Here is a 57,671-nt window from a genome sequence, read left to right as displayed (position 1 = left end):
CCACTGGTTCTGATGGCAGCCATCTTTATGGCGGGGTTTGGTGTAAACGGTATTTTTGCCGGCTCCGGGCCCTTCCTTGCCGAGATTATTGGCGACACACAGTCACGCGGCTTTTTAATGGGCCTGGCTTATAACGGTGGTCGCTTAGGTGGGTTTATTGCACCGCTACTTATTGGCTATGTTGCCAGCATAGGGGGATTTACCGCAGGGCTGGCGACCACGGTTCTGGCCTTTATCGCCGCAATGGTTGTGGTGTGGATGGCACCCGAAACGAAAGGCATTAAGCTGCAATAGCCCTTTTCTTTAAGCCTGATAAGGCACGACTGTTTTGGTCGTGCTTTTTTTAGTATGTAATGGGCTCTCCTCGCTCTTTAAAGACTTTTTTAAACAACTGAGAAAGAGCCACAATCGACACATCGGGACAATCAAGAGAGAAACGAGCGGGCCTTTCTGAATGACAAAGCCGCCCCTGCAAATCTGCCAGCCAGCCTGAAGTTCTGGTAATAATGCAGATTGATGCGCGAAAATGTCCCCTGGCGACCACGATACTGAATTAACGAAAGGGAATAAACATGGAAGTAAAGGTAGCATTATGTCCACCTGAGGAATGGGAATCCATGGTAACCATTTTTACTGAAATGGAAGAACATTATTATGGCGAGGGAACAATTCATGAATCGCTGATGAAGGATTATCTCCGTAATTTTTTGTTTAACCCGCTTTCCGGAACCATGGTAATCAAGGCTCACAGCGACAATAGCATTACTGGACTGGCCTGTTGCAGCCTGCTTTTCCCTTCTCCCCGATACAGCAGTCAGTTGCACATCAAAGAGCTCTATGTTTCCAGGGACGCTCGAAGTAAAGGTATCGGTAAATCGATGATGCGCTTTATAGCCATGCTTGCGCTTAAACACGAATGCCATAGCCTCAGCTGGAACGCTGAGAAATCTAATTCTGACGCTAACCGTTTTTATCAGTCTCTGGGCGGCAGAATAAATGACAAGATCGTAAATTACTATCTGCATGGGGCGAGCCTGAGCAAGCTGGCATTAAGCGATACAGCATAACCAGATCGCTCCCTTAGTTGATACACTTGCCATCAATTGAACAACGCTCACTGTCACCTAAAAGAGCAACTGCGAACGTCACATTTCCGCTCATAGCAGTCGATGAAGGATGCAGATGTCCGCGCTGTACCAAAAGCAGACTAAAACAACCTCACGCCCTCACTCATTAACATGCTGCAAACGACTGGCGTCCCAGGCCTTCATCGCGAAGGTTACCGCGGCATTCAGTTCCTCGCCTGTTGCGCCATCACGCGCTTCGGTTGACAGACCTGTTTCAACGCTGTGCAGATACCTGGCCAGTGCCTGTGCATTCGTGTCTGCAGCCAGTTCGCCCGAGCCTGTTGCTTTGAGAACGCATTTCAGGAACCCTTCGCGGATACGGTTGCGGCGTGCTTCAAGAAGCTTACGGATATGCTCATGCCCGGGCGAACAGGTATTGACGGATAACGCAACCGCTTGGGTGCCCCTGCTCTGTCTGCATAGTTACCGAACGGCGCAACGCCAGTTCAATGGCTTCGCGCGGAGCGAGGTTGTCGTCCCACAGACAATCGTTCACCTGACCAGAGGCAAAAAAAACCGTTTAACAGCGCTGTTTTTTACGCTTTTTCCGGCTACCTTTCAGGTGCAGGAGCCGTCTGATGCACCGTTACGATGTCTTGCCTTGCAGCAAAGGCATGCCGCAAGTTATCGCTTTTTACCCTTAGTTTGATTCACCGGTATTGAGAGGCCTTATGTTTGACTGGGAAGATCTGCGCTATTTTTCAACCTTTGCCCAGACTGGCTCACTTGCCTCTGCGGCAAAAAAACTGGGCGTCGATCATGCAACCATTGCCCGAAGGATAGCCTCACTTGAAGCGTCGGTTAATCTCGGGCTGGTTGACCGTCGGCCGCGGGCCTATGTTCTGACGGAAGACGGGCATCAGATAGCACGTTACGGAGAACAGATGAATGCGGCAGCCTACTCACTGGAACGTTACTCCAGTGCTGAACAGGATGTCGCAGAAGGTGACGTAGTGGTTGCTGCTCCTCCGGCTTTCATTGGTGCTTTTATAGCGCCTTACGTTGGAAGTCTCCGTCAGGATCACCCGGGTCTTCGCCTGAGTCTCCTGGTGACCAAAGAACGTCTTTCACTTACCCGTCGTGAGGCAGACATAACCATCAGTATGGTCCGCCCCGTTGAGTCTGCCGTTCGTACGCAGCGCGTTGGCCAGGTTAAGTTCAGGCTTTACGGCAGTGCAGAATATCTCGCCACACCGGGAGAACGGAGCGTCATCGCTTACGATGAGGACGTGACAGAGACGCCACAGCAGGCCTGGCTTAAAGCGCAGTGCGCGGGGCTGAAAGTTGTGTTCTTCAGTAATGATTTACGTATACAGGCTATTACGGCGGCTGGCCATGCCGGTATAGCGCTGTTACCCGAATACCTGGCGAAGGAATATCACCTTGTGCCGACAGATCCCGATGGCCCGGTTCTCATTCAGGACATCTGGTTGAGCGTTCATGAAGATGTCCGGTATGCGAGACGCATCAGTACTGTCCTGGACTTCCTTAAAGGCTGCCTTGAGCCTGCCTGTAGCTTGTGAATTTTTGCATACTGAGCAGGTGATAATCTGGAATATCACACAGCGTTGCAGCCTCCTGTACTCTCCCTGACTCTGAAGACGGGTAATAAACCCGGTGTTTATTACCCGCCCCGTTCAGGTTCTCTCGTCATTTCCGGTAACCCAGAAAAGGTAATCTTCTATGAACAGTAATATGAGTGGAAAAGTCATTGTTATCACCGGTGCCAGCAGCGGTATTGGTGAAGCCACTGCCCGGCTTTTAAGCGCCGCAGGCGCGAGTGTCGTGCTGGGTGCCCGTCGTCTTGAAAAGCTGACTGCTCTGGCGCATGAACTGACTCGGGCGGGCGGAAAAGCAGAAGTCGTGCAGATGGACGTGTCAAACCGTCAGGATGCCGAAAAACTGATTAAGACAGCTGTAAACACGTTCGGCAGGATTGATGTGCTGATTAACAACGCGGGTATTATGCCTAATTCACGACTGGACCAGTTGCGGGTAGAGGACTGGGAAAAGGCTATTGATATCAACCTTAAAGGCACGCTGTATGGCATTGCTGCAGCCCTGCCCTTTATGAAAGACCAGAAAAGCGGCCATATCATTAACGTGTCTTCTGTAGCTGGCCTGCGTGTTCGCCCTACCACGGCTGTTTATTCAGCGACTAAATTTGCGGTACGGGCTATATCAGAGGGCCTGCGTATGGAAATGACGCCATACAATATTCGCAGCACGATTATTTCGCCCGGACCGGTTGATACGGATTTACCGGGAAGCGTGACAGATGCTGCCGTAGCAGAGCAGGTCAGAAAGATACACGAAACGGCTATCCCGGCAGAAAAACTGGCTGAAACCATCGCGTTTGCAATCAGCCAGCCAGAAGCCATCGACATCAACGAAATCGTTATACGTCCCACCGCAATAGACTTTTGACCCTTGCCCTGAGACAAGCTGGAATGTCGGCAGGGGCACAAGAAACATGCCATCTTCTCCATTGCTTCCCTGACGGAAGCCGTGGGCCCATGAAAGATGCGCACCCTTCACCGTAAAGGAAGAAGCCCCGCGAATGCTGCGGGGCGCTTTTGCGTCCGGTCTCACCCGTATTGCGCCTGCTGGTCGTGCCGCCTCTCTCTCCTCGTACCGGATGAGGCTTCTCACTCACGACAGGCTTCCGACACGGCGTAGCTGTCCTCAAACATACGGAAACGCGTAATGAGCCCCTGTTCGATGTACATATCGAGTACAAATTCGGTCTCAATTGACTTACCGGTTTTTTTAACGCGCGTGGCAAGCTCGCCCGTGGCGACGACGTGGTTGCCGTTGATAAGAATGTCGTTGATGTCGAACTTTTCTGACGTCGTCTGCGCCCGGATTTGCGCATAGAATTCGGCCACACCTGTTCTGCCTTTTTTACGCCCAATCCAGGGAACCACTTGTGTATTACCGGCGATAAGCCAGTCCACCTTTTCACTGACCAGTTCAGCGATCTCGCTCACCGCCTCTGAGGTGGCGATACGATGAAAGAAGGTTTCGACTACAGCCTGAGGTGTTGGCGTCGTCATAAAGTGTCACTCCCGTTAACTGAAGCCCAGGCCCTCAAGATTAATTTAGTGTTCCGGCAAGCGGCTTATCTGCAGATGCGGTTATATGGTGCAGGTCAAAACTCGGGTCACTGACGTGATCGTGTTTCGAAGAGCATGTTGCATAACGCGGGCGGTTTCCCCTTTACCTCGTCACTTGAGATAATGTCGCGATCATTAACGCGGTTTTATTCAGGCAAAATGAAGACGAACCGCTTTCCAGACCTGTTCGCTTTGTTCTGAAAAAACATTTAGTCATGCCGGGCGAGTTATTCTGGATAATCCCTCCACAGGGTAACGCCGCATAATCGCTTTTACCGCGCTCTCTGAGATGAAATGCAGCTTATTGTAATAGTGAGCTGACTGACTTAACAGCAATGTAATGCCAGCGTATTCCGTCACAGAGAAAGGGGATTGCGTCAGCCATATAGTCACTAACAGTGATTATACGAGAAGCTCTTTAATAGCGGCAGGTTAACGCCCTCTGAAAATCTTATCCCGCGCTTAGTACACCATTCTATTTTCTCTAGCGAAAAATATAATTCTGTTCCTTTCGGGTTATTTATTCTCCTTTTCCACAAAATCACCATTTACAAATAACCCATTAATAATAAAGACAAAAAACACCTGACAATCTTTTATTGATGGACGCAAACTGTTAAAAGTGAAAACCGGTGAAACAGCTCTTTACATTTCTCGCCTGGCCAGTGCCGAATATAAAAGCATTTATTCAACCTGTTTCTCCAGCCGTTTTTGAAATACGCTTCAGTCACTCGCGCTTTGAACAGGTTGCCATATACTTCAGGCATATTCTCATTCGGAATATAACGACTCATTTCAATTTATGGCAGCACAAACGGTCCTGTAAAGGCGTCTGTGCAAGGAGACAGTATTATGGATCAAACCGCATTTTTGATCGGGTTTTCGGTCATGGCAATTGCGTCACTGGTAATTTATGCCACAGGCAAAAAAACCTTTCCCTTTCGACATCACACGTTAATGCATGCCTCAGTGCCTTTTATTGCCGCCACCGCTTATCTGGCCATGGCCTTTGGTTTCGGAAATCTGGCCACAGAGAGTGGCAGCATCGTTTATCTCGCCCGCTATGCTGACTGGTCTGTCACCACACCTGTTTTACTGGCAGGGCTTGTTATGGTTGCCTTTCACGAGCAGAGTAAACCGGGTGAAATGGGCGGGTTTTTAACAGCCATCATCATTCTGGATGTGATGATGATTATCACCGGTCTGGTCTCTTCGCTGGCGGAAACGTTCGCCGCTAAATGGGTCTGGTATCTCTGGTCATGTGCTGCGTTTCTTGGCGTGGTTTACCTTCTTTGGGGACCGTTACGTACGATTGCCGCTGAGCGCGGCAGGGCGATGGCAGAGGCTTACAACAAAAACGTCGCATTGCTGACGGTGGTCTGGTTCATCTACCCCATCGTTTTCCTTGTCGGTCCGGAAGGATTAAAAATCATCACCGATCCTGCGTCCGTATGGGCATTCCTGGTTCTTGATATCATCGCCAAGGTGTTTTACGCCTTTTACGCGGCGTCCAGTCTTGAAAAAGCGCTGCGCCATACCACCTTTGATGGTGCTGTGCGGGTATGACTCTGCGGCAGATTGCCGGCTGGACAGGACTTTGGGGGGCAGCGCTGGCTGCCTCTTTCAGTCCGATGCCCGTGCAGTTGATTTTTGCCATTGTCGCAATAGGTGTTATTGGCATGGCTCACGGTGCCAGCGATCTGGCAGTAGTAAAACACGGACGTAAGGTGCCCTTTCTGGCTGCTTATGGCGTGATCATTCTGCTTTGCCTATTCTGGTGGCACTGGTCACCGGCACTGGCATTACCCGGTTTCTTGCTGGCATCTGCGCTGCATTTTGCCCTTGAGGATGCCCCAAAGGGAGCGATAACCGAACGTCTGGCCAGAGGCGTCAGCATGATAGCGACGCCGGCCCTCTTTCACCCGCGAGAGTACAACATCATTCTTCACCAGGCAGGGCTGGCACCCACTCTGCCCGGCTCCGTGACGTTATGCATGGCGATTGCCGGCGCACTTTGTGCCATTAGCCTGCTCATTACCGGCGTGAGTCGTCACGATGTGCGGCTCATTACCGGGACGCTGGCGCTGCTGCTCCTTCCGCCTTTTGTCGGCTTTTCTATGGGATTTTTGATTCTGCATGCCCTGCCACAAACCCGGTTACGCCGTCTTCAGCTGGGCTATGCGCATTACACAGGCTACCTTTATGCAACCTGGCCGGTGTTTGCAGGAGCGATCCTGCTGGCGGCAGTGACAACCTGTATGATGTACCCGTCCAGTGACGCAGACATTAAATCGCTGTTTGCTGCGCTCGCTTCGCTCGCTATTCCCCATATGCTGGTTACGCCCTACTTCGAGCCAGGTAGCCATGAATAGTGAACTTAATGTGCGCAGTCCCCGCCGGAAACACGCAGAAGCGTCCCTCCTCTTGCAGGATGCCCCCGCGAAAGACAGTTACTGTGGCTTCCCAGCAAACCGGTTTGAGGCTCCGCTGAAAATCGCTGCATAGCTGCACGCACGCAATACCGCTATCACGCGAGGATCACTGTTCGCTTTCCGGGAGAGCCGCATGTGAAGCGGTGCGCTTCAGTCAGAATGACGCCAATGCCGCCAGGGGTTTACAGCGGCACAGGCAGTGAAGGTGATACAAGGAATCAGCAGGCAAGGACAGATATTCAGGTTTGGCCTGGCAACCGTAACGGATCAGTTACCTGATTTACGACCGAACAAGAGACCCAGCAGTTCACGGTAATGCTGTTCTTCTTCTGCACTTCCTGCCAGCTCCAGGCGTCGGACGAGTTTGCTGCAAATAGCCGTGCGGTTCAGGCTTTTTCCTGCTCGAAGTATTTCGGATGCAATGCTGCCCAGCGTTTCTTGCTGCGTAGGCAGTGACGCGCTTTCAAAATAGCGGGCAATGGCGCTCATGGCGTCGGGTCTGGGCGAGTTTTTATACAATGTCGGCTCTGGGGAAATATTTAATGAGTTAACTATTACGTGTGGGTAAAGTTATAGACTTGATGGTCCGCTGTACAGGTGTATTTTTGGAAACGCTCGTTTTCTTTTGCAAAACGTGCTTTTGCCTCCATCCTGGCTGATCTCACGAGAGTCTGACAGGCTTTTCAGTCCTGATCCCGGGTGGGTTCACCACCGACGCCACAGCATTCCTGAACTGGTTCTGAATTCTGCGAGATGAGAGAAAGAATGATGTTACCGACACGCTAATCGCAGCGACATTTTCTCTTTCACATCGAAAATGCCCTGCTTAACACGTTAAAGGTGATCGGGAATGATCACTCTTTTTCCGCCCCGGGATTCAGGGCATTGAGTTGTTTCGCATCATGGCTGCAAAAGAAGGTGATATCCTGGTGATGCTGCCTCAACAACGCACGAAGCTGCTGTTGTGTACGCTTTCTGGCTTCGTTATCCATGGCCATCATCCACTGATAGAAACGTAGCCCTGGCGTACAATGAGGATCCTGCAGCGCCATCTCGCCCCGATAGAACCAGGCGTCGCCGCCGTGAAGCAACCACCCTTCCGACCGGCTGACTGCAATACCGGCATGGCCTTGCGTATGGCCGGGCAGTGGCACAAGCAGAATTTCAGCGGGAAGACCTTTGAGTGCGGTTACGGCATCAAAGCCGTACCATTGCTCCCCCTGAACCTGATAGCCTGTCCAGCCAGAAAGCCCGGTCCACTGACCGGGCCGATAGCGTTCGCGGGCCAGCCAACTGTGCCGCTGTTGTGATGTATCAATCTCGGTTTGTAGCAGATGTACCTGTGCGCCAGGGAAATCAGTGAGCCCCCCGGCATGGTCAAAATCAAGATGAGTAAGAACGATGTGACGCACATCGTTAGCATTGAATCCCAGCGCCTCAATGCGGGAGCGTGCAGTGAGGGCTTCCCGCCTTTGAATATTGTTCAGCAACCGAAAAAAGCCAGAAAGACGTTTTTCTGGGTGGCGCATATCATCCCGTCCAAAACCGGTATCGACCAGGACCAGACCGTGTCGATCTGTTTCTATCAGCAGGCAATGGCACACCAGATGGGCATAAAGGCCTTTACTGAAACCATCAAACAGCGCTCCGCCCACCGGGCACATACATCCACAATTAAGATGATGAATTTTCATAATTTACCCAGCTTTAAAATGTTGTAAACGTTCAGACAGGCGGTATCTGGAAACCTGTATGACTGAAGGCTCTGAGAGCATGAGGTGAATGGCTGTACTGCATGGCTGTTCCTGATAACGCACGTGTTTGAAACAAAAGAAGCGCAGGCAGACAGCCGTCGGAATGCACGATGCCTGGCGCTCAGAACGTACATGAGGAATAAGCAGCGCATGGGGAACGGAACCGCCTCCCTGACATGAAGGCCTCTTCAACGCTTAGCCTGTGATTCCGGGTCTTCACGGAGGCTCAGGAACTGATCGGTGAGGTCAGGCAGATGGGTGATCATCCAGTCTGACATGGCCAACTCCTGTTCACATATCTGCTTTAATACGGGAACACTTTCAGGATCACCCGCCCGGGTCGCGGCGTTAATCAGACTGATAGAGTTGCCCACTTCCGCATTTTCAAAGACATCACCCGCAATGGCCCCTTTCATTACCTCATCTTGAGCAAATACCCCGCTAAACGCCAGCCCCAGGGCGGCCATTTTGCCCATCACATCCTTTACGCCTGAATGCGAAATGCCGTGGCGGTCAAGGATCGTTTCTGACTGCACCTGTTGCTGACGTGTTTCATCAATGTGCAGTTCAATGCGTGCGCGTAGCTGAGGATAATTTTCCAGTCGATGCGTCATTTGCTCAAGCAGGGTTTCAGCCTGCTTTTCCATCGCATGCGCATCACGTAACCAGTCATGATAAAGAGAAAGGGTTGATGCAGTCGACATAAGCGCCTCCGGCCTGGCTATCGTTAGTGTTGCTCAGCTGAGTTTTACATCGGTGGATTTTTTCTCTTCAAGCCTCTCCGCACGCCGTTGTGATGCTTCTTTCAGGCCGAGTGGAGAGACAAGCGCAATGCGCGTTCTACAGGCGGCTATTTCACAGTGCTCAACTTTTTGCGCAGCACCAGTGATCCCGGCATCCCGTACCGCTCCTGCCTCAGTGGATTCGATCAGCTCCAGAGCGTCTGCAACCAGTCCCTCCAGAGCGTGGCATTTCAGATGAACAATGCGACGTTTATCGCGGGCATCAATAATCTGATCAAGGCGCGAAATTTGCTTTTCAGCACTGTAAACGTCAGAAAGGTCATGAATAAACAGATCAAGTAACGTTTTTACTTTCACAGATTAATCACCCTTCCGGCCAGTGATAAACATAAAAGAAGGATCTCTACGAATAACAGCAGCGTTCAACGGGCGTTGTTCATGGAGCGCTCCCTGCTCCGCAGTCTGTCCTTTAATTAAAGTGAATCAGGAGCCACGATGGCTGTTTTGTCCACCTTTCTTACCTGCTTCAGAGGCTTTTTCGCGGTCGTTCTTGAAGTTACCACCGCTATGCTGGCCGCCTTTTTTGCCGGCTTCAGAAGCTTTCTCTTTATCTTCAGCGAAATTACCGGAACCGCCACGATGTTCAGTCATGATATTTCCTCCTAAAAGTAAAAGTTACATGCTTCATTTCCATGCTAAGCATGGCATTGTAAGGCTATAAAACTTTTTTAATACTGCAAGCGTGACGGGAATTCTTTCTGGGGATTTTACGGGGCAACCTTATACAAATCTCGCATCCGGCTTAACGCTTTCTCTCCGTTTCTTACCCTCACTTCGTCCCACGGTCAAAGAAAAAACAAACAGAACAGCGGGTTGTGAATCATTGATTATTAGCCACCTTCCTGAATTATTTCTTAAGGAAATTTTCCCGCCTGAAAAAATCCAGAGAATTATTTGCTAACCCTTTTTCCATCTCGCTTATGCTCATTGTCATACACGCATGACACGCCCGATGTTTTATGGTGCTTTACCGTTAGGTTTTCGCTTTCTTCCGGATGCTTGACGCGTTTATAAGATTACTCTCAAAAGCCGCCGCCATTATTTTGTACAGGAATCAGGATTATTGTAAAAATTTGCCCATTGACCGTCATCAATAAAAGAATTATTACCGGGTAAAGTTAAAGCGCTATCCGATGCGAATAAAAGTAGCGGTCATGAAAAATAGTTCTCACTGGTACTTTAAAAAACCTTATACGCTATTCTTAGCCGGCAAGGACTGGCGGAGAGGGGTTAAGAAAATAGGGATAAGCGCCGTGGCGGTGGCGGACATTCGGCTACACGTCCTAAAGAGACGTTCGGGGCTCGACAAAAAGAGAGTGGCATTTAACGTTAACATCCTTTTACAGAACGATTGACGCTGGCCGCCCTGTATCAGGCGTGATCGGGGGTTAACGCTTTACCCGTCCGAAACGAAACCTGCCATGTCTGAGTCACGGGCTCACGCCCAGACGATGCTATTGCCACATATCGGCAGTTTCGGTTCAAGCCCACTGAGGCTGGCTTGTGACTTCACTAAGAATCGCCCATGTCTGGTGGAAAACTGCGATTTTTATTTATAGGTAACATCATAAGCCTCCCTGTGAGATTCCTGCTTCAGCGAATTTAATCAGACATTCCTGCGGATATTATTCATCCTGCGCGTCAGCTTCTTCATCGCAAAGATAATACAGATGCTGCGCCAGCCCTGGGCCGAAGTAAAAAAACGCCCCCACTCAATAGCGGGGGTGAACCAACTAAACAGTTCCAGGCTACTTTAGCTGTAGGCGCCAGCAGGCACCCACGTTAAATTATTATTGTACTGATGCCTGAGCGTTGCAAACGAGGCGGTAATACCACTCAGGATTATCAGCCGGACTTTTTACAGGTCTACTGCGATATTAAATTGTCCTGAAAAGTAACCGGGCAATTGCTTTGTTTAAAAAGAGCTGACATGAGAATGATTAAGCGAGTCAGGATGTTTTTGAAATTTATTTAACAGAAATAACCGTACACACACTTAGCCTGTCTTTACTACGCCTTTTCCGGCACCACTGACACCTTCTCTACTCTGTTTCGTGTGAAAAGGCTTAGCCTGTATTTCAACCTCAAAAAGCACACTGCCCTTTTTACCTGTCAAGGTAGTACGTGCCCCCAGCGATATCCCGACACGTTTAAAAACACAGTTAGAATACAGATGGTAACGCGAGCAATAGTTAACGCCATGATTTTCAACCTGTGGAGAAAGAACAATAAAATTGATCAAAATCAAAGAAAGTTAAAAACGGCAGATAAAAAAAACAAAAGAAGCATAAGGAATGTATCTTTTGTGCCGATACACGATTACCGCCTGAGAAAACCTAAGGCTCGGGGTAACGTTCAACACAGGGTTAATTAAATGAAAATTATAAAAAGCTTTTACAATTTAAAGATAGGCGGGAAACTGGTTCTGGGTTTTCTGTTAGTTATTCTTGCCTCACTGATTATCTCTTCGCTGGCGCTCAAATGTTTTTTAAATATCAAAGAGAACTCTGCCAAACGTGACATTACCGTACAAATGCTGGATTCGCTGGCTAAAGCCCGGCTTAACCGCACACTTTTTCAGTATACTCGTGAGACGAAGTTTATCGAAATCAATGGCGAGGCAATGAACCAGCTTTCGGGTTTACGGCAAAGCCTGGAGCACTACTCCTGGTCCACGGCCGGGCGTGAAAAGCTTTCTGTTCTCAGCGTTGCCCTGAATCAGTATCGGGAGAAACGGCAGACTTTTCTTGCGAGTACAGACAAAACCGTCCTCTCCTTGAATGAACTGAACCGCCTGGAACTGGCCGCGCTGTCAGAAAAACTGGCTGCCCGACAGACGTCCGTTCCTGCTGACGCTGCTCAACTGCTCACGCTGAGCCTGAAGATCGAACAGGCCGCGTTTTATGTGCAGGCATTTATTAAAACGCCAGACTCGTCATCGCTGGATAAATTTGCTGGCATCAGGGATACCCTCTCATCGCTTAAGACCCAGCTGTCCGGTCCGTCCGCTTCAGAATTCACTACCTTGTTAGCCGAAGTGGAGCAAAAAACAACAGCCGGCCCTGTGCTGTTGAACAACTATCTTCTTGCCGTTAACGCAGAGAAACACGCCTCAGACGACATGACGGCCGCCGCAGGCAAACTCAATCAGTCCATGACAGATTTGGCTTTCTTCCAGTCTCAGATGGCTGAAGAGTACATACATACCGCCCTCTGGCAGATAGGTTTCACTACGATTACCTGTATTATTCTTAGCCTTGTTGTCGCCTGGAGAATGACCCGTAGCATTACCGTTCCCCTGAAAGAGACGCTTTCTTCAGCAAAACGCATTTCAGCAGGCGACCTGACGTCAGAAATAACCAGTTCGCGTACTGATGAACTGGGCGAACTGATGACCGCCGTCGGTGCCATGAATCACAGTCTGCGCACTATCATTTCGAAAGTCCGTGACGGTGTGAACAGCGTAGCTCGCGCCTCCTCTGAAATTGCAGCAGGTAATACTGACCTTTCCTCACGAACAGAACAGCAGTCCGCAGCCGTTGTAGAGACCGCTGCCAGTATGGAAGAGCTGACCTCAACCGTAAAACAGAATGCTGAGAACGCCCATCATGCCAGCCAGTTGGCTACCGAAGCATCACATAACGCCAGCCGTGGCGGGGAAATTATCAGCGACGTGATCGCCACGATGGGTGGGATAAGTCAGAGCTCGGGCAAAATTGGAGAAATCATCACTGTCATTAACGGTATTGCTTTCCAGACGAACATTCTGGCGTTGAATGCCGCGGTCGAGGCGGCACGGGCAGGCGAACAGGGACGCGGCTTTGCTGTGGTAGCAGGTGAAGTACGTAGCCTGGCACAGCGCAGTTCTGTTGCGGCAAAAGAAATTGAGGCACTCATTCGGGAATCCCTGGAGCGCGTAAACAACGGTACCGAACTGGTTAACCGTGCCGGTAATACCATGGGAGATATCGTCAAATCCGTCACGCAGGTCAGAGATATTATGGGCGAAATCGCTGCCGCGTCTGACGAGCAGAACCGGGGCATTACCCAGATAGCGCAGGCGATGACGGAAATGGATACCACGACGCAACAGAATGCTGCGCTGGTTGAGGAGTCATCTGCGGCGGCCAGCAGCCTGGAGGATCAGGCGCTGGAACTTGAAAAAACCGTGGCCGTATTTCGGTTACCGGCGCCCTCTTCAATGACCGTGACCAGCGCTCCGGTGATCGCGCGCAGTCGGCACATTCCGGCTTCAGTGAAAACCTCAGACGCCAACTGGGAGACATTTTAAGGCATAACGCAAGGCCGTGCTGGGGCGCTGTGTGTGTGACGCGCCTCAGCCAGAATTTATGCGCCTGGCCATTGGGAGAATATGGAAAAGCGATCTGCTCAGGTTGAGGTTGGCGAAGACCCAGAAGCCTTTATTATGAAGTCGTTTACTGGGGATCACGTATCGTTCATCCTGAACGATACGACTGTTTTATACCACATTCTGCGGGTCTTAAATGCCATTTATTCCGGGGATGCAAGACGGAGCTGCAGAAACGTCAGGTCCAGCCAGCGGCCGAATTTCGTGCCCACTTCAGACATTCTTCCCGCCTCTGAAAATCCCAGTTTTTTATGCAATGCCAGTGATGCTACGTTTTCAGATTCAACGCCTGCGACCATAACATGTTTACCTTGTTGTGTAGCCAGCCTGATAAGCTCGCGCATAAGTGCATAACCCGAACCGGCCCCGCGCGCATCTTTATGGATGTACACAGAGTGTTCAACGGTAAATCGGTAACCATCCCACGGTCGCCAGTCGCCATAGGACGCATAGCCCGTTACCTCGTCCTTCTCATCTGCCGCCACAATGACGGGAAAACCCGCGGCCTGACGTTCTCTTATCCATCTGATGCGATTCAGGAAATCCACCGTTTTTTCATTCCAGATAGCCGTCGTATTAAGCACGGCATCGTTATAAATTTCCGCGATAGTTTCAGCATCGCTTTCCGTTGCAGCACGAATATGCATGATAGACACCCCGTTATTAATTCACTAAAGTAGACAAATAGTACAACATCTTACTTATCCACTATATTAAACAAAATGTCTAACAAAGAAGATGAACTTAATTCCCGTATCGGACACAAAGTACGGCAGGAAAGAGAAAAAAGAGGGTGGTCTCTGACCGAGCTGGCGGACAACTCCGGCGTATCACGGGCGATGATACATAAAATCGAACGCGGCGAGAGCAGTCCGACAGCAACGCTTCTGGCCCGCCTGTCGGGTGCGTTTGAAATGTCGATGTCGCAGTTGCTTGCCCTCACTGAGGCCCGTAGTGGCTCACTTCTGAGGCATGAAAATCAGCCCCTGTGGCAGGATCCGGAAACCGGTTATATTCGCCGACACGTTTCTCCGGAACGTATCCCGATTGATTTGGTCAGCGTTGAGCTTCCCGCCAATACTGCGGTACCCATGCCGTCGGTTTCATATCTTTCACGACAGCAGCTCATCTGGGTACTTGAAGGCAGGCTGACGTTTGTAGAAGGTGCACAGACATTTGACATGATGACGGGCGACTGCCTTGAGCTTGGTGACCCTGCAGACTGCGTATTCAGAAATGATACAAATCAGGTATGCCGTTATGCCGTCGTTGTGCTCAATCCCAGCTAAGTCCGCTTCTGTTGGGTACATGACGCCAGCCTTCTAAACCACTTGTCCGTTTTTGCTCACGACAGACTCTCTGCTCACCATGCCGCGCTGTGTCAGGACTGGCCTCCGCGTGTTAAGGGGCAACGTACTCTGCCCGTTGTCCCCTCGTCATCGTCGTTCTACCTGTCTGCACTGTATGCCACAACTTTCATTGCCCGCAGGGCGTCCAGTCGCAGGCTTAGTGCCGATTCAATATTGTGATAGGCTGTGCTCCCCAGCGGTAAGCGCAGTGGCGGATTGTCAGCATCGGCAGCGGCGATCATCGCCGTCACGCATTTTTGTGCATCACCTTTAATCGCAAACTCACCGTTGATTATCGCTGTCCGCAGGCTACCTGCCGCAGTATCGCGATAAACGGGCAAGGCATCCGCAATATCCAGGCCTGCGCCAAATCCCGTCGCCGTTGGCCCCGGTTCCACCAGCAAAAAGTCGATGCCGAACGCCGCCACTTCCTTGCGAAACGCTTCAACAAAGCCTTCGATTCCCCATTTCGTGGCGTGGTACACACTGAAGTTGGGTAAAGCAATCTGCCCGCCTTCAGATGAGACCTGTACAATGCGCCCGCCGCCCTGCTCGCGTAAAAATGGAATCACAGCGCGAATCAGCTGAATGGAGCCCGTAAGATTGGTCGCAATCTGACGTTCAATCTGCGCATCGCCCAGCTCTTCCGCTGCGCCAAACAGCCCGTAAGCCGCATTGCTGACTACAACATCGATTCGTCCCACCTGCGCGAATACCGCCTCAATGACGGGCTTAATCATTGCCGTCTCGCTGAGATCCAGCACGATGGGCTGTAGCGTCTTCCCGTACGCCACGCGTAAATCATTCAGCGCCGTTTCATGTCGTACGCTGGCTACAACCCGATCGCCTCGGGCCAGCAGACTTTCACACATCAGGCGACCCAGGCCACTGGATGCGCCGGTAATGAGCCAGGTTTTCATGCGTTTTATCTCCGTTGAGTGAACCGGCATTCATCATAAAACACCTGACTGATGGCATAATCTCCCCAAACTGGCATGAGATGGTGGGAAATTTTAAACAATGAAGCGCCCGTCCTGGAACGAATTACTGGCCGTAAAAACGGTGGCTGACCAGCGCAGCTTTCGCCGTGCGGCGGATGTGCTCGGCCTTAAACGTTCAACGCTCAGCCACACCATAAAAGGGCTGGAGACGGCACTTGGCGTGCGGCTTTTCCATCGGACGACGCGAAGTGTGGCGTTAACCGAAACCGGTGAAATGCTGATTGCGCGAATGACGCCGCTGCTGACTCAAATGGACGAGTTGCTGAATGATGTCACTGCCAGCCACCATCAACCCTATGGAACACTGCGCATCAATGCCAGTGATGCCGCGATTGGCCTTCTGCTGGAGACAGTATTGCCAACGTTCCTTCAAACCTTTCCCGGCATTGAAACGGATTTAGTCGCACAGGGTCAGCTGGTCGATATTGTTGAACAGGGATTCGATGCAGGTATAAGGCTGTTTGAAGACGTGCCGAAAGATATGGTGGCTGTTTTCCTGAGCGGTCCGCTGCGTTTTGTGACGGTGGCATCGCCTGATTATCTGGCATCACGGCCCGCCATTCAGCATCCACAGGATCTTATGCAGCACATTTGCTTACGGCAGCGTCTGCCCAGCGGCAAACGTTATCACTGGGAATATCAGCAAGGTAAGCAGCAATATGCACTGGATGTCCCCGGTAGCCTGACGCTTAACAGCGCTGCGTTAATGACAGATGCTGCCATAGCCGGATTAGGCATGGCTTATGTACCGGAGCGCTATGCACAGCACGGGCTGGATACACAGCGCCTGGTAACCGTGCTGGACGACTGGACAATCACCTCGCAAGGTATCGCACTCTATTTTCCACAAAACCGGCACATGCCCGTCGCGTTACGACTGTTTGTCGACACCGTGAAAGCCACAACGCGCATCTGAAAAGCCGGACCAGGGCCGTTCAGGCGCGGCGAAAGGCCTGAACGCACCTCGTACCACCGTTTATTTGCTCAGTCACAAATAAACTGCGCTTCGCACTGGCGGGCAATTTCCCACAGCCTGTTGCGAATGACCTGCTTAAGTTGCAGCGTGGACTGGGACTGGGGTTGATCGCGACGGCTGATCAGCATCACTTCAAACGGCAACGGCTGTGCGACGGGGAGTAATTTTAGCTGTTCGGCATAGCGGCAAGCCGTGAACAGATCCACCACGCCCACACCGCCGCCTGCCAGTACCATATCCGCAATCACCGAGTAGGTTTTAATCGATAACGACACCGCCGGATTCAGCTTTTTATCGCGTAGCGCGCGGTGCAGGACGCGCCCAAGCGGATCCTGGGTCTGCATCATCAGCAGGTTATTCGCGCATAACCATGCCAGCGTAACGGGTTCATGCTGGGGATGATTTGGCGGCAGCAGCGCCACCATTGACGACTGAAACAGCGGTTCCGCCAGCAGCGCTGCATCCACCTGCTGACCAAAGACCAGGGCGAAATCAAGCTGATTCTCCAGGATCATTTGGCATAAGGTACTAAAGTGTTCCGTGACCAGCTCAACGCTGACCGAGGGCACCTGTTGTCGCCAGGTGACCAATGCCGGTGCCAACACCATTTGACCGAAAGCGTGAGCCGCACCGACACGGACGATCTGCCCTTCGCCGCGTCGCAGTTGTTCAGTGAGCTGGGTGATGGATTGTAAGCGTTGGTAGAGGTCTTCCACCTCTGGCAGCAGCCGTCGCCCTTCTGCCGTGACGCTCATGCCCTGGATACGCCGCTCAAACAGCGCAAAGCCCAGTTGCTGTTCTGCATGATTCAGCACGCGGCTGATATTGGGCTGCGATACGTTGAGCAGGCGCGCGGCTGCGCTGATGCTGCCGGTCTGTACGATGGCCTGAAAGACTTCTATGTGACGGAGCCGCATCATTATTTACCCTGTGTGGATTCAGCTACCCGCAGGCCGCTGTGATGCACCCTTTTCAGCGCTTCACTTACAGCACCGCCAACGCCTGAATCAAAATGGAAAACCTGAACCATCTGTCATCTCACCCGCGGTACGGGCAAAGAAACGACCAGCGCCTGAATCTGTCCTGCCTCTGTCGTTATTCCTTACTGCCGATACGATCCGGGCGGGTAAAGACAGGACAATCCCTGCTGCAAAAATTGTACCGTAAAACAGAGGGAGGCGAAGCGACCCGCTACCGCCTTGCGCTGAAATAAGGCGGCGCCGGGCTTATGCAAGGGGAAACAGGTGCAAATCGCGCCGGTATCGGTCCATTTCCCCTCACTGGCTGAATTATTGAAAAGGGTAAAACCAGGCGTTCGCCCTGACATGGTGCAGCGGGGAGACGGCCGGGTTATCTCATGAGGGTCAACGGTGCCTGGTGGCGGATTGTCGATCAGTGCGCACGATCGCGCCCGGCGGCGATGTTTCTGAAAAAAAGGAAGCTGCAGGGGCGAAGGTTACCCGCCCCTGACCTCATGGCTGTCCCTGTGCTACGCCTGGGTACTCGCCAGGTAAGAAAATGCACTGAGCAAGCTGATCAACGTCTCCATCCGCTCTGCCTGATATCCCACGGTAACCGCATCGATGCGCGTGACGCCGGGGATCAGGCAGAACAGATCGGCCAACACGGGTTTGCTGGCCTGAAGCTGCATATGATAAGGCGCGGTCAACCGGGTCGTGCGCGTATCGCGCTGATGCTCAAGCGCGGCGCGTGCAGCACTGCCTATGGCACGTTGTGCCGCTTTGGGACTAATGGATTCTGCGCAGGTATGGGAAATGGCGCGCTTGACACAAACGTAGTCAACCGTTGGGTAATACTCTGCTATCCAGCTCTGTAGCTGATCGTCGCCCGTGACCAGCCACAGTGGCGTGCCCTGCTCAGCGGCGGCAGCGGCGTAAATATCGGTTTCGCCCATCACCAGGCCATTGATATGGATACGCCAGAATGCACGGCCATTAATAGTGTGCGCCAGTACGCCGGGTTCGCCTGCTGCGCTGTGATAGCCCACCAGAAATAATCCGTCGAACGTCTGCTGTTCTATGCCTTCAACCATCGACAAGCCGCGCGGTTTACCCTGCACCAGCCGGGCGCGGGGATCAAGATTTTCCGCCCGCAGGTTGGTCATTTGCGCATGGCTGTCTGCGACGACCACCTCCGTTGCGCCTCCCGCGAACGCCCCCTCTATCGCGGCATTCACTTCCTGTTCCATCAGACCGCGGGCCAACTGATATTCCGGGTTGCCGGGTGTGCATTGCTCCGGGCGCATAACGCCCGCGATACCTTCAATATCGGCAGAAATAAAAATTCTCATGTGGTTAACCTGTCCAGAATCTGAGTCAGTGAGGGGCGATGGTGACCCCGAAAGCCGGTAACAGGCTCTGCGCTCAACAAGGCATCGAGTACAGCCTGTTCGGTGGCATCTGCCGCGGCGGCAAGCAGCGGCTCCAGCATGGCGTCCTGCGGCGGTTGCGGCAGCGGTTGCGTTGAAAACGCTACGGCGATATCGCCCGAGCCGTGGCCCCAGTAGCTGCCCAGCCGCCCGAGGCCGGCACCGGCACGCTTCGCGATACGCTTCAACTGACGCGCATCCAGCGGCGCATCCGTCGCCATCACGATGATGACAGAACCGGCATCACGCTGCGGTGCCTCTCCTGCCAGCAGCGGTGCAATCACTTCACCGAGTCGCACACCGTCAAGCGTGAGCGCGCTGAGCGCGCCAAAATTCGCCAGCACCAGCACTCCCAGCGTGGCATTGAGCGACGGAATAACACGCGAGGCCGTGCCGATCCCGCCCTTCAGATTAAAACAGCTCATCCCGCGTCCTGCGCCAACGCTGCCGCGGGAAAAGTCCGCTGCGGCTGTATGCAATGCTTCCTGCGCCATCGCCTCACTGATGGCCAGCGCCTGAATATCATTGAGCCAGCCGTCGTTGCACTCCAGGGCCAGCGGGTTCACCGTCGGCAGCGTCCGCCCGAGTTCCGGGTTACGACGGATGGCGTCCCGTACCAGCGCGGTAAACAGCGTGCCCACCGCCAGCGTGTTACTGAGCAGAATCGGCGTGTGTAACACACCCAGCTCCTCGACCTGTGTCAGTCCGACCGGTTTCGCAAAGCCATTCAGAACTTCAGCTCCGCACGGCAGCGGCGTGAGAAACAGGTTATCACCCGGCGGAACGATAGCGGTGACGCCAGTCTGCCGCTCTCCCTCAGCCAGCGTGACGTGGCCGACGCGCACACCAGCCACATCGCTGATGCGATTAGTGGGGCCGCATGCGCTACGCGGCTGCCCCAACTGACGCTCGTTACGCCAGCGATCCAGCAGCAGTTCGCACTGCCATTGTTGAAAGTCCATCGTCAGCCCTTGAGTTTCGGGTCGAGCGTGTCACGCAGCGCGTCGCCGAGCAGGTTAAACGCCAGCACCGTGATAAAAATCGCCAGCCCCGGAAACACGCTCATGTGCCACGCGCCCGCCATCATCATGCTCCGGCTCATGGCCAGAATATTGCCCCATTCAGGCACATCCGGCTCCGGTCCGAGGCCAATAAAGCTTAAGCCTGCCGCTGTGAGGATACTGGTGCCAATGCGCATCGTAAAATAAACAATGACGCTGGAAAGCGTGCCCGGCAGAATATGGCGCAGGATAATGATTCGGTCGGGTGCACCGGCACAGCGCACGGCTTCCACATAGGCAGCCTGTCTCAATGACAGCGTGGAGGCGCGCACAATCCGGGCAAAGACGGGCACGCTGAACACCGCGACGGCGATGATGACATTGTTCAGGCCCGTTCCCAGAAGCGCCACCACCGCAATGGCCAGCAGCATGCCGGGAAACGCGAATAACACATCGGCACCGCGCATGATCAGCATATCGACCCAGCCACCGTAATAGCCCGCCAGCAATCCCAGCACGACGCCGACAATCATGCCGAGCGTCACGGACAGCACGCCGACATACAGCGAAATACGCGCCCCATAGATAATACGACTGAGCAGGTCGCGCCCCAGTTCGTCGGTGCCCATCCAGTGTGCTGCCGAAGGGGGCGAGGATAACGCCATCCAGTCGGGCGCCATCGGATCCCAGGGAGCCAGCCAGGGCGCAAAGATCGCCACCAGAATCAACAGCAGGACAAATCCGCCTGAAACCAGCGCCAGAGGATTGCGCACAAAAGCATGCAGGAAATCGCGCCACGGCGAGCGAATGACCTGAGGCGGGTTATCAGTCAGCGATTGATGACTCATCTCGGCTCCTGTCGCAGACGAATTGCCGGATTGACGACCGCGTAAAGCAGATCCACCAGCAGATTAATGACGATAAACTCAAATACAAACAGCATCACCAGCGCCTGAATGACCGGCTGATCCTGCGCTTTGATCGACTCAATTAACAGCCAGCCTAACCCTGGCCAGTTGAAGACGCTTTCCACGACAATCGAACCGCCCAGCAGAAAACCAAACTGCAACCCCAGCATGGTGATCACCGGGATGAGCGCATTACGCATCACGTGTTTCCACGTCACCAGACGGTTACGCAACCCTTTAGCTTTCGCGGTGCGTACGTAATCTTCCTGTGCCACTTCAAGAAAGGCCGAGCGGGTAAAGCGTGCCATGACCGCCGCAACGGACGATCCCAGTGTGATGGCGGGCAGGACAATATCGCTGGCCTTGTTAAAGCCGCTGACCGAGAACAGGCCAAAAGGCATCGCAACGAACTGGATTAGCAGCAGCCCCAGCCAGAACGCTGGCATCGAGATACCGCCCACCGCCACGCTCATTAGTGTCCAGTCTTGCCATTTCCCTCGTTTCAGGGCCGCGAGTACGCCAAGCATCAGGCCGAGAAGCACAGACCAGGCGAAACCGACTAAGGCGAGCCACAGTGTGGGCAGGAAGCCCTGCTTAATCACCTGCAGCACCGGTTGCTGGGTGCGGTACGTGGTGCCAAGATCGCCATGTAACAGGCTGTCTATCCAGTTAACATACTGCTGCGGCAACGAGTCGTTGAGCCCGAGGTGCTGACGTGCCGCTTCGACCGCTTCAATCGGTGCATCCGGCCCGGCATAAATGCGCGCCGGATCGCCCGGCAGCAGCTTGATGAAACCGAAAACCAGCAGCGAGACCACCAGCAAAACCGGGATCATCTCCAGCAATCGGCGAATGATGTATGCAAACATGCCATTCCCTGAAATAAAGGTGAGACGGGGAGCCTCACGTGCCGCCGCAACCGGCAAAGGCACGTGAGGGACATCCGCGACTTATTTAAACGACGCCTGAGTAAACAATAGATTGCCATCAGGCAGCATCGAAACGCCGCTCAGGGTGCTGCGTTTGCCTACCAGATTGTCTGGCGTGCCAAGGAACGCCACGGGGGCCTCTTTCCACAACAGCTTTTGCGCTTGTGCATAGGCGATACCACGTTTTGCCGGATCGGCCGTCGCCAGCCCGGCAGCAATCGCCTTGTCGACATCAGGATTGCTGAAATAGGAGACATTGTACGAGGTAGGTACCCAGGATTCGGTGGCGAACAGCGGACGCAGAGCCCAGTCGGCATCGCCTGTAGACGTCGACCAGCCGCCATAATAGAGGTCAAATTCGGCTTTTTTCGGGTCCTGAACGCCCCACAGCTTCGCGTTGCGCGTTCCGGAATCCATCGGTGTCACCGTGGCGCGAATACCCACCGTGGCCAGTTGCGCCTTCAGCACCTGGGCGGCGCGCACGCTGGCGGTCGCATTGGTGACCCAGAGCTTGAGATCCAGCCCATTCGGGTAGCCCGCCGCTTTCAGCAACGCTTTGGCCTTATCCGGCGCATAGTGGTAATCGGGATCGCTCTGCTTCTCATAGAACTGCACCCCTTCCGGCATCGCGGAGGTGGCCGGTTTACCCAAACCGGCAAAGGCCACCTTCAACCACAGATGACGGTCAATCGCATAGTTGATTGCCTGGCGCACGCGGACATCGGCCAGTGGCTTATGCTGCGTATTGATCGCCATGTAATAGAGATAGATGCTCGGATCGCGCTGAATCGCGAGGTTGCTGTCCTGCTTCACCGCCGCGATCAGATCCGAAGGCAAAGGCCAAATGGCATCCACCTGACCCGATTTCAACGCGGCAACCCGTGTCGCATCTTCCGGGCTGGGTGAGAAAATCACCTGATCGACTTTGGGCCAGCCCTGCCGCCAGTAACCGTCATACTTCGCCAGCGTGACCGCTTTACCCGGAGTCCAGTTTACGAATTTAAATGGCCCGGTCCCCACCGGATGCAGCCGCAACTGGGCCTCGTCCGGATACTGTTTCAGAACCGACGGGCTCCACATCACCGCCGAAGGGTGCGCCAGCGTGTTAATAAAAGCACCAAATGACTGATTGAGTGAGATTTTCACCTGATCGGGTGCCAGCACCGTCACCTTATCGATCATTTTGTACAGGCTGTTGCGCTTCAGCCCTTTTTTCTGGTCTGCCAGACGATCAAGGTTCGCTTTGACCGCTTCCGCATCAAAAGGCGTACCATCCTGGAAGGTAACGCCTTTACGCAGCGTCAGCGTAAATTCCGTCGCACTGTCGTTGGAGGTGTAACCGGTCGCCAGCCAGGGCTCCAGCTTCATCTGGGGATCAAACTGAAACAGGCGCTCAAAGATACCGCTCTGCACCGAGTAGCTGACATTATCCGAGGTATCGTGCGGATCGAGCCCCGTAATATCGGCATACATTGAAATGCGCAGATCCTGTGCCTGCGCGGTCATGACCAGTGTCGTCGTTAAGGCGAGGGCGAGTGAAGTACGGCGGAACAGCGTTTTCATAAAATCTCCTGGTCGTTAAGGATTATCGCAATGCAATGCCGTCAGCGACCCAGTGTTGCGGTGCAACCTGCCGATAACGGGGTTTCGTGACCGTTTCACCCACCTTTCGCAACGGCGAAGGAATTTCGCTGTCATCAAAACGGCGAGGCTGACGGTTCTCGGGATCTGCCACCGGCACGGAGGCCAGCAGACGTTGGGTATAAGGATGTTGCGGTTGATTAAAGACCGACTGGCGCGGTCCGAGCTCGACAATCTGGCCGAGGTACATCACCGCCACGCGGTTGGCAATGCGCTCGACGACCGCCATATCATGAGAGATGAATATCCAAGCTACGCCCGTTTGCTGCTGGAGATCCATCATCAGATTCACCACCTGCGCCTGAATTGAAACGTCAAGGGCCGATACGGCTTCATCAGCAATAATCACTTTCGGTTTCAGGGCCATCGCGCGGGCAATGGCAATACGCTGGCGCTGACCGCCCGAAAATTCGTGCGGATAACGGCGCGCGTGCTCCGGCAAGAGCCCAACGCTTTTCAGCAGCGCATCGATGTGTGGAGAAGCCTGTTCCAGTGAGTCCACCATGCCATGCAACAGCAACGGCTCGGCAATGGTAAACCCCACCGTCAGACGTGGATTCAGTGACGCATAGGGGTCCTGAAACACCATCTGAATTTCACGGCGCAGCGGCTGGAATGCCGCCTCTTTCAGATGAGAGATTTCCTTTCCTTCAAAGTGGATGCTTTCCGCCTCACTGGTGATCAGGCGCATTAGCGCACGCCCGGTGGTCGATTTACCGCAGCCGCTTTCACCCACGATGGCCAGGGTTTCACCCGGCCACAGACTGAAATCAATCTGCTCAACCGCATGCACATGATGCGTATGGGTCGAGAAGATGCCGCTGCGGATGGGGTAATACACTTTTAGCCCACGTACATCGAGTAGCGGTTCGCTGTCGTAGCGCGCCGTCAGCTGTTCGTGTTGCGCCGCCTGTTGTGCACCCAACAGAGGAAAGCGTTGCGGCCACGCGTATTCGCGCATATCGCCCAGTTTTGGCACGGCTGCCAGCAACGCTTTGGTATACGCATGCTGCGGGGCGGCAAAAATCTCTGACACGGTGCCCTGCTCGACCACTTCGCCACGCAGCATGACCACAACACGATCCGCAATTTCCGCCACAACGCCCATATCATGGGTGATAAACAACACCGCCATGTTCTTCTCGCGTTGCAGCTCACGCAGGATATGTAAAATGCGCGCCTGTACGGTGACGTCCAGCGCCGTCGTGGGTTCGTCGGCAATCAGGAGTTGCGGATCACAGGCCAGCGCCTGAGCAATCATTACGCGCTGGCGCATCCCGCCGGACAGCGCGTGCGGATAGCTTTTCATGACGCGATCGACATCGGCAATACGTACCTGTCGCAGCAGTTCACGTACGCGCGCATGAGCCTGTTTCTTGTCGCACTGATGATGGTCGCGTAACGCTTCGGTGAGTTGATCATCGATACGCAGCACCGGATTTAGTGAGGTCATCGGCTCCTGAAAGATCATCGCCATTTCACGGCCACGCAACGTGCGGCGCTGACTGTCATCCAGCGTTTCTAACGCATGAACTTCTCCGCGGCGATCGCGAAACTGCATGCTGCCGCGATCGATACGGCCGCTGCTCGCCAGCAAGCCCATCACGGCCAGCGACGTGACTGATTTACCTGAGCCGCTCTCGCCCACCACGGCGACAATTTCGCCTGGATAAATGGCGAAACTGATGCCTTTCAGCGCCTGATTCTCACCACTACGTCCACGAAATGAGACGCTAAGGTCCTGAACAGCAAGCACCGGTGATGCACCGTCAGCACGTGTGGCAGAAGAAGTGAGTCGTGTGTCTGTCATCAATGCCTCGTCGCGTTACAGCCAGATACGGCCATCGGAGTAATTCAAAAAAGGAGAGCTGTCGGCCGCCAGCCAGATCGGGCCATCTAAATCGACGTGCTCTGCGTGCACCGCCACGGGCAATGCCGCTTCCATTGCCAGGGATGAACCCAGCATGCAGCCGACCATGATGCGCATGTTCTGCTTGTGCGCTTCATCGACCATCGCCAGCGCTTCCGTCAGACCTCCGCACTTATCCAGCTTGATGTTGATCATCTCGTAGCGATGACGCAGGCTGGCAATGTCCTCTCGCGTGTGGCAACTCTCGTCCGCGCAGACGGGAACAGGATGACGGAAGCGTTGCAGGTCATGATCCTGACCAGCGGGAAGCGGTTGCTCGACCATCGCGATGTTAAAGGCCTGAAGCGCCACCAGCAGGCTTTCCAGATCCATTCCCGACCAGGCTTCATTGGCATCGATAATGAGCGTCGCATGTGGGGCCGCCGCACGAATCGCCGCCACTTTTTCCAGAACCGCATCGCGGTCAAGCTTGATTTTGAGCAGGATGGCACCCCGCGAGACGGCATCCGCCGCCGCCAGCGCCATGTTTTCCAGCGTATCGAGGCTGAGGGTTTCCGCCGTGACGACCGAGCGTGGCGGCGGGCATGCACTTTGTTGCCAGAGCGTTTGACTGGCCCGTGCGGCGTCAAGTCGCCACAATGCGCAGTCCAGCACATTGCGCGCGGAGCCGGCGGGCAAACGGTGTTGCAGATCATCGCGGCTCAGGCCTGCTTCCACGTCAGCACGTACCGCCTCAAGCTGGGCCTGAACGCTGTCTGGCGTTTCATCGTAGCGCGCCGTTGGTGTACATTCGCCCTGCCCAATAAATCCGTTTTGCTCAAGCGTGACACGGATAACCGTCACGGCGGTACGCACACCTCGCGAGATAGCAAACGGTCGCGCCAGCGGCAGTTCCACCACGTTGATCTGCACCTGTCTCATCTCAGCCCCGCTCCTGAAGCAGCGCGGCGATGTCATCGATACCAAAACGCACCGGATCGGTTGCCGGTAAACCGAATTCGGCACGGATTTCAGCACAATAGGCGCGCGCGTCTTCTTCCGTGTAGTTTGAGGTGTTAATCGCAAAGCCAGCCAGTTGAACGGACTCACTGGTCACCTGGGCGGCGCGCAGATTGGCTTCCACGCAGTCTTTCAGGCTGACCATCGGTTGATGCGGCAAATGGCGCATATGCGGACGGCCCATTTCATGGCACATCACCAGCCAGTGCGGTTGCGCACCGTGCATAAGCCCCATACTGACGCCCGCGTAAGAGGGATGGAACAACGATCCCTGCCCTTCCACGATATCCCAGTGATCATCATCGTTGGCAGGAGACAGGGCTTCCGCCGCACCGGCAATAAAGTCCGCGATTACCGCATCCACAGCAATGCCTTCCCCTGCAACCAGAATCCCGGTCTGTCCCGTGGCACGAAAATCCGCTTTCATTCCGCGCGCACGCATTGCCGCTTCCAGCGCCAGTGAGGTGTACATCTTGCCCACTGAGCAGTCGGTCCCCACCGTGAGTATCCGCTTGCCTGAACGCTTCTTACCGCTACCGACACTCAGCTTCGGACGCATATGACGTAAATCGAAAAGCGCAACACCAAACGTCTCTGCCAGCGTGACAAGCTCGGGCTCATCCACCAGACGATGATGTAATCCACTGGCCACGTTCATGCCGGCTTTGATGGCACTTTTCACCGTATCCAGCCAGTGTTCGGGCAGATAACCCCCTGCGTTGGCGGTGCCCAGTACCAGCGTTTTCGCGCCGCGCGCTTTGGCGCTGGCGATATCAAGTTCATCCAGCCCCAGGCTGACCGTACAGCCCGGCAGTTTAATTTCGCCAACGCACTGTTCCGGTCGCCAGATATGAATACCGCGCGCCGTTTTTGCCGCGAGGGGATCGGTAACATCGCCAAGAAAAAGTAAATAGGGTTGTGGGATTAGCATGAGAGTTCTCGTTTCAGACAAAGGTAAGGTTCTGAAACCACTATTTCATGCGTGTTGAAAGGTGACGAATGCTTGTTTGGTGGCGGGGTATAACGGCAGGCTATAGTCAGATAAAAAAGTAATGGCAACCGCGTTATTTCAACGAATCAGGGTGAAATCGGCCCCGGTGCCGGGGCGAGTCATAGGAAAAGGCTAATATCCGCCGGGGAATCCATGGAGAGATATCACTTTATGTCAGTCAACGGGAAGCAAGGCCGTTTACTTCGACGCTGTCTTTCATAATGCCCCGGTGTGGTATCGGGTGCCACGGATAACACGCTTTGGGCGTGGTGAGGACGTTATCTTTCCTCTCAAAACGCTGTGACTGACAACCGAGAGGAAACGCGGTAATTACAGCTTTCCGGTCAGATACTGTGCTTCACCATCCGCAAAGCTCCAGTCACCCGGCGCATTGGTAATAAAGCTGATCATCAGATCTTTCCCTTCCACCCCACAGTGTTCTGCCAGCTCCCGGGCCAGTTCCGCCATGAAACGCGTTTTTTGCTCTTCACTTCTCGGGCTGGTAAACACCCGGACCATCACCAGACGGTCGCTGCGTTCAAACCCCAGCCCGGTATCCTGGAACACCATCTGGTAATTTTTATTTTCGTGAACAATCTGATAACGGTCACGTGCGGGAACGTTAAACGCGGTGAGCACAGCCCGATGTGCAGCGTCCAGCATTGTTCTGATTTCCGTAGCAGAACGTCCCTCAATGATGTCGAATGTCAGCAATGGCATAAATAAACCCTCGGTTGGTCTAAATCGTAAGTGTATGATGTCGCGCTATGTTGCCGACGGCTGTTGAAAAGAAAAAGAGACAGGGCTGAAATGATTATTCACTATTTTGAACAATCCCGATGAAAGCATTCCGAACGGATGAACTGTGGGTGCATTTGTACTGGCTGACGGTACTCGCTGAATCGGGAAGTTTTACCCGCGCGGCTGATCGGCTGGAGGTCAGCAAGGCAGCCATGAGTCAGAAAATCAAAGAGCTGGAGAATATGGCCGGCACAGCACTGGTGCAGCGTACTACCCGCAGCGTCCGTCTGACCTCGGCGGGCGAAAAACTGGTGGATAACTTGCGCGATCCTTTTGCGCAGATTGAGCAATCCTTTTTACGCATTCGTGATGAAACCGGCCCGGTGAGAGGCCTGGTGCGTGTCAGTGCGCCGGTAGCCTTTGCGCGCCAGCAGCTCGTCCCGGTTATTGGCGATTTTGTCCGGGAGTACCCGCAGGTCACTATTCAGCTGGATGTCAACGACCGTCTGGTATCACTGACTCGTGAAGGTTTTGATTTGGCCATCCGTCACAGCCAGACACTTCCGGAGACCCACATTGCGCTGAAGTTGTGTGACACGCATGCGGTTCTGGTTGCCTCCCCCGCTTACCTGGCGCAATACGGCACCCCGCAAAAGCCCGACGACCTGGAGCGGCATAACTGTCTGTACTATCTGCGCGGACAGGAACCGCCGCGATGGCATTTCCACAAAGTGACGGGCGGAGAGGAAACCGTAATGGTGAAGGGACAGGGAAACTTTGCCACTAACAACAGCGAATCCGTCCGCGATGCGGCATTACAGGGACTCGGTATCGCCCTGCTCCCTGATTTTAGTGCGCGCGCCGCGCTGGCTGCAGGGACACTAACGCAGGTTCTGCCCGCATGGCGAACGGTAGACGCATTTGCCGAAAGCTTATGGGTAGTACGTCCGCATACTGCGCAGGTTCCTAAGGCTGTGACCACGTTTATTCGGTGGCTGCGGGCGAGGTTTGCGGAGTAGAGTTTAGTTGAATGGTGGTGGTTATGGTTATGTGCGAATGGGCTGCATTGTGCCAGAAGCAAACATTGCAAATATCACTGTTTTAATAAGTCATAACATGTGGACTTCATTGACTGCGTTCCATCAACTCAAGCGTCTGACCATCGGGGCTTTGTAAATATATTACTCTGGTTCCCTGCATGGGTCCTGACAAAACTGTCTGCGGTTTCCCTGGCGTCTTCCAGCCATAGTCCGATACTTTGCTCAAGAGCACATCAAGATCCTGCACTATAAACGCAAGATGCGCGTAGCCTGGGATATAGGGCGCTGAAGGCTCCTGTGGCTGTTCAATGTTATTGTATTGTAATAATTCAATTTTAATGCCAGCCAGTTCAAGCAAAGCCATTCGGACATCCGCTCCCCTTGCGCCTGTTACTTCATCAATAACAGGTCCAGACATTTTCCCTTCACGTAATAACTTCCCTCCAAGGATATGGGTCCAAAAGAATAATGAGTCTTCAATATTTTTAACTGAAAAACCGACGTGATCAGCACTTAAGATCATGAGATTACCTGCTCCCAGTTGACTGATAAGAGACTGCATTACAAGTCTTTACCAGGTGTAGAAAAACTACGAAGGTCCGCTCCTCGCTCATAGCGGACCTTCAGCGCCGTTCGTCCACCTTGTGCCAGGAGCGGACATTGCTGACATTCGGGTTAAGTGTGCGCCCTGATACTCAGACTGACGCGTAACCGCAACGTGCAGAGAGCACTGTAGCAGCATGGCAAATCTTCTGGCCCAGACTTTCCAGCAAGCCATCTTCCGCCTCGTTGCTCAGGAAGCTTGTGGCGATACCCGCAATAGCACGTCCTGAATGATCGTATATGGCTGCGCCAACGCAGGTCATGGCGGCATGAACCTGGCCGTTATCGATTGAAAAACCACGTTTGCGGATAACAGCCAGTTCCTCCTTCAGCGCTTCAAGACTGTCCACGCTGTTCACTGTCATGGGTACAGGGAAGTGCGCGGTAAAAAGTGCATCGAGCTCATCATCAGAAAGCCGTGAAAGCATCATTTTACCTGTCGCGGTGAAAGGCGCGGGCAGACGCATGCCGATGCGAAAGGTATGACCGAGCGCTTTCTCTGCATCGCGGCAGCCGACATAAACCACTTCGTTGCGGTCCAGCACCGTAAGGGTGATGGTGTAACCCGCCAGCAGAGTGTCCGCAGCAAAATAATCGCGAAACAACGAAATGATATCCATCTGTGAAAGAAACCCTTCCGCCCAGCGCATCAGATGAGGGCCGAGGCGGTAAGTGCCTTCTGCTGTCTTTACCAGCAAACCCAAACCTGTCAGGGCATGCAGTTGCCCGTGGACGGTGCTTTTGGGCAGAGACAATGTGCGCGTGATGTCGGTGGCCGACATCACGCCACCTGACGCAGCGACCAAATCAAGGATATTAACCGCACGACGCAAAGCAGGAACTGTGTCAATTTTTTTGTGTGGTTGATCGCTTTTTGTTAAAGAATCCCCTGACATAATTCCTCGTAGTAAGTTCAGTATCAAGATATCAGTTCAATATATTGAACCAGATAAAAGGGAGTGTAAATGATTCAACTGAAAAATCCAGACCTGCTTCAGACACGTTGTCTGATCAATGGCGAATGGGTTCAGGCTCAGGATCGTGGCGTAATTGAAGTCAACAATCCGGCTACGGGTGACATTATTGCTTCCGTGCCCGCAATGTCGGCGCTGGATACCACCAACGCTATTAAGTCTGCACAGACGGCATTCATCGGCTGGCGTCAACTTGCGGCCAAAGAACGCACTGCACTTTTGCGCCGCTGGTTTGATCTCATCGTTTCCCATGTAGACGATCTTGCGTTGCTGATGACGGCTGAACAGGGCAAACCGCTGGCGGAAGCCCGTGGCGAAGCGCTGTATGCCGCCTCCTTTGTTGAGTGGTTTGCCGAAGAAGCCAAACGTGTTTACGGCGAAACCATTCCTGCTCCAGCAACCAACAAACGCATTGTGGTGATCAAGCAGCCTGTCGGCGTATGTGCAGCGATTACACCCTGGAATTTCCCTGCCGCGATGATCACCCGTAAAGCCGCACCGGCGCTGGCTGCTGGCTGCACCATGATTGTCAAACCGGCAGAACAGACGCCGCTCACCGCGCTGGCACTTGGCTGGCTGGCGATGCAGGCGGGCATTCCGCCAGGGGTCTTTCAGGTGATTACCGGCGATGCGCACGAGATTGGCGGTGTACTTACCGGCAGTCATGTTGTTAGTAAGCTCTCCTTTACCGGTTCAACAGAAGTCGGACGTATTTTGATGGCGCAGTCGGCGCCGACCATTAAAAAACTTTCGCTCGAACTGGGCGGTAATGCCCCGTTTATCGTTTTTGATGACGCCGATATCAATGCCGCCGTTGAGGGGGCTCTGGCCTCAAAATACCGCAACGCCGGACAGACCTGTGTCTGTTCCAATCGTATCTACGTTCAGTCTGGAATCTATGAGGCGTTTACCAGCCGATTTGCAGAACGGGTGGCGGCCCTGAAAGTGGGCGACGGACAACAGCCTGATGTGACGATCGGCCCGCTTATCGATGACACTGCGGTGAGTAAGGTGGAGGAGCATATCGCCGATGCGCTGAAAAAAGGGGCAACGCTGCTTACGGGCGGAAAACGACACGCGCTGGGCGGTACGTTTTTTGAACCCACGATACTGACTGGTGCCACTCAGCAGATGAAAGTCGCCCGTGAAGAGACTTTTGGCCCGGTGGCACCGCTTTTTCGCTTCACCACGGAAGATGAGGTGATTGCGATGGCGAACGATACAGAATTTGGCCTGGCAGCCTATTTTTACACCGAAAATGTGCGCCGTACCTGGCGAGTTACTGAAGCGCTGGAATACGGCATGGTAGGTCATAACACGGGACTGATTTCTAACGAAGTCGCGCCTTTTGGCGGCGTTAAACAATCCGGTCTTGGCCGGGAAGGATCGCATCACGGCATTGATGAGTATCTGGAAATTAAATATCTGTGCTCAGAGATTGCCTGATAACCACACGTGACTGACAGGAGGCGATATGACGATCAATACATTTGAGTTTCGTACGGTGTCTTCCATTGAAATGAAATGGGGAGGAGCACAGCAACTGGGCACCAATCTGACGGCACGGTTCACTCAGCGTAACGCATTGCTGATTACCGATGCCGGATTAATCAAAGCGGGACTGATTGCACCCATCACAAAAAATCTTGAAGAGGCGGGCTTTAGCGTCACCGTTTTTGATGAGGTTGTGGCCGATCCGCCTGAAGCCGTCGTGTACCGTTGTGTCGAGGTCGTTAAACAGGTCGGGGCCGATATTATTATCGGGCTGGGAGGGGGATCTTCGCTTGATATTGCTAAAGTCACCGCGGTGCTGGCGCACAGCGATCAGCCGCTGGCGGAGATGTACGGCATCGGCAAGGTCACCGGGTCGCGTCTGCCAATGGTGCTGATACCAACCACAGCCGGGACCGGCTCTGAAGTCACCAATATTGCCATTATCACTACTGGCGAAACCACCAAGATGGGCGTGGTTTCACCTCAGCTTTACGCAGATTTTGTGCTGCTTGATGCGGAACTGACGCTCGGACTGCCGAAAATTCACACCGCCGCAACCGGTATTGATGCAATGGTTCACGCCATCGAAGCCTACACCAGTAAGCACAAGAAAAACCCGCTTTCTGATGCGCTGGCCCGTGAGGCATTACGCCTGCTGGGCGCGAATCTGATTCACGTCTGTCAGGATGGGAGCAACCACGCCGCACGAGAAGGGATGTTACTGGGTGCTACGCTGGCCGGGCAGGCGTTTTCAAACTCGCCGGTCGCCGCCGTCCATGCTCTGGCTTACCCGTTGGGAGGGCATTATCACATCGCGCATGGTCTTTCTAACGCGCTAATGCTTGGCCCGGTGCTTCGTTTTAATGCCACTGCGGCCGCGCCGCTGTATGCCGAACTGGCCGACGTACTCAACGTACCCGGTAGCGGTGATGCAGTAGCCCGCTCAACCGCATTTGTCGACTTTATGCTGCATCTGATGGAGCAAAGTGGCGCGCCTCGCCGGTTACGGGATGTCGGGGTAACGGAAGATAGTCTGCCACGTCTGGCTGCGGATGCCATGCTGCAGACGCGTTTACTGACCAACAATCCTGTCGAGGTTCATGAGCACGATGCGCTAAATCTGTATCGAGAAGCATTCTGATTTCAATAATTAAAAATAACGCATCACTTTAACCACGCTAACGACCAGAGGAATATTCAGTATGAAAGATATCCGTCTCTACATGCTCCAGTCCGGTACGCTGAAGTGTAAGGTGCATAACATTAAGATGAATCAGGGCGCGGGTGCAGACTATGAAATCCCGGTTCCCTTTTTCCTGATCACCCATCCTGACGGACATACCATTATTGATGGTGGCAATGCCATTGAAGTGTCAACCGATCCCAGAGCCTACTGGGGAGGCATCTGTGATGTTTACTGGCCGGTACTCGGTAAAGATCAGGGCTGTGTCGATCAGGTCAAAGCACTGGGCATTGACCCGGCAGATGTTAAATACGTGGTGCAGTCTCACCTGCATCTTGACCACACTGGTGCGATTGGTCGCTTCCCAAATGCCCGCCATATTGTCCAGCGCATCGAATATGAATATGCCTTTACCCCGGACTGGTTCGCGGCCGGCGGCTACATCCGCAAAGATTACGATCGCCCCGGACTGGAGTGGCAGTTTTTGAACGGCACCGACGATGACTTTTATGACATCTATGGTGACGGCACGCTGACAACGGTATTTTCGCCAGGACACTCGCCCGGCCACCAGTCTTTTCTGGTGCGGTTGCCCAACAGCCAGCCGCTGCTACTGACTATCGATGCGGCCTATACCCGCGATCACTGGGAACAAAAAGCGCTGCCAGGTTTTCTGGCCTCAGCGGTGGATTCCGTGCGTTCCGTGCAGAAACTGCGTGCCGTGGCCGAACGTGCCGGTGCGCTGGTGGTGACCGGTCACGATCCTGACGCCTGGTCTGACTTCAAAAAAGCCCCTGAATACTATTCCTGAATAATGCCGTCCGGTTGGGGCAGTAACAACGTGGGTTAAGACACTCTCAAAAATCGAGGCAGGTTTATACTGCTTCGATTTTTATTCTATGGCCCTGATGGCAGGTTGCCGGGGTTGAGTCACCTCACAGCGCTGATAACTGAGAATAATGCGTCGTTCCTGTGGATAAAGCCTGCAGATTAAAGATCATATAGAAATTAAGAATGGGTACGGCAAGAGCAACGTGTAGTTGCTGGTGAATTGGTAACAGTTATGGTCCGGAAACTGACGTGCCAATGACTCATTTCATTGTATGACCCGTGAAGTTAAGTCCCACCTTCTTGAGGTTGCTGCTTTATGTGAAGGGCATGAAATGAGCAACTTCAGCTTAATCAATTTTCAACTACCTCAGCAAAATCGCTGTCTGCTGCAGAAATTGTAAAGGTCCGCTCCTCGCTCAAAGCAGACGTTCATTTTTTAACAGCCATCACGTATCTTTTCATTCCCGAGCTGCCTGCTACCCAACACCTCTGCCCCTCACCTGCCAGCGCACTAACCCGCCGGCATCACCCATTCCCCCCGATCACGTAACGGCTTTATCTATTACTTTTCGTAAAGCGGATCACAAATCAGCGCGCCAGATGACTCACTGCACAATTTCATATTGAATATCAATTTTCCAGGTGCCAGGATTAACCGGCATCACGCTTGTTACCGATTATCGGGCAAAACCTGAATGCAGGCTGAGGGATAATCCCTTCAACGCTGTATTTATGTTTTGCCCGATTGTGTTTCAGGAGTGAGCGATGCTGGTCAGACAAATACTGAATAATAATGTGGTCAGTGCCGTAGATGATAACGGCCTTGAAGTGATTTTAACCGGTCGGGGGCTGGGATTTAATACACGCAACGGGGCCCGTATTCATCTGCACGAAGCAGAAAAGATATTTCGGCTGCAAGATTCAGGCATCTCTGCACGCTTTAAAGATCTGGTCAGTGAAGTTCCCATCGATATTCTCCAGTTGACCGCCGATATCGTCAGCCTGGCGCATGAAACGCTGAAGCATAAACTAAGCGAAGGGCTGTATGTTACGCTGGCCGATCACCTCTACTTTGCGCTGGAGCGGCATAAAAATAACGCGCTGCTCGCCAACCCACTGGAATGGGAAGTCCGTCATTTTTACACCGCAGAATATGCGATTGGCCGCCAGGCACTGGGCATGGTAGTGGCCCGCACCGGCACCGTGCTACCAGACAGCGAAGCCTGCAGTATTGCGCTGCATATCGTGAATGCCGGGCTCAATGATAACTTAGGCAAAACCACTAAAATCACCCAACTCCTCTGTCAGTTACAACAAATCGTAAAATACTTTTTTACGCTGACCCGCGATGAACACAGTCTGAATTACCAGCGCTTCATTACCCATTTAAAATTCTTTGCGCAGCGGGTCATTGATGGCGAAGTATTAAATAACGACGACGAGGAATTATTCACGCTGGCACAACAGCGATATGCCCGAACGTTTGAGTGCGTAGAAGCCATCAGCACCTTCGTAAAAAAACATTATCACCACAGTATGAGTCACTCAGAAAAACTCTATCTAACGGTACACATTGAAAACATCGTGCAGCGCAGTGCGCATGATGTTGACACCCCATAATGCATTACTGAATTGCTTTACCGGCTTGTGACTGTTGAATCAGGCAAACCCCAGAAAATATGCCACCCGGTTTATGCCGGTCATTGTGGATGACGTCATATCGACTTCAGTCTGGAGGGATTTATGAATTATCAGGACACCGCACAGCAAATTATTCCCCTGATAGGCGGAAAAGATAACGTACAGTCTTTATTTCACTGCATTACCCGCCTGCGTTTTTTACTAAGAGATAACAGTAAAGCCGACCGTCACGCGCTTGAAGCACTGGATGGCGTGATCGGGGTTAATATTTCTGGCGACCAGTTTCAACTCATCATCGGTAATGATGTCAAACCACTGTGCGATGCGCTGCTCAGTCAGCTTCCGCTTCAGGAAGCTCCTGTCCGCCCTGCTTCGCGCTGTAACCCTGTTTCCGCAGTGCTTGAAGGGCTGTCCGGCATCTTCTCACCGATTATTCCGGCCATAGCGGGTGCAGGGATTCTCAAGGGCATTCTGGCGCTAATGGTGGCGTTTCACTGGCTGGAGACACAAAACCAGAGCTACCAGATCCTGCTGGCAATCAGCGATGGCGTGTTCTATTTTTTGCCGCTGGCGCTGGCGTTCAGTGCGGCAAAACGCTTTGGTGCCAATCCTTATGTCGCTGTTGCGCTGGCGGCATCACTCTTTCACCCTGCCCTGCAAACCCTCTTTACCGCAGGTGAGCCGATACGTTTTCTGGGTTTACCCGTTCCCACGGTGAACTATGCTTCGACAGTCATTCCGGTCCTGCTATCAATCTGGCTGTTGAGTTACGTGGAGCGCCTGATTGACCGCGTTATCCCTGCCGCCCTCAAAACCATGTTTGTTCCGCTTTTAAGCCTGCTTATCGTCACGCCGGTGACGCTGATCGCTATCGGGCCATTAGGGATTTTTGCCGGTAACGCACTGACCGGGGGCATTATCTGGCTGGTCGAAAACATGGGCATTATCGCGGGCGTGGTGGTCGGCGGGACGTTGTCGCTGATTATTATTACCGGCATGCACTATGTGCTGGTGCCGGTCATGATCCATAACATCAGCCATCTGGGATTCGACCCGTTTAAAATTCTTTTCTATGTGGCCAACCTTGGTCAGGCCGGTGCGGCGTTTGGCGTCTTTCTGCGGGCCCGGGATAAAAAGCTTAAATCGCTGGCGCTTACCACCAGCTTCAGTGCTGCCATGGGCATCACCGAGCCTGCGATGTACGGCATCAACATTCGCTACAAACGTCCCTTTGCCGCCGCTCTGCTTGGCGGTGCCTGTGGTGGCGCGTTTGCGATGGCGATGGGCGTAAAAACCTATGCGTTTGCACTCAGCGGCCTGCCCGGCATTCCCGCCCTGGTTGGTCCCACCTTCTTATCAGCACTGCTGAGTCTGGTCATTGCCTTTTCCAGTGCGGCCCTGCTGACCGTCATACTGGGTTTTGAGGAAGCGACCCGGAAGAACGTGGACAATACAGCCTCCTCACACTGTCATCATACGCAGGACCACGTAAGGCTTTTTGCGCCGGTCAGCGGTGAGATCACTCCGTTAAGCGCCTTAGCCGATCCGGTTTTTGCCGATGAAATTTTTGGCAAAGGGCTGGCGATTTACCCGACCGGCGGCAAGTTGCGCTCCCCCATTGATGGCCGCGTCGAGTCGCTCTTTGAAACCCACCACGCGCTGGGGCTGAAAAGTGACACTGGCGCGGAAATCCTGATCCACATTGGCATCGATACCGTGAAACTCGGCGGCCGCCATTTCACCAGCCATATTCAGCCGGGCCAGTTTATCCGCACCGGCGATCTGCTGATCACATTCGATCTGAACGCGCTTGAGGCCGAAGGCATCGATCCGAGCGTGATTGTAATCGTGACCAACTGCGAACGCTATGGCGAGGTTCGCCCGGTAAAAGCCGGGGGACATATCGCCTGCCGTGACGCTTTTCTGACACTCACCGCTGCGGCGGTTTAAGGAGCAAAGCATGACGTATTCACCCTCTTTTCCCGAAGATTTTCTGTGGGGCGGTGCCACGGCCGCGAATCAGCTTGAGGGCGCCTGGCATGTCGGCGGTAAAGGGCTGTCCGTATCGGATGTGTACACCTTTGACGCATCCACACCGCAAGACCAGTGGCTGGATCAGTGGTTAAGCATGACCCATGCGCAGGTAGCGGAAGCACAGAATCCGGAGAGCAAAAAATATTATCCCAAACGTAAAGGCAACGGGTTTTACACCCACTTTAAAGAGGATATCGCGCTGTTCGCCGGGATGGGATTCAGGTGCTTCAGGATGTCGATTGCCTGGACGCGCATCTTTCCACGCGGCGATGAAGCAGAACCCAACGAGGCGGGCCTGCAGTTTTATGATGCAGTGCTGGATGCCCTGCTCGCTCACGGGATCGAACCGATTGTGTCATTGTCACATTACGAAATGCCGCTTGCGCTGGTGACGGATTACGGCGGCTGGCCCAATCGCCAACTGGTAGATTTCTATGTGCGTTTTGCCACCACAGTTTTCATGCGCTATCGCAAAAAAGTGAAATACTGGATGACGTTCAACGAGATCAACTGTGTTAAGCATCACCCTTACGTGAGCATTGGCGTAATTGAAGAAGGTCACCCGCATATTGAACAGGATAAATACCAGGGTGCCCATCATCAGTTTGTCGCCAGCGCGCTGGCGACAAAGGCTTGCCACGCCATTATTCCCGGTGCGCAGGTGGGCTGTATGATCAGCTATCAAATCCTGTATCCGCACACCTGCCATCCGGATGATGTGCAGGCGTGCGAAGATATGCAGCGCGTGTCGTTGTTTTTTAGCGATGTGCAGGCACGCGGCTACTATCCGGCTTATGCAGAAAGAATGCTGGCGGAAAAAGGCGTACAGCTGATTAAAGCCGTAGGCGACGATGAAATCCTGCGGCAACATCCGGTGGACTTTGTTTCCTTTAGCTATTACATGTCCAGCACGGTCAGCGCCCATCCTGAAAAACTCACCGGCGCGCAGGGCAACCTGATCACCGGCGGCATCAGAAATCCGCACCTGGAAACCAGTGAATGGGGCTGGCAAATCGATCCCAAAGGCCTGCGCCTGGCACTGAATCAGCTGTATGATCGCTATCAAAAGCCGCTCTTTATTGCCGAAAACGGCCTGGGCGCAGTCGATACCGTCAAGGCCGATGGCAGTATTGATGACGATTACCGCATTGACTACCTGCGCCAGCACGTCGCGCAAATGAAAGAGGCCATTGCGGATGGCGTTCCCCTGTTTGGCTACACCTGGTGGGGACCGATTGACGTGGTGAGCGCAGGTACGGCGCAGATGTCTAAACGTTATGGGTTTATCTACGTGGATCAGGACGATATGGGCAATGGCACGCAGAAACGTACCTTAAAAAAGAGCTATCACTGGTATAAAAAACTGATAGCCTCTAATGGCGAAGACACGGGTCATTAAGCCGGTTGAACGCCATTGCTGTGACCTGCTGGCAGTCGCTGTCAGCAGGTCATTTTGATCTCAGCCGCTGCCATGCATATCTGGCAGAAACACGTTGCTGTCACATCAACCTGAAGAGAGGGTTAAGTTGAACACGCTGCATCTCGTCGATCCCGAGCTACGTCCCCTGCTCGCTAACAGCGCGCCGCTGGAACTCACGCCTGACGCAATCATTACGCTACGCCAGCAGCGCCAGGATGCTGCGCTTAAGCAGGTCCAGTCTTACCGCGACCAGGGGCTGAACATTGATGAACACCTGATCGCGTTTCCCGGCCATCCGTCGGTCAGAGTCTGTGTGATCACGCCCGTTGCGGCCGCCGGTAAACGCATGGGCATATTACATCTTCATGGCGGCGGTCATCTGTTTGGCAGCCCGGAGCAGTCTCTGTCGCTGACCAGCGCGACGGCACGGCGACATAACTGTGTGGTGGTCTCGGTGGACTATCGGCTGTCACCGGAAACCGTATTTCCGGGATCGCTGGAAGACAGCTATCAGGTGCTGAACTGGATGGTGAATGAAGCCGCGATGCTGGGCATCGATCCGGCACGTATCGGTGTTATGGGCGACAGCGCCGGTGCCGGGCTGGCGGCCTCACTGGCGCTGTTCACCCGCGATCGGAATGGCCCCACGCTGGCCTTTCAGAATCTGATGTTCCCGATGCTGGATGACCGCACGGTCACCGAAACCCACCCCAATCCCGTGACCGGCGAGTTTGTCTGGACGCGGGAATACAACCGCATCGGCTGGTCGGCGCTGCTGGGCGAAGCGCCCGGTGGCGAAGCCGTTTCGCCTTATGCGGCCCCCGCTCGCGCCACAGACCTGCGCGGACTTCCCCCGGCCTGGATTGGCGTGGGCACGCTGGACCTGTTTCTGGATGAGAACCTCGACTATGCACAGCGGTTAATCCGCGCCGGGGTTGCCGTGGAGTTGCACGTCTGGCCGGGCGCGTTTCATGGTTTCCACGGCAGTGAGACGGCGGCAGTATCGTTGCAGGCCCGGGAACTGCGCCAAATCTGGCTGTCGCGCTTTGCGCCCTGATACTCAGCCAGGCCAGGGTTAACGTCCATCCAGGGCTCACGGAGTGAAGTGATGCAAATGCTGCACATTGTGCCTCGCCTGATGACAGCGGTGCGGGCGGGCAACAAACGCCATACGATACGCTGGCAGGAACGGGCCATTACGCCCGGTCCGCTGCGTTATATCAACCACGAAGATCCTGCTGACAGCGTCATTGTGACTGTTGAACGGGTTGTCGTGATGCCGCTGTCATCCGTCGCGCAGCATCTGGGCAAAGATGAGGAATGGCCCGATGCGGAACTGCTGGCAGGCATGCAGGAGCACTATCCCGCGATTCAGCTCGATTCACAGGTGGCAGTGATACATCACTCCGCCCCCTGTGAGACGGAGACAGGACGCTATCAGACACTGCTTGCCGCGTTGACGGCGCTGGAATGCAGTCTGCATCAGGAAAAACGTTACGATGCAGCCTGGCTGGCGCAGCGACTGCATCCTGAATTTCAGGAAATTACCCGCTCGGGCGTGCGGGTGAATCGCGCGCAGACGATTGCGGCCTTACAAGCTGAAGCGCATGCGCCGGCAATCGTCAGCCGCGATTTTCAGCTGATACAGACAGGAACACATCACGCCCTGTTGCTTTACCGTACCGCAAGACCCGATGGCCGCCATGCCGCATGGCGGTCGTCCCATTGGGTGTACCACGCAACGCAAGGCTGGCAGATGATTTTTCATCAGGCCAGCCCCGCAGCAGAACCGGATTTTTAGTGCGGATACTGGCGCATCCTGAAGACGGATGCGCCCGCCTGGCTATTTCACTACCGGGTTTTTCTGCAACGACAGCGCATCCATAAACGCATCGTCCAGTTGCAGGTGTTGTTTCACCAGGTCGCGCGGCGTACCGGCCAGCCATTGATTCAGTGAAATGTCAGCGTAATAATCGCTTTTGAACAGCTCCAGGAAACGCAGCGGCCCCTTGCCGGTGTTTTCCACATAGTGCCCCATGGCGAACGGCACATAGCCGACATCTCCGGCCCGGTAATCAAAGGTTCTGGCCTGGCCGGATGAACCAAACACGCCCATGCGTCCTTCGCCTTCCAGATAGTATTGCCACTCATCGTTGTTTGGATGCCAGTGCAGCTCACGCAAGCCACCGGGTTCGATCTCGACCAGTGCCGCCGCAATGGTTTTGGAGACCTTAAAGGTGGAAGAGTCGGTGATGCGGACCGTGCCGCCTGGCGCTTTGATCGGGTCCTGCGCCAGCATACGGTGAGTAAAGGTGCGTTTGGCTTTGGTTGCCCCTTGTACCTGCACCGATGACAGGCTGCCGGGCACCGGTGCGGCAAAGATATATTCGTCCTGCGGCGACGGTAGTTTCGCAAAGGTTGAGACAGGGACCTTAAAGTTTTTCGCCAGGATCTCGGGCGGGATATGTTTAAACCAGTCGGACAGCAGGAAGGTGCTGTCTTCATCGAATCCACCGTTGTCAAAGGCCAGCAGGAACTCACAGCCGTCCGGCCCCAGGCCCTGAATAGAGTGCGGAATGCCCGGCGGGAAATACCACAAATCACCCACGCCAATATCGTCCACGAACCAGGTGCCGTCGGTATCAAACGCCGTGACGCGGGCGTTGCCGTAAGTCATGTACGCCCATTCGCCCTCTTTATGCCAGTGCAGCTCACGAATGCCCCCTGCATTGAGGCGCATATCCACGCCCGCAATCGTGGTGGAGACGCCGAGCTCACGTTGAGTGACCTGGCGGGTCCATCCACCGCTGCTTTTACGTATGTGCGCGTCACTGAAGGAAAAGCGCAGATTCGGTAACGTGCCGCTGTCCGTCGCCGGTGGATTCACGATATCCGGGTTTTCGGCTTCGCGGATCGGATCGTGCGGTCCGGGATCGCGGCCCCCGCCGGAAAAAGACTGGATGCTGTCATGCGCGTGCACCTGTCCGGCCGCCAGCGCGACGGTGCCGCCCGCCGCAAAAGCCATAAAACTTCTTCGGGTTAATTTACTCATAAATACACTACCTCGTTCCTTGCTGATAAAGTCACCGACATGCACTGTCCTAAGGAATGTATAGCGGGGAAAGTTAAATTTTATTTAAGTGATATGTAAATTTTGATGACAACCACAAGACAGGTATGGCGCAGAAGTTATCAACGCGTGCGAACTCTTTGCCGCTGGTTTAGGAATGGTTAAGTTTTCTTATTGATACTGCCCCAGAACTGGCACGAAAAGATAAGTTTCGCGTCCGGCCTTCGTATCGTTTTTGATCACACTTTGTTACAGGTGCAGGCCAGTGAGTGCACCGGCGCAGGCGGGTGACTGAGCAGGCATAAGTTGAATTGACTGTATAACGGGCGATCAGGTTATGCGGCCAGCATGACGGTGGTGTCCTGACCGCCTGACCAGGGCGCAGATAAGTCGGACGAGTGCGGCGTCTGGCCGACATAACCTGCGTGACCCGACGTGAAGGTCCTGTCAGAACACGCCGTCCCGACACGGTCTGGCGGCCTGTTGGGGTGCGCGCGCGGAGAAAGGCGCATCAGGTTGTTGCGCACAAGACGGGTAAGCGCTGTGCCGTTCAGGCAGATTAACGATGATGATGCTCTCTTCCGGTCCGTCGAGCACCTCATCCATCAGGTTCAGATAGTCGTAAGCATTTTGCATAAATCGTCTCTGTTCAGTTATCCATAGTGAAGCAGGTAATCCAGTCAACACAGGCACGAAATGATCACTGCGAAGGATCGATAATAGCCGCTAATTACCCTGTCACAAGCAGATTACGCTTATATGACAACCAGCAGAGGAAAATGCGGCGTGCACAGGGCACGCCGCACCAGGTCAGAAGAAGCCAAGTGGCTGAATGCTGTAACTCACCAGCAGGTTTTTAGTCTGCTGATAGTGATCAAGCATCATCTTGTGGGTTTCACGACCAATGCCCGATTTCTTGTACCCGCCAAAGGCGGCATGGGCAGGATAGAGATGGTAACAGTTAGTCCAGACGCGACCGGCTTTGATCGCACGGCCCACCCGATAGGCGCGGTTGATATCCCGCGTCCAGACGCCCGCGCCCAGCCCATAGATGGAATCATTGGCGATGGCGATGGCTTCTGCCTCGTCTTTAAAGGTGGTGATGCCGACGACCGGTCCAAAGATCTCCTCTTGGAAGACGCGCATGCTGTTGTTGCCTTTCAGCAGCGTCGGCTGGATGTAGTAGCCGCTGGCAAGTGCATCGTCGAGCTTTTCAACGCCGCCGCCGGTGAGGATTTCGGCCCCTTCCTGACGGGCAATCTCCAGATACGAGAGTATTTTGTCGAACTGCTGCTGTGACGCCTGAGCACCGACCATGGTCTCCGTATCCAGCGGATCGCCGCGTCTGATGGTTTTGATACGTTTAAGCACCGCCGCCATAAAGGGCTCATAGATGGATTCCTGCACCAGCGCGCGCGACGGGCAGGTACAGACTTCGCCCTGATTCAGGAAGCCCAGTACTACGCCCTCTGCCGCTTTTTCAATGAAGCTCTCTTCGGCCTGCATAATGTCTTCGAAGAAGATGTTAGGTGATTTACCGCCCAGCTCAACGGTGGACGGGATCAGGCTTTTCGCCGCCAGCTCCAGAATGTGTCCGCCCGTCGCCGTCGATCCGGTAAAGGCCACCTTGGCAATACCGGGATGCGAGGCCAGCGCCTCACCGGCTTCTTTTCCGTAGCCGTGAACCACGTTCACCACACCGGGCGGCAGCAGATCTTGAATCAGTTCAACAAACAGCGTGATCGACAGCGGCGTTTGTTCTGCCGGTTTAAGCACCACGCAGTTGCCCGCACCCAGTGCCGGTGCCAGCTTCCAGGCCGCCATCAACAGCGGGAAGTTCCACGGAATAATCTGCGCCACCACGCCCAGTGGCTCGTGGAAGTGATAGGCGGCGGTAAACTCGTCGATTTCAGCTGCGCTGCCCTCCTGCGCCCTGACGCAACCGGCGAAATAACGGAAATGATCCACCGCCAGCGGCATATCCGCAGCCAGCGTTTCCCGCACTGGCTTACCGTTATCCCATGTTTCATTGACCGCCATGTATTCCAGATTTTCTTCCAGGCGGTCAGCAATTTTTAACAGTACCAGCGCACGTTGCTGAGGTGAGGTTTTGCCCCATGCGTCAGCGGCTGCGGCTGCGGCGGCCACGGCCTTATCGACATCGGCCTTGTTCGATCGGGGAAACTCGCCCGCGGCTGAGCCGTTAACGGGGGACGTATTGGTAAAATAGTTACCGTTTACCGGGGCGACGAACTCGCCGTTGATGAAATTGCCGTAGTGCTTCTGCAAAGTGATGAGAGAACCCTGTTCTCCTGGAGCGGCATAACGCATGCTGGATCTCCTTACGCTGTGTGATGTGAAACAACTATGAAACTTGTTGTTAACATATTCGATCAGCGCCAGCCTGACAGGTTTGTTGTCCCTAAACTGTGACCGCGGCAAAGGAAATACCCGCCAGAGCCACTACAGATAATTCCGACTTTTTACCGCTTCGCCTGTTAACTGGAAACTTTCGGCGCGAATGAGGTCAATATGAGGATATGTTCACTCTGGAGGTAGGTCAGCATGTTGGCTTCGGCTTTCACGTTAATGCGCGCAAAAGCAGATTTCGTCCACCAGTTCATCCGCAATCCGCGCAAGATGGGCAGCATCACCCCGTCTTCCGAAGCGCTGTGTCGCACCATGGTGGAAGCGGTCGACTGGCGTCATCAATTCCGGATCGCTGAGTTAGGCGCAGGCGATGGTGTGCTGACGCGTCGCCTGCTGGCAAAGATGGCACCTGAGGCCACACTGGACGTATTTGAAATCAGCAGCGCGCTGGCACAAAAGCTTAACGCGCTGGATGATGAACGCATGACGGTACGCACCTGCTCGGCGGAGTACCTGAACGGCAGCTATGACGCTATTTTTTCTGGCCTTCCGCTTCTGTCGCTGTCGCCGGAACTGCGCGAGGCGATTTTGCAGGCGGTTTTCCACGCGCTGGGCCCCAACGGCGTCTTTGTACAGTTTCAGTACACATCCCTGACCCAGCCCGATTTGTCCCGTTACTTTACCTGGGAACGTCAGCGGGTTTTAAAAAACGTGCCGCCCGCCTGGGTTTACCGCTGCGCCCGTCACTATGCGCCCTGAGCGCTGTCGACCGCCGGGCGCGTTTGCAGCCAGAAATGGGTTAAAATGCTGCGTGCCCAGTCCGCCCCCTGCAGTTCGGCGCCATCGCTGTCTACATCGTCGGGCAGACAGGCATCCATAATCTGGCGATCAAATTCGGGATGGAACTGCATGGACAGCGCATTCGGCGAATAGCGCAATACCTGGCAGGGATCTTTTTCTGACTGTGCCAGAATCGTCGACTGCGCCGGCGGTATCACCACCGACTGACGATGAGAAAGCCAGGCCTCGAAGTGTTCCGGCAGGGTCGCAAGCAGGGGATCGTGCTTCGCCGCGGTCGTCGTGTTCAGCGCCAGTAATCCCCGTTCCCAGCCATGAGGGTTGTCCGCGACTTTACCTCCCAGCGCATACGCCATGAGCTGATGGCCGTAGCACACGCCCAGTAGTGGCAACTGCGCGTCCATCCCCGCGCGAACCCAGGCAGCGGTGCGTTCGCTCCACTCCTCATGGTCAGTCACCATTGCCCACGAACCGCTTAATACCGCGCCGGAGATTTCAGTAAACTGTGGCAACGGCTCACCCAGATGCGGACGGACGATAAGGTAATCTTCAGGCTGTAAATTCAGAGCATCAATAAACCAGACCGGCTGTTCACCGATTTTTTCGACCACACTGGCAGGAGGAACATCTAACTGAATCAGGGCAAGCGGCAAGGCAGGTGCATAAGTCATACCGAATCGGATCCTCACAGGCGTTAACGTTTCGGAAAATCAGTCTGACAGCAACTGTTGTAAAAGTCTTATGAATTTTTAGAGTTAACTAAATAAAAAAAACGTTAATCATTGTCTTAACCGCGCGGGTTCATGCCATGATTATCGGGTAACGTGTTTTTTCAAAGGATGACATTGTGGCAGTGCGGCATTTCTTTACGGTTCTGATGGTCGTGTCCATCTGGGCCTTTAATAACGTGGCGGTGAAATGGGGCTTAGTGGATTTACCGCCCCTGTTCCTGACCTGGATGCGGTTTTTCGTCGTGGCGATTGTCCTGGTACCGTTTTGCCGGATTAACCGTCAACAGTTTCCCTGGCTGTTACTGCTGGCCTTTACGTTTGGCTTTATGCACTTCTCGCTGCTGTTTCTCGGCATGCGTTATACCGATGCCGGAACAGGAGCGATTGTGGTGCAACTGGGCACGCCGATTGCGATGCTGCTGGCGATGGTATTCCTGAAAGAGAAGCTGCGGCTTATCCAGCTTATCGGCATTATCATTTCACTGAGCGGTGTAGTGGTGCTGTCCGGCAGCCCGACGATCCCCGCCTGGTGGGTGCTCTGTATCCTGCTGTGCAGCGCCACGGGCTGGGCGGTGAGCAATCTGATTGTGAAAAAATCGCCCCCGATTAAGCCGCTGACCATGACGGGCTGGATCGCGTTTCTGGCGTTGCCCATTGTCGGCGCGGCCAGCTATATGTCCGAATCACATCAGCTTTATGCCCTGCAACATGCGGGCTGGCGCGGCTGGTTTGCCATTCTCTACAGTGCGATTGCCTCTTCGGTAGTCGCCTATACCTTGTGGTATTCACTGCTGAAGAAATACAACGTTAACCTGATTATGCCCTACTCCCTGCTGACACCGGTGCTGGCAGTGATCATGGGCATTGTGGTGCTGGGCGACAGCCTGAACAGTTTCAAAATTATTGGTGCCTCGTTGGTGATCCTCGGCACTACCATTGCGGTAATCAACCTGCGTAATCTGCGCATGCACGCCCGGTTTCCGCGCTTACGACGTCGTTAAAGGCACATGCTATGCTTCAGGAATCGTCCGCTTCAGGAGCCTGTAGCATGAATCATCTGGCCAACGCACTCTGGCAGCAGATGTGGCAGGGATTGCATGGCAACCCTGCGCCACACGCGCTGCCTGTTTTCACCGATCACGCGGCCTTTTCCTCCGCCTATGCCGTCAGTGAACTGGCGGCCACCAGTCTGGGATTAGCGACGCAGGGCATCGCTGATTTACTCAATCGTCCTGTCCGTGCACAGATCAATGTCCGCCTTGCCTCACGCTGGTTCCAGCACAGTTTTATGCCGCTTAACCGCCCTGCACCCGCACTGTGGGATGCCTTTGCGGGCGATTACGCCTGCCGCAACGGCTGGATCCGTCTGCATACCAATGCGCCCCACCATCGCCTGGCGATGGAGAGCGTGCTGGGTCAGCATCCGGATCGGGATGCGCTGGCGCGGGAAGTGGCGCAGTGGCAGGCCTCCGAGCTGGAGCAGGCCGTGATTGACGCTGGCGGTTGCGCTGCCGAAATGCGCAGTGCTGAAGCCTGGCGACAGCATCCGCAGGGACTGGCCGTCATACATGAACCGTTGTTTGCCCGGCAGACCATGACCGAGGGCCCTGCGGTCGACTGGGCGTTGCCCGACGCGCGTCCGTTACTGGGCATCAGGGTGCTGGATCTGACGCGCATCATCGCGGGCCCGGTGGCCACGCGCTTTCTCGCCAGCCTGGGGGCAAATGTGTTGCGTATCGATCCACCCGGCTGGCAAGAACCGGGCGCGGATGAGGAGCTCGCCTGCGGCAAGCGCCGCGCCGTGCTGGACCTGAAACAGCCCGCTGACCGTGCACAGTTTATCTGGTTGCTGAAACAGGCCGATGTGCTTGTGCACGGTTACCGTGCCGATGCGCTGGAAAAGCTGGGATTTGATGCGGAATCGCTGCAAAGCCTGTGTCCCGGCCTGGTGGACGTGGGCCTGAATGCCTGGGGCTGGCAGGGCCCCTGGCGCAACCGGCGCGGTTTCGACAGTCTGGTGCAGATGGGTTGCGGTATTGCCGAACAGGGCATGCGCTGGAAGCAACATACTGCACCGGTGCCTCTGCCGGTTCAGGCGCTGGATCATGCCACGGGTTACCTGATAGCGGCGGCCGTGCTGGCCGGTCTGCGTCAGCGCCTTCATGAAGGCAGCGGAAGTCAGACGCGCCTGTCGCTGGCGCGCACCGCCTGGCTGCTGGAGCAGCACCGTTACGCCAGCGACATGGCCCATTCGGGGATCATCCCGCAGCACAGCGACAATCAGCCCAGCCTAGAACTTACACCGTGGGGAATCGGCGTACGTCTGCACTCCGCCGCATGGCTGCCCGGCACCGCCCTGAAGTGTGCCACGCCCGGCTGCCCACCCGGCAGCCATCCGGCGACGTGGTAAATCAGGCGTCGTCGCCCTGCTCGCTGGCGCTTTCCACCAGCTCATCGTACATGGCCTGAATCGCTTCACGGCTCAGCTCGGCCAGGGTGCGGTAAAAGGCGGTAGTGGCATGCGCCTCGACTTTGCCCAGGAATGCGCCGCACCACGGCATCAGAAACGTATCAAACAGCGCCAGTTGAGCGGCGCTTTCGTCTGCCGCAGACTGATCTTCCAGCCATGACGCCGCCAGCAACAGCGCGCCAAAATGATCCGTCGGTGCTTCACCCAGCGGCATACCGCGCGAGGTTAAAAAAGCGCGGATCTCGGACTCCGGCTTTCCTTCCGGCCAGTGTGAGGCAAAGGGCGAAACGTTACGTGATTCGCCAACAAACAGCGCCTCATAGTCGGCAGTCAGTGCCTGCGGATCGCTGCTCTGCTGCAACCGTTTCAACAACGCATCCTGCTCCAGCGGCCACTGCGCCGCCAGTTTGCCTTCGCGAATCAGCGTAAACAGCGGTGCCAGCAGGGGATCCTGCGGATGGCGGTTAAACAGCGAGCCGATAATGCGGCACAGAATGGAAAACTCATTCATGAGTCAAAATTCCTTGAAGGAGAAAAATTAAAAGTCCGCCAGCTCGGGGATCGTCTTGCCCGTGCGCAGTGCCAGAAAATCGAGCAGGCGACGCGGCGTGACATTTAACACGCGATCCTCCGGAAAATCCACTTCTCTGGCGATACGCAGACAGTGCTCAAAATTGCCCAGGGTAAATGCCGTATGGGAATCAGAGCCGAAGGCCAGGCGTCCACCCGCCTTGCCGACGGCTTCGGCAATCGCCCGGCAGTTCGGTTCGCTGCCCGGACGCGAATGGGTAAAGGAGGAATTGTTCAGCTCCAGCGCCACATCGTAGTGTGCGGCCGCTTCGGTAATCGCCGGGATATCAACGGGATATTTCGGGTTGCCGGGATGGCTGATGATGTGCACTAACCCTCCCGCCATGGCGGCAATCATCGCCTCGGTATTCTGAGTAAGGTCGCGCGGTGCATAGACGGGTTCGTGGAAGCCCGCCACAATCAGATCCAGCGATTCCAGCATCGGGCCGGAACAGTCGATTTCGCCCTGCTGGTTTTTGATGTTGGCCTCGATGCCGCGCAGGATCGCCACGCCGTCAATGATACGGGGCCAGATGCGCATATTCACAAAGTGCCAGTAGTGCGGTGCATCGGCCATATCCGGGCCGTGATCGGTGATGGCAAACAGTTTCAGGCCGTTCAGTTTAGCCTGCGCGACATAATCATGTAGCGTGCTGTAGGCGTGGGTGCTGGCAACCGTGTGCATGTGAAGATCGACGGGATACATTGTCTGCTCCTGTAGGGGCCGGTTACGGCCCGAATCGTTAATAGCCACGTTGGCGATCGACGTAGCCCTGTGGGTTTTCACCTGCTTCAAGTTGAGTAATCGCGCGGGCAATGTAGTCCATCGCTTCCTCTTTCAGGGTGACCGCCGCATTATGCGGAGTAATTGTGACGCGCGGATGGAACCACAACGGATGATCGGCAGGCAGTGGCTCGACCTGGAAAACATCCAGTGCGGCGCCCTTTATTTGCCCGCTATCCAGGGCGGTGAGCAAATCGGCTTCCACGACCTGATCCCCACGAGCGAGGTTAAGGAAAAACGCGCCCTGCGGCAACCGGGCTAACAGTTTCTGATCAATCAGATTGCGCGTTTCTGCGGTGCTGGGCAGCAGATTGATCAGCACCTGAGTGTCACGCAGGAAATCGTCCAGCGCGTCGCGCCCGGCGAAGCTGGTCACACCGGCAATCTGCTTGGCTGAACGGCTCCAGACGCGCACCGGGAATCCCCAGGCCGTCAGGCTTTTCGCCACCTGTTGTCCCAGCACGCCCGCGCCTAAAATCCCGATATGAAACTGGTCACGCGAATACGACGGCAGCGGTTGCCACTGGGCCGACTGCTGCTGCTGTTGGTAATCATCAAAGCGACGAAACCAGCCCAGCACCCGACAGACCGCGTACTCCTGCATCTGTTGCGCCATGCCTGTGTCTTCCAGACGATAAAGGGGAACACTGTCTGCCAGCATGTCCGGGTTTTGCTGCAGCTGACGCAAAATTTCGTCGACGCCCGCCCCCAGCGCAAATACCCCTTTCAGATCGTTGCGGCCCCGCAGCATGGCCGGCGGCGGCGAACGGACCAGCGCATAATCTGCCGGGGACGTATCGTCGGTCGTCCAGTGACGGACACGAGCATGGGGTAAGCGCTGCTGTAACCCGCTGATCCAGTCGTCAGCAGGTTGCGATGGATGAAACCAGATGATGTCCATAGTGATCCTCTTTTTTTCTCAGCCTCGGGGAAAAGTGGTCTCAGGGCAAGCGGAGCCTGAAAAAAAAGCACAAAATTTCGCAGGCTATGATCATCAATAAGTTACGCCGCTTCACATTTCCGCCGGACGAAAGGGTGAAAATTGCGGTTAAGGTCTAAAGTTGGAGAGTGGTCAATGCGTGACACATGATCACATTTCGGACAAGGAGAAACACCGATGAGAAACACTGAGGTAACAACGACTAAACGGTCTCAACGTCATGCGCCCGTTTTGCTTGGCGTGTTGTTAAGTGCGACCGTTTTCAGCACCTGGGCAGCCGAGGATTCCCGATTACTGACCAGTCAACCCCAGCCGCCCGATGTCCGTTTAGGACCGTTGTTCAATGCCGTACAACAGGCAAAATTTTACCCTGACCAAAAGACGTTTGCAGATGCCGTGCCTAAATACGATCCGTCCTCCATTCTGGCCGACTGGCAGATGCAGAAGAATCAGCGCGGTTTTGATTTAAAGCGCTTCGTCGCCGCGAATTTCATCCTGCCCACCGACAGTGACAAATATGTGCCGCCTGCGGGCCAGAACCTTCGTGACCATATTAACGGCCTGTGGCCGGTGTTAACGCGGACGACAAGTAACACAGGAAAATATGACTCGTTGCTGCCGTTGCCCAAACCCTATGTGGTGCCAGGCGGGCGTTTCCGTGAGGTTTACTACTGGGACAGCTACTTTACCATGCTCGGCCTGGCGGAAAGCGGCCACTGGGATAAAGTGCAGGATATGGTGGACAACTTCGCCTCGCTGCTGGATCGCTATGGCCACATTCCCAACGGCAACCGCACTTATTACCTGAGTCGCTCGCAGCCGCCATTCTTTAGCCTGATGGTGGATCTGCTGGCGACGCATGAAGGCGATAACGTCTATGTGCGTTATTTGCCGCAGTTACAAAAAGAGTACGATTACTGGATGGCAGACAGCGACAGCGTCGCCGCAGGTAATGCCAGCAAGCGGGTGGTCAAACTGGCCGACGGGACAGTGCTGAACCGTTACTGGGACGCACGCGACGTGCCGCGTACCGAATCATGGATGGACGACATTGCAACGGCGAACAAAGCGCCACAGCGCAACAAAGCAGAGATGTATCGTGATCTGCGCGCCGGTGCGGCATCGGGCTGGGATTTCAGCTCGCGCTGGTTTACCGATGCGCATAACCTTTCGACCATCCGCACCACGCAACTGGCCCCGGTCGATCTCAACAGCCTGATGTTCCATCTGGAAAAAACGCTCTCGACGGCGTATCGCCTGAATAAACAGGATGCGCAGGCTAAAGCCTTTGCCGATCGGGCTGAAAAACGTCAGGCGGCGATTAACCGCTATCTGTGGGACAGCAAACAGGGCTGGTACGCCGACTACGACTGGAAAACGCGTAAGATTCATCCGCAGCTAACGGCTGCTACGCTGTTTCCGCTCTATATGCAGATTGCCAGTGACAAACAGGCTGACAGCACCGCCAGCGCGGTGGAAAAACAGCTGCTGAAACCGGGCGGTCTGGTGACCACCACAGTGAACAACGGCCAGCAATGGGACGCTCCCAACGGCTGGGCACCGCTGCAGTGGGTGGCCGTTGAAGGGCTGGAGCACTATAAAAAGCCGCAACTGGCGCAGCAGGTGGGCCTGCGTTTCCTGCGTAACGTTCAGCTGACGTACGATAAAGAGCATAAGCTGGTCGAAAAATACGTGGTCGAAGGCAACAATCTTGGCGGCGGCGGCGGTGGTGAATATCCGCTTCAGGACGGTTTTGGCTGGACGAACGGGGTCACGTTAAAATTGCTGGATAAATATTGTCCGAAAGATAAAACCTGTAACAGCGCCCACGATATTCCCGAGGCGCAAAGCAGCGCGAAATAAAGCGAACAGGCGAGAGATCGCGTTAACATAAAAAAGGCCCGCTGCGAGGCGGGCCTTTTTTGGTTATCTGCGTACGTTAACTGCGTACTTTGCGGTAGATAAACAGCACAACCAGCGCGCCGATGACCGCGACGACAAAGCTACCGAAGTTGAACCCGTCCACACGGCCAAAGCCGAAGAAGGTACTGATCCACCCACCGACAACGGCACCCACGATACCCAGAATAATAGTAATGATGAATCCACCACCATCTTTGCCTGGCATGATCCACTTCGCCAGGATACCAGCGATTAAACCAAAGATGATCCATGAAATAATACCCATCTGTTACTCCTTCCTTTTGGTTAGTCAATGGCGATCGCCTGATTAATCAAGCGGTTCACGCGCTTAGTATAGTCGCAATTTTTAAAAATGCTGCGCGTGAAGGTTATGATAGTGGTTATTGTGTTAAAGCTTTATTATTGTCAGCCGATAACGAACGGGTAGTAACAGGATAAATATAAATGATAAAGCGTTGCTCATCGGGGGCCAGCAAGTGAAAGAAGCCGATAAAGAACATTATCTCAAACGTGGCACGCTGGCGGTTCTGGGCGTCATGAAAGACCTGCTTCAGGCGCAAACACCTTTGCTGGTGAATTTCTCACGTGGGCAGTTTATCAGCCGTATGCTGGCGGCGGATGAAAACCGCATTGTTTTTGATCTGGGCAGTAATAATCTGGATAACGACTACGCACTGCAGTGCAACGATATTACCGTGTTTGCCGAAACCCAGGGCGCGAAGGTTGAATTTGCATTACCCGGGCTGGAGAAAACGGAATTCGACGGCCTGCCTGCATTTCAGGCAACGTTACCGGAGGTGCTGTGGCAAATTCAGCGGCGTGAATTCTTCCGCATCAGCGCACCGATGGACCCGCAGTTCTGGTGTCACTGCACATGGCCTGACGGCTCGGCTGCCCGACTGCGATTACAGGATTTATCGTTAGGCGGTATCGGCGTGCTGGTGGACGACGCGATGCCGGACGGCCTGAAAAGCGGCGACGATTTTAAAAATCTGCAGGTGGAACTGGGTGAATACGGCCAGTTCAACGTCAATGCGACGTTAATGCATATTGGTGAACGCAGCATGATTACCAGTAAAAATGAAACCAAAGTTACGCCGCGGCTGAGCTTCCGTTTTACGGCACTCGAACCCCATCAGGAACGGCAGTTGCAGCAGGTGATTTTTAGCCTGGAGCGGCTGGCGCGCGACAAAGCGCAACGCTTCCAGTAACCTCCGCTCTTTTCCCGCGCCGCACATCTGCGGCGCATCCAGGCTATGCTTTCCTTGCTTTCTCGTTTAACCGGAACCAGCAAGGAGACACTCCCCAATGGAAAACTGGCTCAGTTTGCGTCATTTTCAGTCCATTCTTTTTAATCAAACGCTGTGGATCAACAGCGCCATCGTCATCGTTGCCACCCTCGTTATTTACTGGTTGCTGCGCAGCCTGATCAGTTTCGTGTCCAACCGCATTGCGCACTTCAGCGAAGACCGCCACGTCCGATTTACCGGCATCCTGGTGGAAATACTGCGCAGCACCAGCCACCTGCTGCTGCTGATTTTTTCGCTGCTGATTGCCCTGCGTTTCATCGATTTGCCCGACTCGTGGCGCTCGACGGTTTCTCACAGCTGGTTTCTGGCGCTGATTGTGCAACTGGCGTTGTGGATCGACTGCGGCATTCGCCTGTGGTTAAAAAGCCTGCTGCGCGATCCGCTTCACGTGCGCAATCCGGTGACCACCGTCATTCTGGGGATTCTGTTGCGGGTCGTGGTGTGGGTCATGATGCTGCTGGCGATTCTGTCGAATATGGGCATCGACATCACGGCGCTGGTAGCCAGCCTGGGCGTGGGCGGTATTGCCATCGCCCTGGCGATTCAGACCGTCCTGAGTGATGTGTTTGCTTCCCTGGCGATTGGCTTTGATAAGCCTTTTGAGCACGGCGATTTTATCGTGTTTGGCGATATTGCCGGCACTATTGAGCATATAGGCCTGAAAACCACGCGGCTGCGTAGCCTGAGCGGTGAGCAGATCGTCTGTTCCAATACCATTTTGTTGCAGCAGACGATTCATAACTACAAGCGGATGCAGCAACGTCGTCTGGTGTTTACATTCGGTATCAGCTACGCCACGCCGTCTGAGCAGGTGCGCGAAATCAGCGAACTGGTGAAAACCATCATTCAGGGTATTGAAATGACGCGCTTTGACCGCGCCCATTTTCTGGCCTTCGATGACTCGAAGCTGACCTTTGAAGTGGTCTACTTTGTGCTGAGCGCCGACTACAACGTCTACATGGATATTCAGCAGGAGATTAACCTGCAACTGATGGCGGCGCTGGAAGAACGCAATATTCGCTTTGCCTTTCCGATCCGTCAGGTCGAATTCAGCGGCGGAAGTTTACCGCCGGTCGATCTTAAACCGGTGCCGGACGATGAAGAGACTGTCCCGCAACGCGTCAGTCGTTAACCTCGCTGTACTGAGGGCTGGCTGTTACAGTCTGGCCCTCATTTTCCGTTCATTGTGGCTGATAGCGACAGCGGGTCACCGCGTTTTTCCAGCCCTGATAGTTATCCTGCATGTGCTGCGCCAGATGGGTGCGCGGCATGATGATCGGCCCGCCCTGCAAGGCCAGCATATCGTCGCCCTGCTGCCACCATCCCAGCCCTTTTCCTGCCAGCAGTGCCGCCCCCAGCGCAGAGGCTTCGGCGGTCGGCGCGCAGTGCAGCGGACGTTGCAATACGTCGGCCTGAAACTGCATTAGCCAGGGGTTTTGCGTGGCGCTGCCGTCAACGCACAAGGCCGGAAGCGCTGTGCCGCAGGCCTCTTCCATGGCAAAAAACACGTCAGCAATCTGCCAGCAGATGGATTCCAGCGCCACCCGCGCCAGTACGGCGGGCGTGGCCGCATCGGTCAGGCCGCAGATCAGGCCTCTGGCCTTGAGATCCCACCACGGCGCCCCCAGCCCCGACAGCGCCGGAACAAAATAGCAGCCCTGATTATCATCACAGCCTTCAGCCAGTGCCGTAAGTTGCCGGGGATCGTGAATGCCCAGCATCGTCCCCAGCCAGGCGGCCCCGGACCCGGTGTGCGTGATATTACCTTCAAAGGCAAAGCGCGCCTGGCCGTCGTGCCAGGCAACGGTGGTGCTGAGCCCGTTATCGGTCAGCAGCGGCGTGGCCATCGACATCATCAGCGATGATCCAGTGCCGTAAGTGGCTTTGACCACTTCCGCCGTGCCGCGTCGCTGAGCATAAAGCGCGGCATGAGAATCGCCGATGCGCGCCAGAATCGGTGTGCCGGGTGCGAGTCCCGGTATATCGCTCACGCGTATCATGCCTGCCACGCTCGCCGACGCGGTAATCTGTGGCAGCGCCGCACGCGGCAGGCTGAACAATGACAGCAGTTCATCGTCCCAGTCATTGCGGTGCAGGCTGTAAAGCTGCGTGCGCGCGGCATTGGCATGATCGGTCACAAATGTCGTGCCCGCCGTCAGTTGCCAGGTCAGCCAGCTGTCCACGGTGCCGATGCACAGTTCCCCCGCCGCTGCACGGGCGAAACCGTCCGGTATGGCTGCCAGCATACCGGTCAGTTTGGCGGCCGGGAACATCGGATCGACCGCCAGGCCTGTCAGAGCGCTGATGCGCGCGGCGCTGCCCGACTGCTGTAAATCCCGGCAAAACGATTCTGACCGACGATCCTGCCAGCTCACCAGCGGCGTTAACGGCACGCCATCACGGCGCTGCCAGATCAGTACGGATTCGCGCTGGTTACTGATAGCCACCCCTGCCACGCTTGCTCCGTCGCACTGCGCCAGGCAGTCGGTGATGGCCTGCCTGACGGCTGACCATATCGCCTGGGGATCCTGTTCTGCCAGGCCGGGTTGCGGATGTTGTAACGTTAAACCCTGACTGCCGCGCGCCACCATGCGTCCCTTTCGATCGACAGCGACCGCTTTGGCATTGGTGGTGCCTTCATCAATGGCCAGAATCACCGACTCCCGCATCGTCAGCCTCCTGCACAGAGGCGTAACGCCTGCGCGGCGATGCTGCTGGCATCAATGCCATGGTGCGCGCGCGTGGCGGCCCGATCGCCGGCTATAGCATATTCGCCGTTGGCAATCCCCAGCCGCAGAAGCTTAACCGGCAAGCCGTATTCCGCCAGCACCTCCGCCACCAGGCTGCCTACGCCGCCATTAATGTTATGCTCTTCCACCGTAATCACGGCGCGGAAGTGGCTGAGCAGATTGTGCAGCTGCTGCGTATTACAGGGGCGAATGGACGGAACCGAAATCACGGCGGCAGAAACGCCCTGCTTTTCCAGTTGCTCTGCGGCGGTCACGGCTTCATGTACCGTCGAGCCCATGGCAACAAGCGCAATATCGTGGCCTTCTCGCAGCCGGTCAATCTGACCGGGCCGGAAGCGG

The 57,671-nt window shown here is 54.6% G+C and carries 54 protein-coding genes (2 of these 54 only partly in view); 24 read left to right on the top strand and 30 right to left on the bottom strand.

All coding sequences use genetic code 11. From position 1 onward, the window contains the following. The 4 genes from RAC60_RS18055 to RAC60_RS18040 form a co-directional block, all read left to right on the top strand. The coding region annotated (locus tag RAC60_RS18055) for an MFS transporter (protein ID WP_375094107.1) crosses the window boundary (this coding region is incomplete at its 5' end): on the top strand, positions 1-294 show 294 of its 1,117 nt. Its footprint begins 823 nt before the window's first position. Positions 295-572: 278 nt separating this feature from the next. After that, positions 573-1,067 carry a GNAT family N-acetyltransferase gene (locus tag RAC60_RS18050; protein WP_375094106.1) on the top strand — a complete coding sequence of 165 codons (495 nt, stop codon included), beginning with the start codon at positions 573-575 and terminating at the stop codon, positions 1,065-1,067. 731 nt (positions 1,068-1,798) lie between these two features. Next, a complete protein-coding gene (locus RAC60_RS18045) occupies positions 1,799-2,650 on the top strand; it encodes a LysR family transcriptional regulator (RefSeq protein WP_375094105.1) in 852 nt (283 codons plus the stop codon). Positions 2,651-2,810: 160 nt separating this feature from the next. Further along, positions 2,811-3,554 carry an SDR family oxidoreductase gene (locus tag RAC60_RS18040; RefSeq protein WP_375094104.1) on the top strand — a complete coding sequence of 248 codons (744 nt, stop codon included), beginning with the start codon at positions 2,811-2,813 and terminating at the stop codon, positions 3,552-3,554. Positions 3,555-3,775: 221 nt separating this feature from the next. Here RAC60_RS18040 and RAC60_RS18035 read toward each other — a convergent pair whose 3' ends face one another. Further along, positions 3,776-4,183, bottom strand: a complete 408-nt coding sequence (locus RAC60_RS18035) for a nuclear transport factor 2 family protein (RefSeq protein ID WP_375094103.1) — start codon at positions 4,181-4,183, stop codon at positions 3,776-3,778. A 912-nt stretch (positions 4,184-5,095) separates the two neighbouring features. Between RAC60_RS18035 and RAC60_RS18030 the strand changes: the two genes are divergently transcribed. Then, positions 5,096-5,809, top strand: coding sequence for a bacteriorhodopsin (locus tag RAC60_RS18030; RefSeq protein WP_039340894.1), 714 nt, complete (start codon positions 5,096-5,098; stop codon positions 5,807-5,809). Continuing rightward, a complete protein-coding gene (locus tag RAC60_RS18025; protein ID WP_375094102.1) occupies positions 5,806-6,615 on the top strand; it encodes a Brp/Blh family beta-carotene 15,15'-dioxygenase in 810 nt (269 codons plus the stop codon). Before RAC60_RS18030 ends, RAC60_RS18025 begins: the two co-directional genes overlap by 4 nt. 327 nt (positions 6,616-6,942) lie before the next feature. On the opposite strand, the gene ycgZ is transcribed toward RAC60_RS18025, so the two are convergent. The 5 genes from ycgZ to RAC60_RS18000 all read right to left on the bottom strand — a co-directional run bounded on the left by ycgZ (position 6,943) and on the right by RAC60_RS18000 (position 9,823). Continuing rightward, the gene (gene ycgZ / locus RAC60_RS18020) at positions 6,943-7,194 is read right to left on the bottom strand and encodes a regulatory protein YcgZ (protein WP_033738451.1); all 252 of its coding nucleotides are present in this window, start codon (positions 7,192-7,194) and stop codon (positions 6,943-6,945) included. Between the two features lie 335 nt (positions 7,195-7,529). Continuing rightward, complete coding sequence (locus RAC60_RS18015) at positions 7,530-8,369, bottom strand: MBL fold metallo-hydrolase (protein ID WP_185199838.1); 840 nt, start codon at positions 8,367-8,369, stop codon at positions 7,530-7,532. A 248-nt stretch (positions 8,370-8,617) separates the two neighbouring features. Then, positions 8,618-9,133 carry a ferritin-like domain-containing protein gene (locus RAC60_RS18010; protein WP_375094101.1) on the bottom strand — a complete coding sequence of 172 codons (516 nt, stop codon included), beginning with the start codon at positions 9,131-9,133 and terminating at the stop codon, positions 8,618-8,620. A 33-nt stretch (positions 9,134-9,166) separates the two neighbouring features. Further along, entirely contained in the window at positions 9,167-9,529 is a 363-nt protein-coding gene (locus RAC60_RS18005; protein ID WP_375094100.1) for a ferritin-like domain-containing protein, read from the bottom strand. A gap of 126 nt (positions 9,530-9,655) precedes the next feature. Beyond that, the gene (locus tag RAC60_RS18000; protein ID WP_033738455.1) at positions 9,656-9,823 is read right to left on the bottom strand and encodes a general stress protein; all 168 of its coding nucleotides are present in this window, start codon (positions 9,821-9,823) and stop codon (positions 9,656-9,658) included. A gap of 1,783 nt (positions 9,824-11,606) precedes the next feature. Between RAC60_RS18000 and RAC60_RS17995 the strand changes: the two genes are divergently transcribed. Next, positions 11,607-13,523, top strand: a complete 1,917-nt coding sequence (locus RAC60_RS17995; RefSeq protein WP_110267653.1) for a methyl-accepting chemotaxis protein — start codon at positions 11,607-11,609, stop codon at positions 13,521-13,523. 221 nt (positions 13,524-13,744) lie between these two features. On the opposite strand, the gene RAC60_RS17990 is transcribed toward RAC60_RS17995, so the two are convergent. After that, complete coding sequence (locus RAC60_RS17990; protein WP_039340918.1) at positions 13,745-14,248, bottom strand: GNAT family N-acetyltransferase; 504 nt, start codon at positions 14,246-14,248, stop codon at positions 13,745-13,747. Between the two features lie 75 nt (positions 14,249-14,323). On the opposite strand from RAC60_RS17990, the gene RAC60_RS17985 reads away from it, so the two are divergent. Continuing rightward, positions 14,324-14,890 (top strand): helix-turn-helix domain-containing protein, encoded by a 567-nt coding sequence (locus RAC60_RS17985; RefSeq protein WP_375094099.1) that lies wholly within the window; start codon positions 14,324-14,326, stop codon positions 14,888-14,890. Between the two features lie 158 nt (positions 14,891-15,048). Here the strand turns inward: RAC60_RS17985 and RAC60_RS17980 are convergent, their stop codons facing one another. Then, on the bottom strand, positions 15,049-15,870 hold the full coding sequence (locus RAC60_RS17980; RefSeq protein ID WP_375094098.1) for an SDR family oxidoreductase: 822 nt from the start codon (positions 15,868-15,870) through the stop codon (positions 15,049-15,051). Positions 15,871-15,970: 100 nt separating this feature from the next. On the opposite strand from RAC60_RS17980, the gene RAC60_RS17975 reads away from it, so the two are divergent. Next, complete coding sequence (locus RAC60_RS17975; RefSeq protein WP_205954466.1) at positions 15,971-16,867, top strand: LysR family transcriptional regulator; 897 nt, start codon at positions 15,971-15,973, stop codon at positions 16,865-16,867. Positions 16,868-16,935: 68 nt separating this feature from the next. On the opposite strand, the gene RAC60_RS17970 is transcribed toward RAC60_RS17975, so the two are convergent. From RAC60_RS17970 to RAC60_RS17925, 10 genes are all read right to left on the bottom strand, one after another. Continuing rightward, positions 16,936-17,844, bottom strand: coding sequence for a LysR family transcriptional regulator (locus RAC60_RS17970; RefSeq protein ID WP_032413424.1), 909 nt, complete (start codon positions 17,842-17,844; stop codon positions 16,936-16,938). 572 nt (positions 17,845-18,416) lie between these two features. After that, positions 18,417-19,238, bottom strand: coding sequence for a M55 family metallopeptidase (locus tag RAC60_RS17965; RefSeq protein ID WP_375094097.1), 822 nt, complete (start codon positions 19,236-19,238; stop codon positions 18,417-18,419). After that, entirely contained in the window at positions 19,235-20,278 is a 1,044-nt protein-coding gene (locus tag RAC60_RS17960; RefSeq protein ID WP_164483159.1) for a P1 family peptidase, read from the bottom strand. Before RAC60_RS17960 ends, RAC60_RS17965 begins: the two co-directional genes overlap by 4 nt. Positions 20,279-20,280: 2 nt before the next feature. Next, complete coding sequence (locus RAC60_RS17955; RefSeq protein ID WP_033737479.1) at positions 20,281-21,165, bottom strand: ABC transporter permease subunit; 885 nt, start codon at positions 21,163-21,165, stop codon at positions 20,281-20,283. Next, positions 21,162-22,094 carry an ABC transporter permease subunit gene (locus RAC60_RS17950; protein WP_375094096.1) on the bottom strand — a complete coding sequence of 311 codons (933 nt, stop codon included), beginning with the start codon at positions 22,092-22,094 and terminating at the stop codon, positions 21,162-21,164. The genes RAC60_RS17955 and RAC60_RS17950 overlap by 4 nt, the downstream gene beginning before the upstream one ends. An 81-nt stretch (positions 22,095-22,175) precedes the next feature. After that, positions 22,176-23,717 carry a glutathione ABC transporter substrate-binding protein gene (locus RAC60_RS17945; RefSeq protein WP_205954464.1) on the bottom strand — a complete coding sequence of 514 codons (1,542 nt, stop codon included), beginning with the start codon at positions 23,715-23,717 and terminating at the stop codon, positions 22,176-22,178. 22 nt (positions 23,718-23,739) lie between these two features. Beyond that, entirely contained in the window at positions 23,740-25,605 is a 1,866-nt protein-coding gene (locus tag RAC60_RS17940) for a dipeptide ABC transporter ATP-binding protein (protein ID WP_375094095.1), read from the bottom strand. 15 nt (positions 25,606-25,620) lie between these two features. Next, positions 25,621-26,586 carry an N-acetyl-D-Glu racemase DgcA gene (gene dgcA / locus RAC60_RS17935; RefSeq protein WP_205954462.1) on the bottom strand — a complete coding sequence of 322 codons (966 nt, stop codon included), beginning with the start codon at positions 26,584-26,586 and terminating at the stop codon, positions 25,621-25,623. A gap of 1 nt (position 26,587) precedes the next feature. Further along, positions 26,588-27,595 (bottom strand): N-acetyltransferase DgcN, encoded by a 1,008-nt coding sequence (gene dgcN / locus RAC60_RS17930; protein WP_033737483.1) that lies wholly within the window; start codon positions 27,593-27,595, stop codon positions 26,588-26,590. Positions 27,596-27,985: 390 nt separating this feature from the next. After that, the gene (locus RAC60_RS17925; protein ID WP_375094094.1) at positions 27,986-28,375 is read right to left on the bottom strand and encodes a tautomerase family protein; all 390 of its coding nucleotides are present in this window, start codon (positions 28,373-28,375) and stop codon (positions 27,986-27,988) included. A 119-nt stretch (positions 28,376-28,494) separates the two neighbouring features. Here RAC60_RS17925 and RAC60_RS17920 point away from each other — a divergent pair, with 119 nt between their 5' ends. Further along, the gene (locus RAC60_RS17920; RefSeq protein WP_033737487.1) at positions 28,495-29,415 is read left to right on the top strand and encodes a LysR family transcriptional regulator; all 921 of its coding nucleotides are present in this window, start codon (positions 28,495-28,497) and stop codon (positions 29,413-29,415) included. 106 nt (positions 29,416-29,521) lie between these two features. Here the strand turns inward: RAC60_RS17920 and RAC60_RS17915 are convergent, their stop codons facing one another. Together RAC60_RS17915 and RAC60_RS17910 are read right to left on the bottom strand one after the other, a co-directional pair. Further along, positions 29,522-29,959, bottom strand: a complete 438-nt coding sequence (locus RAC60_RS17915) for a VOC family protein (protein WP_283787104.1) — start codon at positions 29,957-29,959, stop codon at positions 29,522-29,524. 172 nt (positions 29,960-30,131) lie between these two features. Beyond that, the gene (locus RAC60_RS17910; RefSeq protein ID WP_375094093.1) at positions 30,132-30,935 is read right to left on the bottom strand and encodes an IclR family transcriptional regulator; all 804 of its coding nucleotides are present in this window, start codon (positions 30,933-30,935) and stop codon (positions 30,132-30,134) included. A gap of 69 nt (positions 30,936-31,004) precedes the next feature. Here RAC60_RS17910 and RAC60_RS17905 point away from each other — a divergent pair, with 69 nt between their 5' ends. The 8 genes from RAC60_RS17905 to RAC60_RS17870 all read left to right on the top strand — a co-directional run bounded on the left by RAC60_RS17905 (position 31,005) and on the right by RAC60_RS17870 (position 41,417). Beyond that, positions 31,005-32,459: an NAD-dependent succinate-semialdehyde dehydrogenase gene (locus RAC60_RS17905; RefSeq protein WP_064366685.1), complete on the top strand. Its 1,455-nt coding sequence runs from the start codon at positions 31,005-31,007 to the stop codon at positions 32,457-32,459. A gap of 28 nt (positions 32,460-32,487) precedes the next feature. Continuing rightward, entirely contained in the window at positions 32,488-33,648 is a 1,161-nt protein-coding gene (locus tag RAC60_RS17900) for an iron-containing alcohol dehydrogenase (RefSeq protein WP_375094092.1), read from the top strand. Positions 33,649-33,709: 61 nt separating this feature from the next. Continuing rightward, positions 33,710-34,501, top strand: coding sequence for an N-acyl homoserine lactonase AttM (attM, locus tag RAC60_RS17895; protein WP_375094091.1), 792 nt, complete (start codon positions 33,710-33,712; stop codon positions 34,499-34,501). 785 nt (positions 34,502-35,286) lie between these two features. Next, on the top strand, positions 35,287-36,141 hold the full coding sequence (licT, locus tag RAC60_RS17890) for a BglG family transcription antiterminator LicT (protein ID WP_033737497.1): 855 nt from the start codon (positions 35,287-35,289) through the stop codon (positions 36,139-36,141). Between the two features lie 123 nt (positions 36,142-36,264). After that, on the top strand, positions 36,265-38,112 hold the full coding sequence (locus tag RAC60_RS17885; RefSeq protein ID WP_205959453.1) for a beta-glucoside-specific PTS transporter subunit IIABC: 1,848 nt from the start codon (positions 36,265-36,267) through the stop codon (positions 38,110-38,112). A 10-nt stretch (positions 38,113-38,122) separates the two neighbouring features. Beyond that, the gene (locus tag RAC60_RS17880; protein ID WP_375094090.1) at positions 38,123-39,595 is read left to right on the top strand and encodes a glycoside hydrolase family 1 protein; all 1,473 of its coding nucleotides are present in this window, start codon (positions 38,123-38,125) and stop codon (positions 39,593-39,595) included. A gap of 127 nt (positions 39,596-39,722) precedes the next feature. Further along, positions 39,723-40,673, top strand: coding sequence for an alpha/beta hydrolase (locus RAC60_RS17875; RefSeq protein ID WP_058701358.1), 951 nt, complete (start codon positions 39,723-39,725; stop codon positions 40,671-40,673). Between the two features lie 51 nt (positions 40,674-40,724). Next, positions 40,725-41,417, top strand: a complete 693-nt coding sequence (locus RAC60_RS17870; RefSeq protein WP_375094089.1) for a DUF4440 domain-containing protein — start codon at positions 40,725-40,727, stop codon at positions 41,415-41,417. 42 nt (positions 41,418-41,459) lie between these two features. On the opposite strand, the gene RAC60_RS17865 is transcribed toward RAC60_RS17870, so the two are convergent. The 3 genes from RAC60_RS17865 to RAC60_RS17855 form a co-directional block, all read right to left on the bottom strand. Then, a complete protein-coding gene (locus RAC60_RS17865) occupies positions 41,460-42,668 on the bottom strand; it encodes a cupin domain-containing protein (RefSeq protein WP_375094088.1) in 1,209 nt (402 codons plus the stop codon). A gap of 465 nt (positions 42,669-43,133) precedes the next feature. Further along, entirely contained in the window at positions 43,134-43,322 is a 189-nt protein-coding gene (locus RAC60_RS17860; protein WP_205954458.1) for a hypothetical protein, read from the bottom strand. 174 nt (positions 43,323-43,496) lie between these two features. After that, a complete protein-coding gene (locus RAC60_RS17855) occupies positions 43,497-45,017 on the bottom strand; it encodes an aldehyde dehydrogenase family protein (protein ID WP_375094087.1) in 1,521 nt (506 codons plus the stop codon). A gap of 234 nt (positions 45,018-45,251) precedes the next feature. Here RAC60_RS17855 and RAC60_RS17850 point away from each other — a divergent pair, with 234 nt between their 5' ends. Continuing rightward, positions 45,252-45,815, top strand: a complete 564-nt coding sequence (locus tag RAC60_RS17850) for a class I SAM-dependent methyltransferase (RefSeq protein WP_162286833.1) — start codon at positions 45,252-45,254, stop codon at positions 45,813-45,815. Here RAC60_RS17850 and RAC60_RS17845 read toward each other — a convergent pair. Continuing rightward, positions 45,803-46,525 carry a glutamine amidotransferase gene (locus RAC60_RS17845; RefSeq protein ID WP_277281786.1) on the bottom strand — a complete coding sequence of 241 codons (723 nt, stop codon included), beginning with the start codon at positions 46,523-46,525 and terminating at the stop codon, positions 45,803-45,805. The two genes, RAC60_RS17850 and RAC60_RS17845, sit on opposite strands and share 13 nt — an antisense overlap. A gap of 176 nt (positions 46,526-46,701) precedes the next feature. Between RAC60_RS17845 and RAC60_RS17840 the strand changes: the two genes are divergently transcribed. Together RAC60_RS17840 and RAC60_RS17835 are read left to right on the top strand one after the other, a co-directional pair. Beyond that, positions 46,702-47,586, top strand: coding sequence for an EamA family transporter (locus tag RAC60_RS17840; protein WP_324028559.1), 885 nt, complete (start codon positions 46,702-46,704; stop codon positions 47,584-47,586). Positions 47,587-47,633: 47 nt separating this feature from the next. Then, entirely contained in the window at positions 47,634-48,995 is a 1,362-nt protein-coding gene (locus RAC60_RS17835) for a CoA transferase (RefSeq protein ID WP_205954456.1), read from the top strand. A 1-nt stretch (position 48,996) separates the two neighbouring features. On the opposite strand, the gene RAC60_RS17830 is transcribed toward RAC60_RS17835, so the two are convergent. Genes RAC60_RS17830 through ghrA form a run of 3 tightly spaced genes read right to left on the bottom strand, consistent with a single transcriptional unit; the run spans position 48,997 to position 51,310 of the window. Further along, entirely contained in the window at positions 48,997-49,566 is a 570-nt protein-coding gene (locus RAC60_RS17830; protein WP_164483149.1) for a molecular chaperone, read from the bottom strand. Positions 49,567-49,593: 27 nt separating this feature from the next. Then, a complete protein-coding gene (locus tag RAC60_RS17825; protein ID WP_006119703.1) occupies positions 49,594-50,331 on the bottom strand; it encodes a phosphatase in 738 nt (245 codons plus the stop codon). A gap of 37 nt (positions 50,332-50,368) precedes the next feature. Further along, entirely contained in the window at positions 50,369-51,310 is a 942-nt protein-coding gene (gene ghrA, locus RAC60_RS17820; protein ID WP_033737512.1) for a glyoxylate/hydroxypyruvate reductase GhrA, read from the bottom strand. A gap of 216 nt (positions 51,311-51,526) precedes the next feature. Between ghrA and treA the strand changes: the two genes are divergently transcribed. Further along, complete coding sequence (gene treA, locus RAC60_RS17815) at positions 51,527-53,212, top strand: alpha,alpha-trehalase TreA (RefSeq protein WP_375094086.1); 1,686 nt, start codon at positions 51,527-51,529, stop codon at positions 53,210-53,212. Between the two features lie 76 nt (positions 53,213-53,288). Here the strand turns inward: treA and RAC60_RS17810 are convergent, their stop codons facing one another. Then, positions 53,289-53,537, bottom strand: coding sequence for a GlsB/YeaQ/YmgE family stress response membrane protein (locus RAC60_RS17810; protein WP_033737514.1), 249 nt, complete (start codon positions 53,535-53,537; stop codon positions 53,289-53,291). Between the two features lie 211 nt (positions 53,538-53,748). Between RAC60_RS17810 and RAC60_RS17805 the strand changes: the two genes are divergently transcribed. Together RAC60_RS17805 and RAC60_RS17800 are read left to right on the top strand one after the other, a co-directional pair. Then, positions 53,749-54,483, top strand: a complete 735-nt coding sequence (locus tag RAC60_RS17805; protein WP_006119706.1) for a flagellar brake protein — start codon at positions 53,749-53,751, stop codon at positions 54,481-54,483. A 97-nt stretch (positions 54,484-54,580) separates the two neighbouring features. Further along, positions 54,581-55,714 (top strand): mechanosensitive ion channel family protein, encoded by a 1,134-nt coding sequence (locus RAC60_RS17800; protein ID WP_033737515.1) that lies wholly within the window; start codon positions 54,581-54,583, stop codon positions 55,712-55,714. 49 nt (positions 55,715-55,763) lie between these two features. Here the strand turns inward: RAC60_RS17800 and RAC60_RS17795 are convergent, their stop codons facing one another. Both RAC60_RS17795 and RAC60_RS17790 read right to left on the bottom strand, forming a co-directional pair. Further along, positions 55,764-57,251, bottom strand: a complete 1,488-nt coding sequence (locus RAC60_RS17795) for an FGGY family carbohydrate kinase (RefSeq protein ID WP_283787185.1) — start codon at positions 57,249-57,251, stop codon at positions 55,764-55,766. 2 nt (positions 57,252-57,253) lie between these two features. Continuing rightward, on the bottom strand, positions 57,254-57,671 hold the final stretch of the coding sequence (locus RAC60_RS17790) for a transketolase family protein (RefSeq protein WP_006119709.1). 527 nt of this gene lie beyond the right edge of the window; the window shows 418 of its 945 coding nt (coding positions 528-945); its start codon lies beyond the right edge, outside the window; the stop codon is at positions 57,254-57,256.

The sequence above is a fragment of the Pantoea sp. BR_17 genome (genome assembly GCF_041955125.1).
GTDB lineage: Bacteria > Pseudomonadota > Gammaproteobacteria > Enterobacterales > Enterobacteriaceae > Pantoea > Pantoea stewartii.
The sequence above is the reverse complement of the archived record's forward strand: the minus strand, read 5'-3'. Positions and strand labels throughout refer to the sequence as shown.

What these genes read in the sequence shown, in the direction of transcription:
- RAC60_RS18050 (WP_375094106.1), top strand. Translation starts at nt 573, where the DNA reads ATGGAAGTAAAGGTAGCATTATGTCCACCTGAGGAATGGGAATCCATG.
- RAC60_RS18045 (WP_375094105.1), top strand. Translation starts at nt 1,799, where the DNA reads ATGTTTGACTGGGAAGATCTGCGCTATTTTTCAACCTTTGCCCAGACT.
- RAC60_RS18040 (WP_375094104.1), top strand. Translation starts at nt 2,811, where the DNA reads ATGAACAGTAATATGAGTGGAAAAGTCATTGTTATCACCGGTGCCAGC.
- RAC60_RS18035 (WP_375094103.1), bottom strand. Translation starts at nt 4,183, where the DNA reads ATGACGACGCCAACACCTCAGGCTGTAGTCGAAACCTTCTTTCATCGT.
- RAC60_RS18030 (WP_039340894.1), top strand. Translation starts at nt 5,096, where the DNA reads ATGGATCAAACCGCATTTTTGATCGGGTTTTCGGTCATGGCAATTGCG.
- RAC60_RS18025 (WP_375094102.1), top strand. Translation starts at nt 5,806, where the DNA reads ATGACTCTGCGGCAGATTGCCGGCTGGACAGGACTTTGGGGGGCAGCG.
- RAC60_RS18015 (WP_185199838.1), bottom strand. Translation starts at nt 8,369, where the DNA reads ATGAAAATTCATCATCTTAATTGTGGATGTATGTGCCCGGTGGGCGGA.
- RAC60_RS18010 (WP_375094101.1), bottom strand. Translation starts at nt 9,133, where the DNA reads ATGTCGACTGCATCAACCCTTTCTCTTTATCATGACTGGTTACGTGAT.
- RAC60_RS18000 (WP_033738455.1), bottom strand. Translation starts at nt 9,823, where the DNA reads ATGACTGAACATCGTGGCGGTTCCGGTAATTTCGCTGAAGATAAAGAG.
- RAC60_RS17995 (WP_110267653.1), top strand. Translation starts at nt 11,607, where the DNA reads ATGAAAATTATAAAAAGCTTTTACAATTTAAAGATAGGCGGGAAACTG.
- RAC60_RS17990 (WP_039340918.1), bottom strand. Translation starts at nt 14,248, where the DNA reads ATGCATATTCGTGCTGCAACGGAAAGCGATGCTGAAACTATCGCGGAA.
- RAC60_RS17985 (WP_375094099.1), top strand. Translation starts at nt 14,324, where the DNA reads ATGTCTAACAAAGAAGATGAACTTAATTCCCGTATCGGACACAAAGTA.
- RAC60_RS17980 (WP_375094098.1), bottom strand. Translation starts at nt 15,870, where the DNA reads ATGAAAACCTGGCTCATTACCGGCGCATCCAGTGGCCTGGGTCGCCTG.
- RAC60_RS17975 (WP_205954466.1), top strand. Translation starts at nt 15,971, where the DNA reads ATGAAGCGCCCGTCCTGGAACGAATTACTGGCCGTAAAAACGGTGGCT.
- RAC60_RS17970 (WP_032413424.1), bottom strand. Translation starts at nt 17,844, where the DNA reads ATGCGGCTCCGTCACATAGAAGTCTTTCAGGCCATCGTACAGACCGGC.
- RAC60_RS17965 (WP_375094097.1), bottom strand. Translation starts at nt 19,238, where the DNA reads ATGAGAATTTTTATTTCTGCCGATATTGAAGGTATCGCGGGCGTTATG.
- RAC60_RS17960 (WP_164483159.1), bottom strand. Translation starts at nt 20,278, where the DNA reads ATGGACTTTCAACAATGGCAGTGCGAACTGCTGCTGGATCGCTGGCGT.
- RAC60_RS17955 (WP_033737479.1), bottom strand. Translation starts at nt 21,165, where the DNA reads ATGAGTCATCAATCGCTGACTGATAACCCGCCTCAGGTCATTCGCTCG.
- RAC60_RS17950 (WP_375094096.1), bottom strand. Translation starts at nt 22,094, where the DNA reads ATGTTTGCATACATCATTCGCCGATTGCTGGAGATGATCCCGGTTTTG.
- RAC60_RS17945 (WP_205954464.1), bottom strand. Translation starts at nt 23,717, where the DNA reads ATGAAAACGCTGTTCCGCCGTACTTCACTCGCCCTCGCCTTAACGACG.
- RAC60_RS17940 (WP_375094095.1), bottom strand. Translation starts at nt 25,605, where the DNA reads ATGACAGACACACGACTCACTTCTTCTGCCACACGTGCTGACGGTGCA.
- dgcA (WP_205954462.1), bottom strand. Translation starts at nt 26,586, where the DNA reads ATGAGACAGGTGCAGATCAACGTGGTGGAACTGCCGCTGGCGCGACCG.
- dgcN (WP_033737483.1), bottom strand. Translation starts at nt 27,595, where the DNA reads ATGCTAATCCCACAACCCTATTTACTTTTTCTTGGCGATGTTACCGAT.
- RAC60_RS17925 (WP_375094094.1), bottom strand. Translation starts at nt 28,375, where the DNA reads ATGCCATTGCTGACATTCGACATCATTGAGGGACGTTCTGCTACGGAA.
- RAC60_RS17920 (WP_033737487.1), top strand. Translation starts at nt 28,495, where the DNA reads ATGAAAGCATTCCGAACGGATGAACTGTGGGTGCATTTGTACTGGCTG.
- RAC60_RS17915 (WP_283787104.1), bottom strand. Translation starts at nt 29,959, where the DNA reads ATGATCTTAAGTGCTGATCACGTCGGTTTTTCAGTTAAAAATATTGAA.
- RAC60_RS17910 (WP_375094093.1), bottom strand. Translation starts at nt 30,935, where the DNA reads ATGTCAGGGGATTCTTTAACAAAAAGCGATCAACCACACAAAAAAATT.
- RAC60_RS17905 (WP_064366685.1), top strand. Translation starts at nt 31,005, where the DNA reads ATGATTCAACTGAAAAATCCAGACCTGCTTCAGACACGTTGTCTGATC.
- RAC60_RS17900 (WP_375094092.1), top strand. Translation starts at nt 32,488, where the DNA reads ATGACGATCAATACATTTGAGTTTCGTACGGTGTCTTCCATTGAAATG.
- attM (WP_375094091.1), top strand. Translation starts at nt 33,710, where the DNA reads ATGAAAGATATCCGTCTCTACATGCTCCAGTCCGGTACGCTGAAGTGT.
- licT (WP_033737497.1), top strand. Translation starts at nt 35,287, where the DNA reads ATGCTGGTCAGACAAATACTGAATAATAATGTGGTCAGTGCCGTAGAT.
- RAC60_RS17885 (WP_205959453.1), top strand. Translation starts at nt 36,265, where the DNA reads ATGAATTATCAGGACACCGCACAGCAAATTATTCCCCTGATAGGCGGA.
- RAC60_RS17880 (WP_375094090.1), top strand. Translation starts at nt 38,123, where the DNA reads ATGACGTATTCACCCTCTTTTCCCGAAGATTTTCTGTGGGGCGGTGCC.
- RAC60_RS17870 (WP_375094089.1), top strand. Translation starts at nt 40,725, where the DNA reads ATGCAAATGCTGCACATTGTGCCTCGCCTGATGACAGCGGTGCGGGCG.
- RAC60_RS17865 (WP_375094088.1), bottom strand. Translation starts at nt 42,668, where the DNA reads ATGAGTAAATTAACCCGAAGAAGTTTTATGGCTTTTGCGGCGGGCGGC.
- RAC60_RS17860 (WP_205954458.1), bottom strand. Translation starts at nt 43,322, where the DNA reads ATGCAAAATGCTTACGACTATCTGAACCTGATGGATGAGGTGCTCGAC.
- RAC60_RS17855 (WP_375094087.1), bottom strand. Translation starts at nt 45,017, where the DNA reads ATGCGTTATGCCGCTCCAGGAGAACAGGGTTCTCTCATCACTTTGCAG.
- RAC60_RS17850 (WP_162286833.1), top strand. Translation starts at nt 45,252, where the DNA reads ATGTTGGCTTCGGCTTTCACGTTAATGCGCGCAAAAGCAGATTTCGTC.
- RAC60_RS17845 (WP_277281786.1), bottom strand. Translation starts at nt 46,525, where the DNA reads ATGACTTATGCACCTGCCTTGCCGCTTGCCCTGATTCAGTTAGATGTT.
- RAC60_RS17835 (WP_205954456.1), top strand. Translation starts at nt 47,634, where the DNA reads ATGAATCATCTGGCCAACGCACTCTGGCAGCAGATGTGGCAGGGATTG.
- RAC60_RS17830 (WP_164483149.1), bottom strand. Translation starts at nt 49,566, where the DNA reads ATGAATGAGTTTTCCATTCTGTGCCGCATTATCGGCTCGCTGTTTAAC.
- RAC60_RS17825 (WP_006119703.1), bottom strand. Translation starts at nt 50,331, where the DNA reads ATGTATCCCGTCGATCTTCACATGCACACGGTTGCCAGCACCCACGCC.
- ghrA (WP_033737512.1), bottom strand. Translation starts at nt 51,310, where the DNA reads ATGGACATCATCTGGTTTCATCCATCGCAACCTGCTGACGACTGGATC.
- treA (WP_375094086.1), top strand. Translation starts at nt 51,527, where the DNA reads ATGAGAAACACTGAGGTAACAACGACTAAACGGTCTCAACGTCATGCG.
- RAC60_RS17810 (WP_033737514.1), bottom strand. Translation starts at nt 53,537, where the DNA reads ATGGGTATTATTTCATGGATCATCTTTGGTTTAATCGCTGGTATCCTG.
- RAC60_RS17800 (WP_033737515.1), top strand. Translation starts at nt 54,581, where the DNA reads ATGGAAAACTGGCTCAGTTTGCGTCATTTTCAGTCCATTCTTTTTAAT.
- RAC60_RS17795 (WP_283787185.1), bottom strand. Translation starts at nt 57,251, where the DNA reads ATGCGGGAGTCGGTGATTCTGGCCATTGATGAAGGCACCACCAATGCC.